The organism is Streptomyces sp. NPDC047061, from assembly GCF_040643955.1.
GTDB lineage: Bacteria > Actinomycetota > Actinomycetes > Streptomycetales > Streptomycetaceae > Streptomyces.
Genome location: NZ_JBEYVI010000003.1, coordinates 1 through 57671 on the forward strand (window position 1 = coordinate 1; position 57671 = coordinate 57671).

The following is a 57671-nucleotide window of genomic DNA, read 5'->3' on the forward strand; positions in this document are numbered from 1 at the left end:
CCCACCACCGTCATGGCAGTGCGCGCCAACTGGTGGGGGGCGGGGCGGGGGCGGCCGCCGGAGCGGCACCCGGGGCGCCGATGACGGCGAGCTTGGCGCCGACCTCGGCGGTCTCGTCCTCGCCGACCGTGATCTCAAGGAGCACACCCGAGGTGGGCGCCGGGATCTCGGTGTCGACCTTGTCGGTCGAGACCTCGAGCAGCGGCTCGTCGGCCTCGACGGAGTCGCCGACCGACTTCAGCCAGCGGGTGACGGTGCCCTCGGTGACGGACTCACCGAGCGCGGGCAGGACCACGTCCGTGCCGGACGCGCCACCGGCCGGAGCGGCGGGGGCAGCGGCAACGGGGGCCGGGGCGGGGGCCGCAGGGGCCTCGGCGACCGGCGCGGGGGCCGGGGCGGCCGGAGCCGGAGCGGCGACGGGCTCGGCGGCCGGGGCCGCAGCGGCGGCCGGGGCGCCGGTGCCGTCGTCGATGATGGCCAGCTCGGCGCCGACCTCGACCGTCTCGTCCTCGGCGACCTTGATCGAGGCCAGCACGCCCGAGGCGGGGGCCGGGATCTCGGTGTCGACCTTGTCGGTCGACACCTCGAGCAGCGGCTCGTCGGCCTCGACGCGCTCGCCCTCGGCCTTCAGCCAGCGGGTGACAGTGCCCTCGGTGACGCTCTCGCCGAGCGCCGGAAGGGTTACGGAAACCGCCATGGTTTCGGTTGCTCCTTACGAATTGCGGAAGTCTGAGTCGTCGCTTGTGTCGACCGAGGGTCAGTCGTGCGAGTGCAGCGGCTTGCCGGCCAGGGCCAGGTGGGCCTCGCCCATCGCCTCGTTCTGCGTCGGGTGGGCGTGGATGAGCTGGGCGACCTCGGCGGGCAGCGCCTCCCAGTTGTAGATCAGCTGGGCCTCGCCGACCTGCTCGCCCATGCGGTCGCCGACCATGTGGACGCCGACCACGGCACCGTCCTTCACCTGGACGAGCTTGATCTCGCCCGCGGTGTTCAGGATCTTGCTCTTGCCGTTGCCCGCCAGGTTGTACTTGAGAGCGACGACCTTGTCCGCGCCGTAGATCTCCTTGGCCTTGGCCTCGGTGATACCCACGGAGGCGACCTCGGGGTGGCAGTACGTCACCCGGGGGACACCGTCGTAGTCGATCGGGACGGTCTTCAGACCGGCCAGGCGCTCCGCCACCAGGATGCCCTCGGCGAAGCCGACGTGCGCGAGCTGGAGGGTCGGGACCAGGTCGCCGACGGCGGAGACGGTCGGGACGTTGGTCCGCATGTACTCGTCGACCAGGACATAGCCGCGGTCCATGGCGACACCCTGCTCCTCGTAGCCGAGACCGGCGGAGACGGGCCCGCGGCCCACCGCCACCAGCAGGACCTCGGCCTCGAACTCCTTGCCGTCGGCGAGGGTGACCTTGACGCCGTCGGCGGTGTACTCGGCCTTCGAGAAGAAGGTGCCCAGGTTGAACTTGATGCCGCGCTTGCGGAACGCGCGCTCAAGAAGCTTGGAGGAGTTCTCGTCCTCGACCGGGACGAGGTGCTTGAGGCCCTCGATGACGGTGACGTCGGCACCGAAGGACTTCCAGGCGGAGGCGAACTCGACGCCGATGACCCCGCCGCCGAGGATGATCGCGGACTTGGGCACGCGGTCCAGGACGAGGGCGTGGTCGGAGGAGATGATCCGGTTGCCGTCGATCTCCAGGCCCGGCAGCGACTTCGGCACGGAGCCGGTCGCGAGGAGCACGTGACGGCCCTGGATGCGCTGGCCGTTCACGTCCACGGAGGTCGGGGAGGACAGCCGCCCCGTGCCCTCGATGTACGTCACCTTGCGCGAGGCGATCAGACCCTGCAGGCCCTTGTACAGACCGGCGATGACGCCGTCCTTGTACTTGTGCACGGCGGGGACGTCGATGCCCTCGAAGGTGGCCTTGACACCGAACTGCTCGCTCTCGCGGGCCTGGTCGGCGATCTCGCCCGCGTGCAGCAGGGCCTTGGTGGGGATGCAACCCCGGTGCAGGCAGGTACCGCCGACCTTGTCCTTCTCGATCAGGGCGACGTCCAGGCCCAGCTGCGCCCCGCGCAGGGCCGCGGCGTAACCACCGCTACCACCGCCGAGGATCACTAGGTCGAAAACGGTGCTGGCGTCGTTCGCCACGTCACGTCCTCCATGCATGTGCGCCGTACGCCGGTCAACGGTGACCGGTCGGCGGCTGGTGTCCGGCCGCTCTTCTTCGGCCCTGTGGGTGGGGCCCTGTCCTGCCGAGCCCCATCTTCGCACTTGTCGGAGGTGAACGAGACGCGGGGCCGGGGTGTGAGACACCACACGCAGCGCCCCGCAGGGGCGCGGGGAACTGCGCGAGCAACCCTCCACGGCCCGCAGTCGCCGGACGACGGACCGGACCGAGTCGATGGGCGACGGGACCTCGCCCTACCCGCGTGCGAGGTCCCGTCGACAAAAACCGACGTCAGCCCAGGTCGCCCTCGGCGGTCAGCTCCGCCAGCCGCACCAGCGTCCGCACCGCCGACCCCGTGCCCCCCTTGGGCGTGTAGCCGAAGGCGCCGCCCTCGTTGAAGGCCGGCCCCGCGATGTCCAGGTGCGCCCAGGTGATCCCCTCGCCCACGAACTCGCGCAGGAAGAGGCCCGCGACCAGGCCGCCGCCCATCCGCTCGCCCATGTTGGCGATGTCCGCCGTCGGGGAGTCCATCCCCTTGCGCAGGTGCTCCGGCAGCGGCATCGGCCACGCCGGCTCGCCCACCTCCTCCGCGGCCTCGTGCACCGCGGAGCGGAACGCGTCGTCGTTGGCCATGATCCCGAACGTCCGGCTGCCCAGCGCCAGCATCATCGCGCCGGTCAGCGTCGCCACGTCCACGATCGCGTCCGGCTGCTCCGCCGACGCCGCCCACAGCGCGTCGGCGAGCACCAGCCGGCCCTCCGCGTCCGTGTTGAGCACCTCGACGGTCTTGCCGCTGTACATGCGCAGCACGTCACCCGGGCGCACGGCGGTGCCGGACGGCATGTTCTCGGCCAGCGCCAGCCACCCGGTCACGTTGACCGGCAGGCCGAGCCGCGCCGCCGTGACGACGGCCGCGAACACCGCCGCCGCGCCGCTCATGTCGCACTTCATCGTCTCGTTGTGGCCGGCCGGCTTGAGCGAGATGCCGCCCGAGTCGTAGGTGATGCCCTTGCCGACGAAGGCGAGGTGCTTGTCCGCGTCGGCGTGCGTGTACGACAGCTTCACCAGCCGCGGGGTCGCGGCCGAGCCGCCGCCGACGCCGAGGATGCCGCCGTACCCGTCCTTGGCGAGCGCCTTGTCGTCGAGCACCTGGATCTTGAGGCCGTGCTCCTTGGCCGCGCCCTGGGCGATCGCGGCGAACGCCGCCGGCGTGAGGTCGTTCGGCGGGGTGTTGACCAGGTCGCGGGCCCGGTTGAGTTCCTCGGAGACGGCCGTGGCGCGGGCCAGGGCCGCCTTGTGGGCCGCGTCCCGCGGCTTGCCGCCGAGCAGCACGCCCTCGGCGAGCGGCGCCCGGCCGTTCTTCGCCTTCGCGCTCTTGCCGGCGCCGGCACCGTTGTCCTTGTAGGTGTCGAAGGAGTAGGCGCCGAGCAGCACGCCCTCGCCGATCGCGCCCACGGCGGCCGGGTCCTCGACGGGCAGCGCGAAGGCCGCCTTCTTGGCCCCGGCCAGCGCGCGGGCGGCGACACCGGCCGCCCGGCGCAGCGCCTCGGCCTCGTAGTCCGCGTCCCGGCCGGGCTCGGCGCCCAGGCCCACCGCGATGACCAGCGGGGCCTTGAAGCCGGCCGGAGCGGGCAGCTTCGTCAGTTCGCCCTCGGCACCCGAGGCACCGAGGGTCTCCAGGACGGCGGCCAGCCTGCCGTCGTAGGCCGTGTCCACGGCTTCGGCACCCGGGGCGACGACCGGGCCCTTGGCGCCCTTGGCGACACCGATCACGATCGCGTCGGCCCGGAGGCCGGGCGCCGCTGAGGTGCTGAGAGTGAGAGCAGTCACGGTGGTGGAATCTCGCTTCCGATGTTGAGTTGCAGTGGCCGAGCGGGTGGGTCGACCGGGCCCGGGGAGGCGACCCCGAGGAGTGCCCTCGGGGCGCGTTGCGACCGGGGCCTTCACCCCCGTCGGCGAACACCCGGGACGAGCCTACGCGTGTGTATGCGTTCGCTCATTCCTGCGGGTGTTCACCTGGGGGTGGCGTCGTAGCCACTTTCCGTCGCGCCGGAGGCGGAGCGCCCGTTCAGGGGCGCGGGACCGTATCCATGCCCGGCTCCGGCCTCGTGGGCGCGAGCGGCCACAACGGGCCCGCGGCAGGCGTCCGTTCGCACGGTTCCCGCCGGTTTCCCGCCGCTCGCCCGCGCACGGGGCCCCGGTGCACCGCGCCGTGCCCGGGATGGGAGATCATCCGTCGGGTACCTCGCCGCACCCTTTGGAGCCCGTCCGGTGAACCTCCGCACCGTCCCGCTGCTCGCCCTCCTGGCCCTGCTCGCCGGCTGCACCCGGGCCCCGGACGACGCCGGACGCTGGCAGCCGAGACCGGGCATCAGCTGGCAGTGGCAGCTGAGCGGCCGTGTCGACACCTCGGTCAAGGCGTCCGTCTACGACATCGACGGCTTCGACCAGTCCCGGGCGACGGTCGCCACGCTGCACGGCAAGGGCCGCAAGGTCATCTGCTACATATCGACCGGCGCGTACGAGGACTGGCGCCCCGACGCGAAGAAGTTCCCCGCGTCGGTGCTCGGCCGCGGCAACGGCTGGGAGGGCGAGCGCTGGCTGGACATCCGCCGTACGGACGTGCTGAAGCCGTTGATGGCGGCCCGCTTCGACATGTGCAGGGACAAGGGCTTCGACGCGGTGGAGCCCGACAACATGGACGGCTACCGGAACCGCACGGGCTTCCCCCTCACGGCCGCCGACCAGCTCCGCTACAACCGGCTCATCGCCCGGCTCGCGCACGACCGGGGCATGTCGGTCGGTCTGAAGAACGACCTGGACCAGATCCCGCAGCTGGTGGGGGACTTCGACTTCGCGGTGAACGAGCAGTGCGCCCAGTACGGCGAGTGCGCCGACCTGAAGCCGTTCGTCGAGGCGGACAAGGCGGTCTTCCACGTGGAGTACGAGCTGCCGACGAGCAGGTTCTGCGCCCAGTCCCGCAAGCTGCGGCTGAGTTCGCTGGAGAAGAAGTACGAGCTGGGGGTGTGGCGGAAGGCCTGCTGAGGCGCCCCTTCAGAGACTCCCCAGCGAGAACACCACGAGCGCCGCGGTGGCCGCCGTCTCCGCGAGCGCCCCGAACACGTCCCCCGTGACCCCGCCGAACCGCCGCCTGCAGTGCCGCAGCAGTCCGTCCGTCGCGGCCTCGGCCACCACCACCGCGAGCAGCGCCCGCAGGCTGTCGCCCGGCCCGACCAGCGCCCCGGCGCCCGCCGCCAGGAGCATCACCGCGAACGTGACCACGGTCGCCCCCACCTTGGGCACCACGCCGGCCACCGCCGCCCCCAGCCCCTCCGGCCGGGCGGCGGGCACGCCCTCCACCGCGGCCAGCGTCAGCGCCAGCCGGGCCACCGTCGCCGCGACGACCGCCGCCAGGGCGCCCCGCGCCCACCCGTCGCCGTACGCCTGGGCCAGCGCGGCCACCTGCCCGAGCAGGACGAGGACGAGCGTGATCACCCCGAACGGCCCGATGTCCGACTGCTTCATGATCCGCAGGGCGTCCTCGGCGGGCTTGCCGCTGCCGAGGCCGTCGGCGGTGTCGGCGAGGCCGTCCAGGTGCAACCCCCGGGTGAGCACGGCCGGTACGGCGACTGCGGCGACCGCGGCCACCAGCGCGCTCGCGCCGAGCGCCACCAGCAGCGCACCGACCGCCCCCGCGCAGACCCCGACCGCGAGGCCGGCCAGCGGAGCGGACAGCATGCCGCCGCGGGCCGCCTCGCGGTCCCAGCGGGTGACCTTCACGGGGAACACGGTGAGCGTGCCGAAGGCGAAGCGGAGGCCGTCCGGCCAGGGAGTCGCAGAGGTTGCAGCCATCGGCGCAGGTTATCGGGTGATCAGGAAGGGCCGCGCCCCCGGCCGCGCTCCTGGCCGCGTCCCCGGCTGCGTCCCCGGCCGGGCTCCCGGTGGGACCGGCGGCCGGACCGGCGGCCCGACCCCGAGCCGGGGATAAAGTGCGCACATGGGACATTGGCTGGAGCGGAACATCGTCGAGCCGGGCAAACTCCCGTTGCTGCTGGCCCTGGCCGCCTTCGTCCTGACCTTCGTGATCACACGGGTCATCACCCGGCTGATCCGTGCCGGCAAGGGCCCGTTCGGCAACGTGCGGGCGGGCGGGCTGCACATCCACCACGTGGTCCCCGGGGTCGTCCTCGTCGTCGTCGGCGGCTTCGGCGCGGTCGCCAGTTCCCGCAACGGCCTCGGCGCGGCCCTCGCCGCGATCGTCTTCGGGATCGGCGCCGGACTGGTCCTCGACGAGTTCGCGCTGATCCTGCACCTGGGCGACGTCTACTGGACCGAGGAGGGCCGCAAGAGTGTCGAGGTCGTCGTCATCACGGCAGCTCTGGTGGGGTTGTTGCTCGCCGGGTTCTCGCCGTTCGGCGTCAACGACCTCTCGGCGGACGAACTCCAGGACCGGGGCGCCGTCATCGCGAACGTCGTGGCCAACTTCGCCTTCTCCCTCGTCGCCCTGAGCAAGGGCAAGGCCCGCATCGCGATCTTCGGGGTGATCGTCCCGCTGGTCGGCCTCGTCGGCGCGGCCCGGCTGGCCCGCCCCGGCTCGGCCTGGGCCCGCCGCTTCTACGGCAACCGGCCGCGCGCCAGGGCCAGGGCCGGACTGCGCGCCTACCACCACGACCGCCGCTGGTCCCGGCTCACCCGGCCCCTTCAGGACTGGATCGGCGGCAAACCCGACAGCCCCGAACCGCTACGGCTGCCCGGCCCCGGCCCCGGCCCCGGCCCCGGTCCCGCCCCCGGACCCGGCCCTGGGCCCGACCCCGGCCGCCGCTGACGCCGCCGGTGCCACAGCCGCATCCCCACCGGCACCACCGCGCACAGCACCGCCACGCCCGCGATGGCCGCCAGGTGCTCCTTGCCGGCGAGGTTGTCCTTCAGTGCCACCTCGACCGCCATCGCGGCCGCCACCGCACCGGCGGTGACATAGGCGCCGTACCGCCAGCCCAGGTAGACCGCGAGCCCGACGACGGCGGCCGACGGCCCGGTGTCCACGACCCGGGCGTCGGAAACCGGCAGACCCGGCGGAGCGTGCGGCCCCAGCGCGATGCCGAGCCGGGCGTACAGGGTGCCGGCGAGGGTCGCCACGTACGCGACGGCCAGGGTCCGCCACCAGCCCAGGCACACCTCGGCGATGCCGAACACCACCAGGACCTGCACCAGCGCGCCCCACACCGGAAGGTCCAGCGCCGGCACGAACAGCGACAGCGGGGTGCGCAGCAGGGCCGCCCACAGCGGGTCCGCGGCGCGCACCGCCCCCGCGTCCTGCACGAAGCGGTAACCCCACGACTGGTTCTGCGCGAACTGCAGCAGCGCGGTCAGGCACACCGCCCCGGCCGTCATGGGCACCGCCCCCAGCCGGCGCTTCGCCAGCGGGCCGCGCACGGTGGCGTACAACAGCCCCCATTCGGCGCGGGCCCAGCGGGCGAGCGGCTTCATGCGGTGGTCCTCATCCGTGCGTGTCTCGCCGGGTGTCCCGGTGCGCGTCCCGTTCGGTGTCCAGGTGCCGCCGGTGCAGCCACTTCGGCAGCCCCGACGACACCGCCCCCAGGAACCCCTCCGCGCGCGCCGACGCCAGGCCGATGCGCGGCAGGTCCGCGCTCTTCTCGAAGAGCAGGAACCGGGGTTCCCAGATGGGCCGGTACTTGGCGTTGGCCCGGTACAGGGACTCGATCTGCCACCACCGGGAGAAGAAGCTCAGCAAGGATCTCCACAGCCGCAGCACCGGCCCCGCGCCGAGACGCGCACCACGTTCGAAGACCGAACGGAACATCGCGAAGTTGAGCGAAACCTGGGTGATCCGGATCTCTCCGGCGCGCCGCAGCAGTTCGATGACCATGAACTCCATCAGCCCGTTGTCGGAGTTCCGGTCCCGCCGCATGAGATCGAGGGAGAGCCCGCCCGGCCCCCACGGCACGAAGGAGAGCAGGGCCCGCAGTTCCCCCTCCCCGTCCGTGCACTCCAGCATCACGCACTGTCCGTCCCGGGCGTCCCCGAGCCGCCCCAGCGCCATGCTGAACCCGCGCTCGGCGGCCCCGTCCCGCCAGTCGTCGGCCCGCCGGATCAGGTACGACATCTCGTCCGCCGGGATGTCCTCGTGGCGGCGGATCCGCACCGCGTACCCCGCCCGCCCGACCCGGTTGTACGCCTGCCGGACGGTCCGCATCGCCCGCCCCTCCAGCGTGAACTCGGCGACCTCGACGATCGCCTCGTCACCGAGTTCCAGCGCGTCGAGCCCGTGCCGCCCGTACACGGTCCCGGCCTCTTCGCCGGCCCCCATCACCGCGGGGATCCACCCGTGCGCCCGCGCCTCGGCGAGCCACGGCACGATGGCCCCGGGCCACGCCTCCGGATCCCCGATCGGATCCCCGGAGGCCAGGCTCACCCCGCCCACCACCCGATAGGCCACCGCCGCCTTCCCGGTCGGCGACCACACCACGCTCTTCTCCCGCCGCAGCGCGAAGTACCCGAGCGAGTCCCGCTCGCCGTGCCGCTCCAGCAGCACCCGCAGCCGCTTCTCGTCGTCCTCGGTGATCGGGTCGACGGCGCGGCGGGAACGGAAGGCGGCGTAGAAGACGGCGAGGACGAGCAGCGTGCTGAGCACGTTGACGACGACGTTCACCCAGTTGGGCGGCGCGATGTACGGGAACCGGGTGGGGTCGGCGGCGACCGACACCAGGCGGAGGGTGCCGTAGTGCCAGCGCTCCGGGAACGTCGAACGCCCGGCCTGCGGGGCCTGGTTGGTGACGGTGACCAGGAGGGCGGCGAGCAGCGAGGCGACGAGCCCGCCGCCCACGGCGACGGTGGCGGCGAGGCGGGGGTTGGACCGGTCGCCCTTGGCGTAGAACTCCCGCCGTCCGACGAGCAGCGCCCCCACGAAGGCGGCGGTCAGCACGATCGAGATCCAGTTCTGCGCGTACCGCCGGATCTCCGGAAAGGCCATGGCGAACGCGAACAGTGCCAGGAAGAGCCCGCTCAGCACGAGGTTGAGAATCCACGCAGCCCGCTTCCGGCGCCGCATCGTGATCGCGAGGAACGCGGTGAACACGCCGGAGGCGAAGCCGGCCGTCAGCAGGTACGGGGTGAAGAAGTTCTCCTGGTTGTGCCGCCGCACGTCCTGCCCCAGCGAAAGCCAGACCGCGCTGAGGAAGTTGACGAAGGCGACGGCCCGCAAGTACCAGACGGCAAAGGCGGCGGCCCGCCCGGAAACCCCGGCGCCCCGCCGCCCCGATCCACGTCCCTCGCTCCGCTCCACGGCAATTCGGACATCTCCCATGGAGAGCGATCATATGGGCGCCCTCGCCCCAAACCCCGCCACACGCACCCTTTTTCCGGCGCACGCGCACACGAACCACGGGTCTCGCCGCCGCGAGCACCGGTAACCCGCCGGGTCTCGCCGCCGTGGGTTCCGGTAACCCGCCGGGTGCCGCCGTCGTGGGTGCCGGCCGCGCGCCGGGTGCCGCGCCCCTGTGGTTGCTCGCGCAGTTCCCCGCGCCCCTGACGGGGCGCTACGGCCACCGCCCCCTCACCGACTCCCCTTCTCGCCGGTACGCCTTCTCGCCGGTTCTCCTGTGTGCCGGTCCCTCTCGGCTGTCGGCTTCACGCCTCTGCCGGTCTCTTCTGTCCGCCGCAACGGCGATCAACCGGGACGGCGCATCTCGGCGGTGCCGTCCCGGCCTTGCCCCCCAGGCCCCCGCTACTCTTCCGGCTTCTCCTCGGCTTCCGCCTTCTCCGGCTTCTCCGGCAGCTCCGCCGCCAGTGCCGCCGCGGCCTGGACCAGTGGCAGCGCCAGCAGTGCGCCCGCCCCCTCGCCCACCGTCACGCCCTGCTCCAGCAGCGGCTCCAGGGCCATCCGGTCCAGCGCCTTCGCCTGCCCCGGCTCCCCGCTGTCGTGCCCGGCCAGCCACCAGTCCGGCGCCCGGAACGCGATCCGCTGCGCGACCAGCGCACACGCGGCCACCACCACCCCGTCCAGCACCACCGGCAGCTTCCGCACCGCGGCCTGCAGCAGGAACCCGGTCATCGCCGCGAGATCGGCACCGCCGACCGTCGCCAGCAACTGCAACTGGTCCCCGAGCACCGGCCGCGCCCGCCGCAGCGCATCCCGGATCGCCGCACACTTCCGCATCCACGCGAGGTCGTCGATGGCGAGCCCGCCCCGACCGGTCACCACGGACGCGTCCGTCCCGCACAGCGCCGCGACCAGCACCGAGGCCGCCGTGGTGCCGCCGACGCTGACGTCACCGAGCACCACCAGATCGGTCCCCGAGTCGGCCTCCTCGTCGGCCAGCGCGACGCCCGCCCGGAAGGCCTCCTCGGCCTCCTCCAGGGGCAGCGCGTCCTCGATGTCGATACGGCCGCTGCCCCGCCGCACCCGGTGCCGTACCACCTCCTCGGGCAGCGTGCCCGGGTCGCAGTCCAGCGCCATGTCCACGATCCGCACCGGCACCCCGAGCCGCCGGGCAAGCACCGCCACGGGGCTGCCGCCCTCCAGGATCGCCCGGACCAGCAGCTCCGCGCTGCCCGCGGGCCGTGCGGAGACGCCGAGTTCGGCGACGCCGTGGTCTCCCGCGAAGAGCAGGACCCGCGGCCGTTCGACCGGTCGTACCGGTACCGAACCCTGCGCGGCGGCCAGCCACTCACCCAGGTCGTCGAGGCGGCCCAGCGACCCGGGCGGCACGATCAGCCGCTCCCGGCGCGCCTCGGCGTCACGGCGCACACCGCCGTCGGGGCGCTCGATCAGATCGGTGAAGTCGTCGAGATTAAGCGAGCTCATTCGCCGAACAGTACCGGCACGGAACGAACGGTTCGGTGCCAGATCGCCACCACACCCGCACGGCGTCTTGGCACGCAAGATCGGTATCCCATACGTTCCGGTTTGCAGTGGATTGCGTTCAGGGAGCACAGGGAGTACAGGGAGCCGCCCATGCCGCCGCCCACGCCCGAACTCGCCCCGGGGCCGGACCGGTTCCACGAACCGCGCCGCCAGGACTGCCCCTGGTGCGGCTCCAGGCGCCTGCGCACCCGCCTGCGCACGTCCGACCTCCTGCACCACCGGCCCGGCACGTTCACCGTCGACGAGTGCCGGGACTGCGCGCACGTCTTCCAGAACCCCCGCCTGTCCCCGGAGGGCCTCGCCCTCTACCACCGGGACTTCTACGAGGGCCGCCTGGAGGACTACACCGACCGCCTCCACACCACCCGCGCCGGCCGCCGCCGGCACCGCGCCGCGGCCCGCGTGATGCTGGCGCTGCCGGAGCCGGAGAGCTGGCTGGACGTCGGCACGGGCCACGCCCACTTCCCGCGCACGGCGAAGGAGTTCTTCACCTACACCGCCTTCGACGGCCTGGACCCGACCCTCCGGGTGGCGCGGGCCCAGGCCGAGGGACGCGTCGAGGAGGCCCACTGCGGCTACCTGGCCGCCCCGGAGGTCCAGGCCAGGCTGCGCGCCCGCTACGACGTCGTCAGCATGTTCCACCACCTGGAACACACCCCCGACCCACGCGCCGAACTGCGCGCCGCCCTCACCGCACTGCGCCCCGGCGGCCACGTCCTCATCGACGTCCCGAACCCGCGGAGCGCCTTCGCCAGGCTCCTCGGCAGGTGGTGGATCCCCTACGGTCAGCCCCGGCACCTGCACCTCATGCCGCTGGACAACCTCCGGGCGGAGCTGGAGGCGCAGGGCTGCGAGATCGTCGGAACGGACCGGAGATCGCCCCACCTGCCGTACGACATCTCGGCAGCGGTCGGGCTGGTCCTGGGGCAGGTCCTGCCGAAGCGGTGGCTGCGGGTGGCTGCGCCGCTGGTGGCCGTGGTGGCCACGCTGGACCACGCGCTGGCTCCGCTGCTGCGCCGGACACCCTTCTCGAACTCGTACCGGATCGTCGCGAGAAAGGGGCGGTGACGGCCGTGGTCCGACTGCGGGCCGGTGGGTGGTTGCTCGCGCAGTTCCCCGCGCCCCTTACGGGGCACGACCTCGCTGCGGGCAGGCGTGCCGCAGGGCGGCACGGGTGGGCGCTGGGGTCCCCCCGGCCGAAGGCTGGGGGAGGCACCCTGCCAGCGCCGGTAAGCGTCCCCACCCCCCTACCTCAGCACCACCACCTGCCCCGCCACCACCAGCACCACCTGCTCGCACTCGCCCGCGAACGCCGCGTTCAGGCGGCCCAGTTCATCCCGGTACCGCCGCCCCGACGCCGTCGCCGGCACGATCCCCGACCCCACCTCGTTCGACACGGCCACCACCGTCCGCCGCGTCGCCCGCACCGCCTCCGTCAGCTCCCGCACCCGCTCCCGCAGCGCCTTCTCCCCGCCCGACGCCCACTCCGTGTCGTCCCACGCCCCGACGGAGTCCATCGCGTCCGTCAGCCACAGCGACAGACAGTCGATCAGCAACGGCGGCCCGTCCTGCGCCAGCAACGGCACCAGGTCGCACGTCTCCGTCGTACGCCACGACCCCGGCCGCCGCTCCCGGTGGAGGGCCACCCGCGCCGCCCACTCGGTGTCCCCGCCGCGGGTACCGCCCGTGGCGACGTACAGCACGTCGGGGAAGGACTCCAGCCGCCGTTCGGCCTCCACGGACTTCCCGGACCGCGCCCCGCCCAGCACCAGCGTCCGCCGCGGCACGTCGGGTACGTCCTCGTACACCCCGACCGTCAGCGTCGTACCGTCCGGCACCGCCCGCGCCCCGGCCGCCGCGAGCCGGCGTCGCAACTCCGCGCCGGGCGGCACGTCATGTCCGAGATGGACGGCGACGACATCCGTGGTCGGCCCCACCGAGCCGACCGCCCGCAGCCGAGCCAGCGCGTCCGGGCGCCCGACGACGTCGAGGAGCACCAGGTGGTACGAGTCCGCGGTCCCGTTCTCCAGACCGGCCGGCGCCCCGCCCGGCGGGAGATACAGCAGCTGTTGCCCGTCGGGGCCGGTCACCGCGTACCCGGTGCCGCCCGCGTCCATCGCCACCGCCCGCACCCGATGCCCCGTCAGCAGCGCCAGCTCCCGCCCGTCCGGCACCCGCGCCGGCTGCGGCAGCGCGGCCGGCACCTCGACGGCGGGCCCGTCATGGGGATGCGACAGCAGCACCTGCCGCACGCCCCCGAGGGACCGCCCGGCCCGGGCCGCCGCGAACGCCGCACCGGGCGTCAGATCGAGCAGCAGCGTCCCGTCGACGAGCACCGCGGTAGCCGCCCGCGCATCCTCCCCGACGGCACCCGAACAAGCCGCACAGGGACAACCGGGACTGGGCAGCCCCGCGGGAGCACCGGTACCGAGCAGAGTCACTTCCACGGAACTGATTCTCACCTGCCCTTGCGGCCGACGCTGCGTGCAGCGTCCCTGAAAGGGGCGCGGGGAACTGCGCGGCAAGCCCCCACGCGCCCGCAGACACCCCACAACCTGCGGAGTTGTATCGACGCCCCCACCTCACGTCATACGATGCACCAGTTGGATCAAAGGAGGCCTACATGGCGGCATGGACGTGGCGGTTCGAGAAGGCCGACGGGACGGAGGTCCAGCCCGCGGTGGAACCCGAGGAGTTCACCACCCAGGGCGACGCCGAGTCCTGGATCGGCGAGCAGTGGAAGGCGCTGCTGGCCGGCGGCGCCGACCAGGTGCGGCTCTACGAGGACACCACCGAGATCTACGGCCCGATGAGCCTGCACGCTGACGAATCCTGAGACGCGCCGGTCCGGGGCGGCTCAACGCGGTCGCCCCGGACCGCCGTCACTGCTCGCCCAGCGTCACGTCCACCGTCCGGTCGATGCCGTCCCGGCTGTACGTCACCGTCGTCTTCTGCCCCGGCCGGTCCGTGGCGAGCGACTCGGCCAGTGAGGTGATGGTGGTGATGTCGTCGTCCCCCACCCTGGTGATGATGTCCCCGGGCCGGATGCCCGCCTTGTCGGCCGCGTCGCCCGGCTTCACGGTCACCACGGCCACCCCGGCCGGCTGGTAGTTCACGTCGACCACCGTGCGCCCGCTGATGCCGAGCGCGGCCCGCCCCGAGTCGGTGACCTTGCCCTGCTTGATGATCTGGTCGGCGACCGTCGTCACCATCGACGCCGGGATGGCGAACCCGATCCCCGGTGCCGCGCTGCCGCCCAGGTTGGGGTCGCTCGCGGCGAGCGTCGGGATGCCGACGACCTGGCCGTCCAGGTTGACCAGCGCGCCCCCGCTGTTGCCGGGGTTGATGGCCGCCGAGGTCTGCACCATGTTGGGGATGGTGGCGCCCGTGCCGCCGCCCGCGGTGTTCTCGCTGACGGTCCGCCCGGTCGCCGACACGATCCCCTCGGTCACGCTGGACGACAGCCCGAGCGGCGATCCCATGGCCAGCGTGATCTGGCCGACCTGGACCTTGTCGGTGTCCCCGAAGGCGGCCGCCTTCAGCCCGTCCGGGATCCTGTCGAGCCGGATGACCGCCAGGTCCTGCTGGGGGTAGGAGTACACCAGCGTCGCGGTGAGCGGTTCCTCCGTGTTGGCGGTCGTCACCTTGAACTTCTTCTCGTTGCCCACGACGTGCGCGTTGGTGACGATGTGTCCGTTGCCGTCGTAGACGACACCGGAGCCCAGGTCGCTGCTGGCCTGGATCTGCACGACCGACGGCAGGACGTCCTTGATCACCTTCTGGTAGCGGTCCTGCAGATCGGTCGCTGCCAGTGGGACCCCCGTCACCCGGGCGGCCCGGTCGGCCGAGGTGTCCCCGGCCGCGTCGCTGCCGAAGGCGGAACACCCGGCGGCGAGGGCGAGGCAGCAGCAGCCGAGCACGGCGGCCGTACGGCGGGTCCGGCGGGCAGGGGAAGCGTCCATGCACCGAGTCTCGCCGTGGCGGTGACGCTCCGGCTCGTGCTGCTGGCCCGAACGAGGAGCGGCACAGCGGCACCGGGCGAAGATCAGCCGCGCACCCCGCACAGGTGCAGCAGCGCCGCGACCGACCGGTACGGATCCGTCCGCCCGGCCTGCTCCTCCGCCGCGAGCAGTGTGCCCAGGTCGGCCGGAGGCCCGGCGTCGTCCGCGGCCGTGTCCGTGAACACCCGTACGCCGTACCAGGACTGCAAGGGGGCACCGATCCCGGCGAGGGCGCCGGTGAGGGTGGCCAGGCGGTCGGCCCGGACGTGCAGGCCCAGCCGGTTGCGGTAGGAGACGGTGTCGAAGGCACCGAGGGCCCCCGCCCAGTCGCCGCTCAGCCCCGGCCGCATGGCCAGCGCGTCGGCGTTGCGCACCAGCAGCGACAGCAGCCCGCCCGGGGCCAGCATCCGGGCCAGCCCGGCGAGCAGCGCGTCCGGCTCCTCGACGTACATCAGCACCCCGTGGCAGAGGACCACGTCGAAGCTGCCCGGCAGGAAGTGGACGCCCGTGTCCCGCCCGTCCCCCTCGACGATCCGCACCCGCTCGCGGATGCCCACCGGCTCGGCGGCCAGCGCCTCCCGGGCGGCCGCGACCATCGCCGGTTCCCGCTCGACGCCGGTCACCTGATGACCGGCCCGGGCCAGCCGCAGCGCCTGCGTGCCCTGCCCCATGCCCACGTCGAGCACCCGCAGCCGCTGTCCGACCGCGAACCGCCCGGATATCTGCTCGTCGAGCTGGCGGGCCACCAGCTCCTGTCGTACGACATCACGCAGCCCGCCCAGCTTGGTCAGCCAGGCCTTCGCCGCACCCCCGGAGAACGGCTCTGTGCTCAGGGCCGCTCTCCGCGCTTGACCTGCGGCTTGGGCAGCCGGAGCCGGCGCATCTGGAGGGAGCGGAACAGGCCGTAGGTGACGGCGCCCTTGCGGTTCTGGTCCGGGAACCGCTCGGCGAGGCGCTTGCGCAGCCGGAAACCGCTGACGGCCGCGTCGAGCACGATCAGCACGATCACGACCAGCCACAGCAGCAGCGCGATGTTCTTGATCGCCGCGTTGTTGACCACACTCATGACCAGGATGACCACGGCCAGCGGCAGGAAGAACTCCGCCACGTTGAAGCGCGAGTCGATCCAGTCACGGGCGAACCTGCGGACCGGGCCCTTGTCACGGGCCGGCAGGTACCGCTCGTCGCCGGTGGCCAGCGCCTGGCGCTGCCGCTCCATGGCGGTGCGCCGCTCGTCGCGCTGACGCTTGGCGGCGTCCTTGCGCGTGGTCGGCGTATTGGCCACGCTGCGCCGCTGGGTCTGGGCCTCACTGCGCTTGGGCGTGGGCCTGCCCTTGGGGGCCTGCGGGTCACGGGTCTGCTTGGAGTCGGTCACGACCGCCTTGTCGGCGGGGGCCTTCTCATCCTTGGCACGGCTACGGAACACAAAACCCAAGGGTACGGGGTGGAAGGGTGTGGGCCCTAGTCCGGCGGGGAACGATCCCGCAACGCGAGACGTCTCCATGGGGGACAGAGGGGACGTTGCAGACGCTTCGGTCCGGGGTTCACCTACTACCTGTGCCGGAGCGGAGCTGTCCGCAGTCGTCCTTGGGGATGAGCGCATCGGTCCCCGAACAGTGCGGTAATGGAGGCAGGGCCCGTACTGTGGGTCCTGTCGCAGGATCTGTGAGCTGGAGTCCGTCAGAAGGGGGCGCGCGAAGCCCATGAGCGGTGTCATGAAGCGTATGGGGATGATCTTCCGCGCGAAGGCGAACAAGGCCCTGGACAGGGCCGAGGACCCGCGCGAGACCCTCGACTACTCGTACCAGAAGCAGCTCGAGCTGCTGCAGAAGGTCCGCCGCGGCGTCGCCGACGTGGCGACCAGCCGCAAGCGGCTCGAACTCCAGCTGAACCAGCTCCAGCAGCAGTCCGGCAAGCTGGAGGACCAGGGCCGCAAGGCGCTCGCCCTCGGCCGTGAGGACCTCGCCCGCGAGGCGCTCTCCCGCCGCGCCGCCCTCCAGCAGCAGGTGACCGACCTGGAGACGCAGCACGCCACCCTCCAGGGCGAGGAGGAGAAGCTCACCCTCGCGGCCCAGCGCCTGCAGGCCAAGGTGGACGCCTTCCGTACGAAGAAGGAGACCATCAAGGCCACCTACACCGCCGCCCAGGCGCAGACCCGCATCGGCGAGGCCTTCACCGGCATCTCCGAGGAGATGGGCGACGTCGGCCTCGCCATCCAGCGTGCCGAGGACAAGACGCAGCAGCTCCAGGCCCGTGCCGGCGCCATCGACGAACTGCTCGCCTCCGGCGCCCTCGACGACCCGACCGGCACGGCGAAGGACGACATCGCCGCCGAGCTGGACCGTCTGTCCGGTGGTACGGATGTAGAGCTGGAGCTGCAGCGCATGAAGGCCGAGCTCGCCGGCGGTTCGCCGCAGCAGGCGATCGAGGGCGGCACCGGTCAGGGCCAGCAGGCGCAGCAGCCGCAGGACACCCCGCGCTTCGACAAGCAGTAGCCGACGCCTGGAGGGCGACATGGCCGACATGGTCGTGAGGATCATGGGGGAGGGCCAGGTGAGGCTGGCCGACAGCCACCTCGCCGAACTGAACAAGCTGGACGACGAGCTCCTCGCGGAGACCGAGTCCGGCGACGAGGCAGCCTTCCGCCACACCCTGGGCGCCCTCCTGGACAAGGTCCGGGAACTGGGCGCCCCGCTCCCCGACGAGGCCCTGGAACCCTCCGACCTGATCCTCCCGTCCCCGGACGCGACCCTGGAGGAGGTCAGGGCACTGCTGCGGGACGACGGCCTGATTCCGGGCTGACGGCTGGGAAACAGCCCGTCCGGCGCGCGTGAGGACGAAGGCCGGCGAGCACCCTTTCCAGCCTGTCCGGCGTTTGAGGACGAGGCCGTTCAGGCCGAAGCGGGGGTCCGGGGGCGGCAGCCCCCGGGGAGGGTGCCCGCAGCGGGCCGAACCGACAGTTCCGGCCCGCACCGACCCGCCGTACTGTTCAGAACGTGAGCACTCTCGAAAGAGCCCGCTGCAGAGCCGGCGCCCATCCACTCGCCGTGGACGCGGTCATCGCCGCGGGTGCTCTCGTCTGCATGGTCGTGAGCTCTTTCGCCGCCCCGCACGGCACGCACGGCGTCGCCTGGGGCGTCCGCACCCCGGACCCGCTCAGCCTGCTCCTGATGACGCTCGCCGCCGCGGCCCTGGTCTTCCGCCGGTACGCCCCGAAGGCGGTCCTGGCCGTCACCGGCGCCGCCTCCGTCGTGGAGTGCGTCACGGGCGACCCCCGCGCCCCCGTCGCGATGGCGGCCGTGATCGCCCTGTTCACCGTCGCCGCCACCACCGACCGCCGTACCACCGTGTGGGCCGGCCTGCTCACCATGACCGTGCTGACCACCGCCGCGATGGTCGCGGGCCCGCTGCCCTGGTACGCCCAGGAGAACCTCGCGATCTTCGCCTGGACCGGCATCGGCGCCACCGCCGGGGACGCTGTCCGCAGCCGCCGCGCCGTCGTCCAGGCCATCCGTGAGCGTGCCGAGCGCGCCGAGCGGACCCGGGAGGAGGAGGCCCGCCGCCGGGTCGCCGAGGAGCGGCTGCGGATCGCCCGCGACCTGCACGACGTCGTCGCCCACCACATCGCCCTGGTCAACGTGCAGGCCGGGGTCGCCGCGCACGTCATGGACAAGCGGCCCGACCAGGCCAAGGAGGCCCTCGCCCACGTCCGCGAGGCCAGCCGCTCCGCGCTGAACGAACTGCGCGCCACCGTCGGCCTGCTCCGCCAGTCCGGCGACCCCGAGGCACCGACCGAGCCCGCCCCCGGCCTGCACCTCCTGGAGGAGCTCGCCGACACCTTCCGCAACGCCGGCCTCCAGGTGGAGGTCGCGCGCGCCGACCAGGGCACCACCCCGCCCGCCGCCGTCGACCTGGCCGCCTACCGGATCATCCAGGAGGCCCTGACCAACGTGCAGAAGCACGCCGGGCCCGACGCCAAGGCCGAGGTGAGCGTCGTACGCGTCGGACCGCACATCGAGGTCACCGTCCTCGACAACGGCTCCGGCGAGGACACCGCCCCCGAGGCCGGCGGCGGCCACGGCCTGCTGGGCATGCGCGAGCGCGTCACCGCCCTGCGCGGCACCCTCACCACCGGCCCCCGCTACGGCGGCGGCTTCCGCGTCCATGCGATCCTGCCGGTCAAGACCGACACCAACGACCGTACGAGCGACCGTACGAGCGGTCGCGCGAAGGACCGTTCGGCCGCCCTGGGGGATTCCGTATGACGATCCGTGTCCTGCTCGCCGACGACCAGGCACTGCTGCGCAGCGCGTTCCGGGTGCTCGTCGACTCCGAGCCCGACATGGAGGTGGTCGGCGAGGCCTCCGACGGCGCGGAGGCGGTGCGGCTCACCGGGGAGCGCGAGGTCGACGTCGTCCTGATGGACATCCGGATGCCGGGCACCGACGGACTGGCCGCCACCCGGCTGATCAGCGCCGACCCCGCCCTGGCGCATGTCCGCGTCGTGATCCTGACGACCTTCGAGGTCGACGACTACGTCGTCCAGGCGCTGCGCGCGGGAGCCTCCGGCTTCCTCGGCAAGGGCAGCGAACCCGAGGAACTCCTGAGCGCCATCCGGGTCGCCGCCGGCGGCGAGGCGCTGCTCTCCCCGACGGCCACCAAGGGCCTGATCGCCCGCTTCCTCGCCCAGGGCGACCTCGGCGACGAGGGCCGCGACCCGGCCCGCGGCGAGCGGCTCGACGCGCTCACCTCACGGGAGCGCGAGGTCCTGGTCCAGGTCGCCGGCGGGCACTCCAACGACGAGATCGCGGAACGCCTGGAGGTCAGCCCGCTGACCGTGAAGACCCACGTGAACCGGGCCATGGCCAAGCTCGGCGCCCGGGACCGGGCCCAACTCGTGGTGATCGCGTACGAGTCGGGGCTGGTACGCCCCCGGACGGACTGACCCCGCCGCCCCGGACGCGCCGGTGACGGCCCTCGCCGCCGTCCGCGCCCTGCCGCCGGTGCCGCCGATGCCGTAGGGCGCCGTCCGCGCCCGGCCGTTCCGTATGCTGGCGCCGCGAACTGCAGGGCGGGGAAGGGGAGTTTGGGCGTGCCGCTGCACAAGGACGACCCGCGGTCCCTCGGCGGCTACAGGCTGGCCGACCGGCTGGGGGCCGGCGGGATGGGCATCGTCTACCGGGGCCGGTCGCGTTCCGGGCGCGAGGTCGCCGTCAAGGTGGTGCACGCCCAGTACGCCGAGGACCCCGTCTTCCGGGCCCGCTTCCGGCAGGAGATCGAGGCCGCCCGCCGGGTGAGCGGTGCCTTCACCGCCCCCGTCCTGGACGCCGACCCGGACGCGCCGGCGCCCTGGATGGCCACCCAGTACGTGCCCGGCCCCTCCCTCGCCGCCCGCATCCGCTCGCAGGGCGCGCTCCGCGTCACCGAGTTACGGCCGCTGGCCCTCGGCCTGGTGGAGGCGCTGCGGGACATCCACCGGGCCGGGGTGGTGCACCGCGACCTGAAACCGGCCAACGTCCTGATCGCCGAGGACGGCCCCCGCGTCATCGACTTCGGCATCTCCCGGGCCGCCGAGAACCACAACACCCTCACCGAGACCGGGCAGATGGTCGGCACCCCGCCGTTCATGTCCCCGGAGCAGTTCACCGACGCCCGTACCGTCGGCCCCGCCTCCGACGTCTTCTCGCTCGGCGCGCTGCTGGTGTACTGCGTCACCGGACGCGGCCCCTTCGACGCCGACAGCCCCTATCTGACCGGCTACCGGGTGGTCCACAACGAGCCCGTCCTGGACGGGGTCACCGGCCCGCTGCGCACGGTCCTGGAGCGCTGCCTGGCCAAGGACCCCGCCGCCCGGCCCGGACTCGACGACCTGGCCCGGGAGTTCGCGGCGGCCCTGCCGGAACCGGAGTCCGCCGAACCGCAGACGATGACCCTGCGCCTGCCCGCCACCCGTCCCGGCCACGCCCTCGCCCCCGACGCCACCACCCCGCCGGTCACCGGCCGCCGCCCCCGCCGCCGCGCCCCGCGCCTGCTGCTGGCCGCGGCCGCGGTGACCGCCCTGGCCCTGACCGGCTCCTACCTGCTGCTGGGCCCCGGGACCGGCGACGGCGAGGCACGCACCGGCTCCTCGACGTCCCCGACGTCCTCGGCGTCCCCCGGATCCCGCTGGGGCGCCCTCCCCGCCGGCTGGCGGCCCTGGCAGACAACGGTGTCCGCCACCGCCGAGCAGGGCGTGCGGAAGGCGCCGGGCTACGAGGGCGACACCTCGCCCTCCTGCGTCTCGGACGGCTCCTCCGTCTACTGCGGCGGCACCGCCCTCCTCCCGACCCGCGTCGACGCCACCACCGGCCGGACCCGCTGGCGCTCCGGCATAGCCCCTGCGGGCGAACCGGCCGACCGCTACATCACGACCGTCCTCGGCGTGGACGACGGGGTGGTCCTCGTCGAACTCCAGATCACCGACGACAACGGCGCGGGAAAGGCCCAGTCCGTCCTCGCGCTCAAGGCCTCGGACGGCACCGAGGTGTGGTCCCACGCGGTCCGCACCGACAGCCTGGGCTCGGCCTACGGCGACGGGGTCACCCTGACCCAGGAGGGCGACGGCACCACGTTCACCGTCCGCTCGGCACGGGACGGCAGCGTGCGCCGGAACGTGCCCGTGCCCCGGGGCTGGCTCTGCTCGATGCTCTCCGCGGGGGACTTCCCCTACGTGGACTGCGGCGACCAGTCGGACGGCTCGCACGCCACGAGGTTCTACGTCGTCCACCCCGCCGACGGCTCGGTGCGCACCCTGGACTCTCCCGCTCAGACGGCCAGTTTCGTCGGCACCCTCTCCGGACAGCTGCTCTTCCTGGAATCGGACGACCAGGACGTCAACAACGGCCCCGACCTGATCTACCACCGCATCGTGCGCGTCGACCCCGACACCGGCAGGCGCACCCTGGTCCCGCTGCCCGAGAAGTACCGGGGCGGGCTGCCCACCCTGGCCCGGGGCACGCTCTACCTCGCCACCTCCAGCGGCCTGGTCACCGCCTTCTCGCCGACGACCGGGGCCCGGCTGTGGGAGAGCCACACGACCCTGGAGTCACCGGGCCAGGCCTCCGTGGACGCCAAGGGGCGCACGGTGTACATGGCGGGCATGAGCGGACGGGTGGTCGCGCTCGACGCGGCGAAGGGCACCGTCCTGTGGGAGTCCTCGGCCCGCGCCGAGGTGCTCGGCAACAGCGGCCTGCTGCCGACCGTCTGGTTCAACCGCGGCGCCCTGGTCCTCTCCACCTCCGACGGCACGATCTTCACCCTCGACCCCGCGCACCCCGGGCGCGAACCCGTCGACCCGGGGTGACACGGGCGCCGTACGGCTACGGCAGCGCCAGCATCCGCTCCAGGGCCAGCTTGGCGAACGCCTCGGTCTCCTTGTCGACCTCGATGCGGTTGACCAGGTTGCCCTCGGCCAGCGACTCCAGGGTCCAGACCAGGTGGGGCAGGTCGATGCGGTTCATGGTCGAGCAGAAGCAGACGGTCTTGTCGAGGAAGACGATCTCCTTGCCCTCCGGCGCGAAACGGTTCGCGAGGCGGCGGACCAGGTTCAGCTCGGTGCCGATGGCCCACTTGGAGCCGGCGGGCGCGGCCTCCAGGGCCTTGATGATGTACTCCGTCGAGCCGACGTGGTCGGCGGCGGCGACGACCTCGTGCCGGCACTCCGGGTGGACGAGGACGTTCACGCCCGGGATGCGCTCGCGCACGTCGTTGACCGAGTCCAGCGAGAAACGGCCGTGCACCGAGCAGTGGCCGCGCCACAGGATCATCTTCGCGGCCCTCAGCTGGTCGGCGGTCAGGCCGCCGTTCGGCTTGTGCGGGTTGTAGACCACGCAGTCGTCCAGGGACATGCCCATGTCCCGGACGGCGGTGTTGCGCCCCAGGTGCTGGTCGGGCAGGAACAGCACCTTTGTTGCCGAGGGCTCCCCCTGCTCGAAGGCCCACTCCAGGGCCCGCTTGGCGTTGGACGAGGTGCAGATGGTGCCGCCGTGCTTGCCCGTGAACGCCTTGATGTCCGCGGACGAGTTCATGTACGAGACGGGGACCACCTGCTCGGCTATGCCGGCCTCGGTCAGCACGTCCCAGCACTCGGCGACCTGCTCGGCCGTCGCCATGTCGGCCATGGAGCAGCCGGCCGCGAGGTCGGGAAGGACCACCTTCTGGTCGTCCGAGGTCAGGATGTCGGCGGACTCGGCCATGAAGTGCACACCGCAGAACACGATGTACTCCGCCTCCGGGCGGGCGGCCGCGTCCCGGGCCAGCTTGAAGGAGTCGCCCGTGACATCGGCGAACTGGATGACCTCGTCGCGCTGGTAGTGGTGGCCGAGCACGAAGACCTTGTCGCCGAGCTTCTCCTTGGCCGCGCGGGCGCGCGCGACCAGGTCCGGGTCGGACGGCGAGGGCAGGTCGCCGGGACACTCGACGCCCCGCTCGCTCTTCGGGTCGGCCTCACGGCCGAGCAGCAGCAGGGCGAGCGGAGTCGGCTGTACGTCGAGCTCCGTGGTCTGGGCGGTGGTCACGACACGCACCCTTTCTACTTTTCGTCGTTCTGACGCTATCTATCATAACTGCTTCATGTCACTTTGACGATGGCCATAGCGTCGATGTGACATCAATCCCGGCGCCGAACGGGAGGGTGGCCGCCGGGTGGACGCGGGGTGGTCGCCTTGTGCGCAGGTCGCCGTGGGTGGCCACCGCGACTGCTGTGCGTCACTTCGGGCATGTGCGAGCATGAAGACGTAGGAAAAACGCGAGAACGCGCATGCCGGCCCGGAATGAATCAGCGGACCCGCCGGTTGCACTCGTCGGCAAGCAGTCTCCGTACAACCCGGGAGAGATGTAGATGTCCGTATCGGACGAGACCAGCACCGCCACCGACGGCATCATCCTGAGCGACGCCGCCGCGGCCAAGGTCAAGGCCCTGCTCGACCAGGAAGGCCGTGACGACCTCGCCCTGCGCGTCGCCGTCCAGCCCGGTGGCTGCTCCGGCCTGCGCTACCAGCTCTTCTTCGACGAGCGTTCCCTCGACGGCGACGTCGTCAAGGACTTCGGCGGGGTCAAGGTCGTCACCGACCGCATGAGCGCCCCGTACCTGGGCGGCGCGTCGATCGACTTCGTCGACACCATCGAGAAGCAGGGCTTCACGATCGACAACCCGAACGCGACCGGCTCCTGCGCCTGCGGCGACTCCTTCAGCTGAGCCGAAGGGCACACGGCAGGAAGGCGGCGGTCCCTCGTGGTGAGGGGCCGCCGCCTTCCTGTGTGCGCTCAGCCCAGCTGCGGGTTCAGCGTCGTCGCCTTCTCCTTCGGGACGGCCTTGCCGTCCGTGCCGACCACCTTCCGGCCGTCCAGCGGCGCGTCCAGGTGCACCGCCTGGTGGTACTGCTTGGCGATCAGCACGCAGATCTTGTCCGGCCAGGGCGTGGCGGTCACCTTCACCACCACCTGCTCGGAGCCCTCGTCCGCCGTCACCTTGTAGTCGGCGCACACCCCGCCGGTGAACGCGACGACCAGCTCGCGGTCGTCGGTCGTGTACCCGTCCACCTTCACGTCCTTCGTGGTCCCCGCCGACGCCGACGCCGACGCCGAGGCGCTCGCGCTCGCCGAGGGCGTCGGTGCGGAGGTGAAGGTCGAGGCCGAGGCCAGGTACTTCGGGTCCACCGCCGGATAGGTCACGGTGTACGAGTCCGCCGCCCCGCGCACCTGGAACAGCCAGGACGGCACCAGCGCCTGCCGCCCGGCGACGGACTGCGCGGCGAGCCCGAACACCGCCTTCTCGATCACGACCGAGGACGCGGACGAGTCGGCCGACGTCGACGGGGCGGCCGACGCGGACGACGTCGACGCGCCGCACGGCTGCTCCAGCCGGTCCTTCAGCGGTACGGCACTGGCGCAGCCGCCGATGCCCATCCGGTGGTCGGAGCGCGGCGCCGCGTTCATCAGGTCCAGCGTCTTCGCGGCGCTCAGCACCGGATACGTGTCGCCCTTCGCCGGCGTCGCCAGCATCCCGTTGCCGCCGACCACCTCGCCCTGCTTGCCGACGGTCAGCCCGGTCGTCCAGCCGTACGTCGGCAGCCCGCCGACCACCGGGTCGGCGTTCACCACCCGCTGGGCGCCGATCACCTGGCTCGTGTCGACCTTCGCGTCGTCCTGTCCGAGCGCCTTCAGCACCGGCGCCGCCGCCTTCTCGGCGTCGCTCACGCTCACCGGGTCACCGGCCGGCACCGCCGGGTCCTGCGTGCACACCAGGCCCCTCTTGCAGTTGTCGGTGCCCGGGGCGTAGCGGCTGTACGTCCACAGCCCAGGGGCGGCCCGGTTCACCTGGAGACTCCCGCCGGAGCCGTCGTTGTCGGTGCCGACCTTCCACACCTGGCCCTCGGCCACCGGGGTCCCCTCGACCCCGAGCGCCTTCGCCAGCGCGGCGACCCGGTCCTTGGAGACCTCGCCGGAGGGCTGGTACACGGCGGCCGAGCCGGGGCCGGCGGGGAGCGTTCCACTCGCCCTGTACGTCACGCCGTAGGGATCGGGCTCGCCCGGGGCTATGCCGTTGCCGCCGGAGGAGTAGCCGTCCAGGGCGAGGGGCGGGGGAGTGGAACCGCCGGACGCGCCCGTGGTCGTACCGCCGCCGGAGTCCGAACCGGCGCCGGAACCGGTGCTCGCGGCGAGGTAGGCACCGCCACCGCCGATCAGGAGGACGGCGGCGGCCACGGAGGCGACGACGAGGGCGGGGGAGCGACGGCGGGGAGCGAGGTCGTCGGCCTCGGGTGTCCCGGGGGCCTCAGGAGCGTCGGGGGCATCGGAAGGCGCGACCGCTTCCGGCTCGGCAGAGGGCTCCGCGGTCTCAGCGGTGGCCTCGGCTGCGGCCTCGGCGGCTGGGGCCGCGTCCGGCTCGGGGGCCTCCTCGGGCTCCGGAACCTCTGCCACGGCGCTCTCGGCGGACTCCGCGGTGGTCTGCGCGTCGGCATCGGCCTCGGCGGCCTCCGGCGACTCCGTGGCCTGCCGGGCCTCGGGGGGCTCCCCGGTGCCGCCCGCGGCCGCGTCGTCGTCGTTCTCGGGTCGCTCGCTCTTCACCGCATCGCTCCTTGCCGTGTCGTATCCCGCCTCCCCTTCACGGGGGACGGCGATGGGACGCGGGAGGGGAGCGCGCGGTTCCCTGGAAAACGCGCCGGGCGAGACTCAGTCGCCGTAGTCGGACATCGCGTCCAGCAGCCTGGCGGACTTCTTGGGCACGGTCACCCCGTGGATGAGTGACGGCGGCACGGGACGGGCATCGCTGTGATCGGGAACCGTCCAGTGCGGAGCCATCCGGGCGCAGTCCCCGCGCAGCGACGCGAGGTCGCCGTCGAGGTCGGCCGGAGCGGGGGAGTGGACCTTGAGGTTCGTCATGACGGAACCGTAAGCACGTCGGGCGTCGCGAAGAAAGATCTACTATCGGGTAGTTTTGGCACCTTCAGGGTGCCCACGCCGACCCGGTAGCGTTAACTGTCAATTACGCCTCCCCCTGAGGAGAGTCCCAGCCGTGCGCATCGCAGTCACCGGCTCCATCGCCACCGACCACCTCATGACCTTCCCCGGCCGCTTCGCCGACCAGCTGGTCGCGGACCAGCTGCACACGGTCTCGCTGTCCTTCCTGGTCGACAACCTGGACGTACGACGGGGCGGCGTCGGCGCGAACATCGCGTTCGGCATGGGACAGCTCGGCACCCGGCCGATCCTGGTCGGCGCGGCGGGCTCCGACTTCGACGAGTACCGCGCCTGGCTCGACCGGCACGGCGTCGACACGGACTCCGTCCGCATCTCCGAGACCCTGCACACCGCGCGTTTCGTGTGCACGACCGACGCCGACCACAACCAGATCGGCTCCTTCTACACCGGTGCGATGAGCGAGGCCCGGCTGATCGAGCTCAAGACGGTGGCCGACCGGGTCGGCGGCCTCGACCTGGTCCTGATCGGCGCGGACGACCCGGAGGGCATGCTCCGCCACACGGAGGAGTGCCGGACCCGGTCCATCCCCTTCGCCGCCGACTTCTCCCAGCAGATCGCCCGGATGGACGGCGACGAGATCCGGATACTGCTGGAGGGCGCGACGTACCTCTTCTCGAACGAGTACGAGAAGGGCCTGATCGAGTCCAAGACCGGCTGGAGCGACGAGGAGATCCTCGCGAAGGTCGGCCACCGGGTGACGACCCTCGGCGCGCGCGGGGTGCGGATCGAGCGGGTCGGCGAGGAGACCATCGAGGTCGGCTGCCCCGACGAGGAGCGCAAGGCCGACCCGACGGGCGTCGGCGACGCGTTCCGCGCCGGGTTCCTCTCGGGGCTGGCGTGGGGGGTCCCGCTGGAGCGGGCGGCCCAGGTGGGCTGCATGCTGGCGACCCTCGTCATCGAGACCGTGGGCACGCAGGAGTACCAGCTGCGTCGGGGGCACTTCATGGAGCGGTTCACCAAGGCGTACGGGGATGAGGCCGCCGACGAGGTTCGGGGCTATCTGGTCTGAGTTTCGGGTGCGGGTGCGTGGGGGCTGGTCGCGCTCACGCGGCGGAAGCCGCAAATCGACACAGCCCCGCGCCCCCAAGAACAGGGGAGCTCAGGTCACCCGGCGTACCAAGTACGCCGCTCCCTTTTCTGCCTTCTCCTCACCCATGTACTCCTGGCCCCGCATCTCGCACCACGCCGGGATGTCGAGCCGTGCCGCCTCGTCGTCCGACAGGACCCGCACCCTGCCGCCCACCGGCACGGTGCCGATGACCTTCGCCAGTTCGATGACGGGGATCGGGCAGCGCTTTCCGAGTGAGTCGACGACGACTTCTTCCGCCTGCGGCACGGTCTCCGTCGGCATCGTGACCCCCAGCTTCTCCCGCACCCCGGCCACCACCCCCGGCAGCACCTCCAGGAACCGCTCCACGTCCGCCTCGGCCGTCCCCGTCGGCAGCGACACCCGCACGTTCCCCTCGCTCAGCACACCCATCGCCTTGAGCACATGGCTCGGCGTCAGCGTGCTGCTCGTGCAGGACGATCCGGACGACACGGAGAAGCCCTCCCGGTCCAGCTCGTGCAGCAGCGTCTCTCCGTCGACATAGAGACAGGAGAAGGTGACGATCCCGGGCAGCCGCCGCTCCGCGTCGCCCACCACCTCCACGTCCGGCACCAACTCGGCCACCCGCGTCCGGATCCGTGCCGTCAGCTCCCGCAGCCGTACGGCCTCCTGCTCCGCCTCCGCCCGTACGGCCCGCAGCGAGGCCGCGGCCGCGACGATCGCCGGCAGGTTCTCGAAGCCGGGTGCCCGGCCCGACTCCCGTTCGTCCGAGGCCCCTTGGACGGCGAACCGCACCCCCTTGCGTACGACCAGCAGCCCGACCCCGCTCGGCCCACCCCATTTGTGCGCACTCGCCGTCAGCAACGACCAGCCGTCCTCGACCCGCCCCCACCCCAGCGACTGCGCCGCGTCCACCAGCAACGGCACCCCGGCCGCCCAGCACACCTCGGCCACCGCCGCCACCGGCTGCACGGTGCCCACCTCGTGGTTGGCGGACTGGAGGCACGCGAGCGCGGTGTCGGGGCGGAGCGCGGAGGCGTACGACTCCACCCCCACGGCGCCTGTCCGCGCCACCGGCACCCGTGTGACCTGTCCACCCTCCGCCTCGAACACCTCGGCCGAATGGAGTACCGAGGAGTGTTCGACGGCTGACACGATCAGGTGACGCCCGACCCGGCGACGACCGGCCAACGACCCTGCCACGCCCGCATGGACGGCACGCGTCCCGGACGGCGTGAACGTCAGCTCGTCCGGCCGACAGCCGACGGCCTCGGCCGCCGCCTCCCGGGCGGCATCCAGCAGCATGCGCGCCTTGCGCCCCTCGCGATACAGCCGGGAGGGATCGGCCCACCCGTCTTCAAGCGATGCCAACAACGCCTGACGGGCAACAGGATGGAGCGGGGCAGCGGACGCAGCGTCAAAGTAGGACACACAGCAACGGTAGAACGCCGGCGGAACACCCAACCTCAGGGGCGCGGGGCTGTGCCCGTATGCGGCTCCGCCGCGTGGGCGCGACCAGCCCCCCACGCACCCGCACGCGCACACGAAACCCCACCAACCCGAGCTATTGGGCGCCCATTCCCACCCCTACAGAGTGACCCGCGGCGCGTATGCCCCCCTCCCCGCGACCCCCCGAATCGCGTCGGCTAGGGTTTGGTCCGCATAAACATCCAAACCCCTGCCCGACGCAGGGCGGCGACCGACCAGCGAGAAGGCCGCAGCCGACCGCGCGGGCGAGACTCTCGGGAAGGCGCTACGTGAGTCCCAACGGCTCCGACCGCTCGCCGCGGCGCCCGATGCGGCGGAAGCTGCTGCAGGCAATGACCGCGGGCCTGGTCCTGGTATCCGCTACCGGATGCACATACAAGGACTTCCCCCGCCTTGGTATGCCCACCCCGACCACGGAAGAGGCTCCGCGGATCCTCTCCCTGTGGCAGGGCTCCTGGGCCGCCGCGCTCGCCGTCGGCGTGCTGGTGTGGGGTCTGATCATCTGGAGCGCCATCTTCCACCGGCGCAGCCGTACCAAGATCGAGGTCCCGGCCCAGACCCGGTACAACATGCCGATCGAGGCGCTGTACACGGTCGTGCCGCTCATCATCGTCTCCGTGCTGTTCTACTTCACGGCCCGCGACGAGACGAAGCTGCTCAGCCTCACCGACAAGAAGCCGGACGTCACGGTCAACGTGGTCGGCTTCCAGTGGAGCTGGGGCTTCAACTACATCACGCCCGTCGACGGCGTGACCGGCGACGCGAAGACCGACGCGAACCTGGCCGCCATTCCGGACCGGTTCAAGAAGGAGTTCCCGGCCGCCGCCGGCGGTGTCTACGACGTCGGTACGCCGGGCACGAAGAACCCGCAGACCGGCAACCCCGGTCCGACGCTCTGGCTCCCCAAGGGTGAGACCGTCCGCTTCGTCCTCACCTCGCGTGACGTCATCCACTCCTTCTGGGTGGTGCCGTTCCTGATGAAGATGGACGTCATCCCGGGCCACACCAACGCGTTCCAGGTGACTCCCAACCAGGAGGGCACCTTCCTCGGCAAGTGTGCCGAGCTCTGCGGCGTCGACCACTCCCGGATGCTGTTCAACGTGAAGGTCGTCTCGCCCGAGCGTTACCAGCAGCACCTCAAGGACCTCGCCAAGAAGGGGCAGACCGGTTACATTCCCGCCGGCATCGCGCAGACGAGCCACGAGAAGAACCGGGAGACGAACAACCTGTGAGCATCCTCAACGAACCCCAGGGTGCCGCGGCAGCTGAAGGCTCTTACGCAGATGAGCTGCCGGTCAGGCGCAAGCAGCCCGGCAACGTGGTCGTCAAGTGGCTCACCACCACCGACCACAAGACCATCGGAACGCTGTATCTGGTCACGTCGTTCGCGTTCTTCCTGATCGGCGGTGTGATGGCGCTGCTGATGCGCGCCGAGCTCGCTCGCCCCGGTCTGCAGATCATGTCGAACGAGCAGTTCAACCAGGCGTTCACGATGCACGGCACGATCATGCTGCTGATGTTCGCGACGCCGCTGTTCGCCGGCTTCACGAACTGGATCATGCCGCTCCAGATCGGCGCGCCGGACGTCGCCTTCCCGCGGCTGAACATGTTCGCCTACTGGCTCTACCTGTTCGGCTCGACCATCGCCGTCGGCGGCTTCCTCACCCCGCAGGGTGCGGCCGACTTCGGCTGGTTCGCCTACTCCCCGCTGTCGGACGCGGTCCGCTCGCCGGGCATCGGCGCCGACATGTGGATCATGGGTCTGGCCTTCTCCGGCTTCGGCACCATCCTCGGTGCGGTCAACTTCATCACCACGATCATCTGCATGCGTGCGCCCGGCATGACCATGTTCCGGATGCCGATCTTCGTGTGGAACGTGCTGCTGACCGCCGTGCTGGTCCTGCTCGCCTTCCCGGTCCTCGCCGCCGCGCTGTTCGCCCTTGAGGCGGACCGAAAATTCGGGGCACATGTATTTGACGCCGCGAACGGTGGAGCGCTGCTCTGGCAACACCTCTTCTGGTTCTTCGGACACCCAGAGGTGTACATCATCGCGCTGCCGTTCTTCGGCATCATCTCCGAGGTCATCCCGGTCTTCTCCCGTAAGCCGATGTTCGGCTACATGGGTCTGATCGCGGCCACCATCTCGATCGCCGGTCTCTCCGTGACGGTGTGGGCCCACCACATGTACGTCACAGGTGGCGTACTCCTGCCGTTCTTCTCCTTCATGACCTTCCTGATCGCGGTACCGACCGGTGTGAAGTTCTTCAACTGGATCGGCACCATGTGGAAGGGCTCGCTGTCCTTCGAGACACCGATGCTCTGGGCCACCGGCTTCCTGATCACCTTCACCTTCGGTGGTCTGACCGGTGTCATCCTGGCCTCGCCCCCGATGGACTTCCACGTCTCCGACTCGTACTTCGTGGTGGCCCACTTCCACTACGTGGTGTTCGGCACGGTCGTCTTCGCGATGTTCTCCGGCTTCCACTTCTGGTGGCCGAAGATGACGGGCAAGATGCTCGACGAGCGGCTCGGCAAGATCACCTTCTGGACGCTGTTCATCGGCTTCCACGGCACGTTCCTGGTGCAGCACTGGCTGGGTGCCGAGGGCATGCCGCGTCGTTACGCCGACTACCTGGCGGCCGACGGCTTCACCACCCTCAACACGATCTCGTCGATCAGCTCCTTCCTGCTCGGCCTGTCGATCCTGCCGTTCCTCTACAACGTGTGGAAGACGGCCAAGTACGGCAAGCCGGTCGGCGTCGACGACCCGTGGGGCTACGGCCGTTCGCTGGAGTGGGCGACCTCCTGCCCGCCCCCGCGGCACAACTTCGTCACCCTGCCGCGGATCCGCAGCGAATCCCCGGCCTTCGACCTGCACCACCCTGAGATCGCCGCCCTGGAGCAGCTGGAGCACGGCCACGCGGCCGCCGCTGTCACGGGCAGCAAGGAGGCCGGCAAGTGAAGATCCAGGGCTGGATGTTCGTGTGGCTGAGCGTCTTCGTCCTCGCCATGGCCGGTGTCTACGGCGTGTGGTCGAAGGAGGCGGCCGGCACCACGGCGCTCTTCATGGCCTTCGGCCTCTGCCTCATGATCGGCTTCTACCTGACCTTCACGGCCTCCCGCGTGGACGCCGGTGCTCAGGACAACAAGGAAGCCGACGTGGCGGACGACGCCGGTGAGATCGGCTTCTTCAGCCCGCACAGCTGGCAGCCGCTCGCCCTCGGTGTCGGTGGCGCGCTGGCCTTCCTCGGTGTCGCCGTGGGCTGGTGGCTGCTGTACTTCGCGGCGCCCGTCATCCTGATCGGTCTCTTCGGCTGGGTGTTCGAGTATTACCACGGTGAGAACCGCACCCAGTAGGCACTCACCGAACGCACCGGGAGCCCGGATCCTCCGTCAGGGGGGTCCGGGCTCCCGCCGTCTCCGGCCCGTTCCCGCCCTCGGTGCGGCGTCCGTCCCCCGTCCGGACCACTCGCCGCGCCGGTCCGCAAAACATCTCATAGCGTGACAATATGAGTCACTTTCCGTGCGCCCGTACCGTCGTCAGCTGCACCCTGCTGGTGATCGCCCTCGGCGTGGGCGTCACCGCCTGCGGTTCGGACGGCAACCCCCTCGCGGACAAGCCGTACGACGCGGCGGACCAGATCTCCTTCAACACCCCCACGGGTGCGGGGAAGCGGGCCGACCCCGACAAGCCCCTGGAGGTCGTCGCCAAGAGCGACGAGGACCGCATCACGGACGTCACGGCCCAGGACGCCACCGGTCGCTTCGTGGCGGGCGAACTCGACGCCGACGGCCACCGCTGGCACAGCACCTCCCCGCTGGCCGCCAACGCCCACTACACGGTCCAGATCAGCACCGAGGACGAGGACGGCGCCCCCGGCCGCAAGGTCCTCACCTTCGACACCACCGTGCCCACCACCCGGCAGCGGCTGAAGGTCACCTTCGGCCCGAAGGCGGGCGAGTACGGCGTGGGTCAGCCGGTCACCGCCCAACTCGACCACGAGATCAAGGACAAGGCCCAGCGCGCGATCGTCGAGCGCGCCCTCAGGGTCGACTCCGTGCCGGCCGTACAGGGTTCCTGGTACTGGGTGAGCGACAAGGAACTCCACTACCGGCCCAAGGACTACTGGCCCGCCCACGCCACCCTCCAGGTGCACAGCAACCTGGACGGCGTCCGGATCAGCGACCGCCTGTGGGGCGGCGCGGCCAAGCCCCTCAAGCTCACCATCGGCGACAAGCTCCTCGCCGTCACGGACGCCGCCGCCCACCAGATGACGGTCTACAGGAACGACAAGGAGATCAACCAGATCCCCGTCACGACCGGCAAGGCGGGCTTCGAGACCCGCAACGGCGTCAAGGTCGTCCTGGAGAAGCAGTACTTCGTACGCATGCGCGGCACCACGGTCGGCATCGCCGAGGGCACCTCGGACTCCTACGACCTGCCGGTCTACTACGCCACCCGGGTCACCTGGTCGGGCGAGTACGTGCACGCCGCGCCCTGGTCGGTGGGGTCCCAGGGGTACGAGAACGTCAGCCACGGCTGCACCGGCATGAACACCTCGAACGCCGAGTGGTTCTTCGACACCGTCCACCCGGGCGACGTGGTGAAGGTCGTCAACTCCAACGGCAAGACGATGGAGGACTTCGGCAACGGCTTCGGCGACTGGAACCTCGCCTGGAAGGACTGGCGCAAGGGCAGCGCCCTCACCGACGGCACCCCGGACGCCCCGAAGCCGGAGGACGCGGCGAGAGTGCAGCCGGCCGCCCTTTGAATCGCCCCAAGCGGCAGCCAACCCAGGGGCGCGGAGCCGTATCCGATATGCGGCTGCCGCCGCGTGGGCGCGACCAGCCACCCACGACCGGCACTCGCGCACTCAGCCCGCGCCCCACCCCCTTAGGCGCTCAGCAGCCTCTTCTGCCGCAACAGGGACGCCAGCGCCCCCGCGAACTCCACCGGCTCCACCGGCAGCGTCACAGCCGCGTCCGCCCGGCTCCACGTGGCGAGCCACGCATCCTGCGGCCGCCCGATCAGCACCAGCACCGGCGGGCAGTTGAACACCTCGTCCTTGATCTGCCGGCACACCCCCATGCCCCCCAGGGGCACCGCCTCGCCGTCCAGCACGCACACGTCGATGCCGCCCTTGTCCAGCTCGGCGACGACCGCCGCGGGCGTCGCGCACTCCACGAACTCGACGAACGGCACATCGGGAGCCGGTCGCCGGCCGGCGGCGAGCCGTACCTGCTCGCGGGTGTTGGAGTCGTCGCTGTAGACCAGCACCGTGGCGGTCGGCTGCATTGTTCCTCCGAGACGTCAGCGTCGTACGGACAGGACCGATGCGCCGGATGCTACTCCCCTGAACACCTCGTCAACACCTGTTGGAACACCGCTTCGATGGGCCATCCGGGCAGTACACACGCTGCGGACACTCCGAACGGCACCCCCCGGAGTGAGCGCGAGATAAGCGACCGACATAATGTCGGTCGTGGCGACAGCAACGACAGTAGAAACCGGGCACGCGCACCCGTCGGTCAACAGGCCGAACCTCACCAGCGTCGGAACCATCATCTGGCTGAGTTCCGAGCTGATGTTCTTCGCGGCCCTCTTCGCGATGTACTTCACCCTGCGATCGGTGACCGGTCCGGATCACTGGAAGGAGATGGCGAGCCATCTCAACATTCCGTTCTCCGCGACCAACACCACGATCCTGGTGCTCTCCTCCCTCACCTGCCAGCTCGGCGTGTTCGCCGCCGAGCGCGGGGACGTGAAGAAGCTCCGGGGCTGGTTCATCGTCACCTTCATCATGGGCGCGATCTTCATCGGCGGTCAGATCTACGAGTACACCAGCCTGGTGAAGGAGGACGGGATCTCCCTCTCCTCCGACCCGTACGGTTCGGTGTTCTACCTGACCACCGGCTTCCACGGCATGCACGTGACGGGCGGCCTCATCGCCTTCCTGTTCGTCCTGGGGCGCACCTACGCGGCGAAGAGGTTCACGCACGAGCAGGCGACCGCGGCCATCGTCGTGTCCTACTACTGGCACTTCGTCGACGTCGTCTGGATCGGCCTCTTCGCCACGATCTACCTGATCAAGTAGCCGGGTCGGCACCACGCGCCGTAGCAGCGCGCACTTTCCAGAAGCATCGACGCAGAAGATCCTGACACCGGGGTAATCCGTGAAAAAGCTCTCCGCACGACGACGCCATCCGCTGGCGGCGGTCGTCGTCCTACTCCTCGCGCTGGCATGCACAGGAGGGCTGTACGCCGCGTTCGCACCCGCGGGCAAGGCGCAGGCCGATGAAACATCCCAGTCCCTGACCATCGAGGAGGGCAAGAAGCTCTTCTCGGTCAGCTGCGCCAGCTGCCACGGCACCGGGGGGCAGGGCTCGTCCGACGGCCCCAGCCTGGTGGGCGTGGGCGCCGCGGCCGTGGACTTCCAGGTCGGCACCGGCCGTATGCCGGCCGCCACCTCGCAGGGCCCGCAGGTCGTCGCGAAGAAGAACATCTTCACCCAGGCCCAGATCGACCAGCTCGCGGCGTACATCGCCTCGCTGGGCGCCGGTCCCGAGGTCCCCACCTCGGAGCAGTACGGCCCGGACGGTGCCGACATCGCCAAGGGTGGCGAGCTCTTCCGCACCAACTGCGCGCAGTGCCACAACTTCGTGGGCTCGGGCGGTGCGCTGACCAAGGGCAAGTTCGCGCCGGACCTGAAGGGTGTCGACCCGAAGCACATCTACGAGGCCATGCAGACGGGCCCGCAGAACATGCCGTCCTTCCCCGACACCACGCTGACGGAGAAGAACAAGAAGGACATCATCGCGTACCTGAACGCGGTCAACAGCAGCAACACGGAGAACCCCGGCGGTCTCGACCTGGGCGGCCTCGGGCCGGTCAGCGAGGGTCTGTTCGCGTGGATCTTCGGTCTCGGTGCACTGATCGCGGTCGCCGTCTGGGTCGCCGCTCGGACCGCAAAGGCCAAGAAGTCATGAGTAGCCAAGACATTCCAGAAGAGAACCTGCCCGCTGAGCAGGGCCACGCGCACGCGCACACCGCCGTGACGGTGGCGGACGAGAAGGACCCGTTCTCGGATCCCGGTCTGCCGCCGCACGAGCACCGGATCCAGGACATCGACGAGCGGGCCGCCAAGCGGTCCGAGCGCGTCGTGGCCATGCTGTTCACGGTGTCGATGCTGGCCACGGTCGGCTTCATCGCCTCCTATGTGACGATCCCGAAAGACAAGTCGATCTTCGTCTTCCCGATCGGTCACATCAGCGCGCTGAACTTCGCGCTGGGCCTGACCCTCGGTGCGGCGCTGTTCTGCATCGGCGCGGGCGCGGTCCACTGGGCCCGCACCCTGATGTCCGACGTGGAGGTCGCCGACGACCGGCACGCCATCTCGGCCGAGCCGGCGGTCAAGGCCAAGGTCCTGGCCGACTTCAAGCAGGGTGCCAAGGAGTCGGCGATCGGCCGGCGCAAGCTGATCCGCACCACCATGTTCGGCGCGCTGACCCTGGTCCCGCTCTCCGGCGTCGTGCTGCTGCGCGACCTCGGCCCGCTGCCCGGCACCTCGCTGCGCCACACGGCGTGGTCGAAGGGCAAGCTGCTCGTCAACATGAACACCAACGAGCCGCTGCGTCCCTCCGACGTCGCCGTCGGCTCGCTGACCTTCGCCAAGCCCGAGGGCGTCGAGGAGTCCCAGGAGGACTTCCAGAACGTGATGGCGAAGGCGGCCCTGATGATCATCCGGCTGCAGCCGGACAACATCAAGGACAAGCGCGAGCTGGAGTGGTCGCACGAGGGCATCGTCGCCTACTCGAAGATCTGCACCCACGTCGGTTGCCCGATCTCCCTGTACGAGCAGCAGACCCACCACGTGCTCTGCCCGTGCCACCAGTCCACCTTCGACCTCTCCGACGGAGCCCGAGTGATCTTCGGCCCGGCCGGTCACGCCCTGCCGCAGCTGCGCATCGGCGTGAGCGAAGAGGGTTACCTCCAGGCGCTCGGCGACTTCGAGGAGCCCGTCGGTCCTGCATTCTGGGAGCGCGGATGAGCACTTCAGAGAACTCAGAGTCCCGCGAGCGCGGGAAGGCACCGGCCGGCGAGCGTGTCGCCGACTGGGCCGACGGACGGCTCGGGATCTACTCCCTGGCCAAGTCCAACATGCGCAAGATCTTCCCCGACCACTGGTCGTTCATGTTGGGCGAAGTGTGCCTGTACAGCTTCATCATCATCATCCTCACGGGTGTGTACCTGACGCTGTTCTTCCACCCGTCGATGAACGAGGTGGTGTACCACGGCAGCTACGTCCCGCTCCAGGGACAGCTGATGTCCGAGGCGTTCAACTCGACCCTGCACATCTCCTTCGACGTGCGCGGTGGTCTGCTCATCCGGCAGATCCACCACTGGGCCGCGCTGATCTTCCTCGCCGGCATGTTCGTGCACATGATGCGTGTGTTCTTCACCGGCGCGTTCCGCAAGCCGCGTGAGATCAACTGGCTGTTCGGCTTCCTGCTGTTCGTCCTCGGCATGTTCACCGGCTTCACCGGTTACTCGCTCCCGGACGACCTGCTCTCCGGCACCGGTGTCCGCTTCACCGAGGGCGCCATCCTGTCGATGCCGATCGTCGGCACGTACATCTCGTTCTTCCTCTTCGGCGGGCAGTTCCCCGGCCACGACTTCGTGGCGCGGTTCTACTCGATCCACATCCTGCTGCTGCCGGGCATCATGCTCGGCCTGGTCGTGGGCCACCTGATCCTGGTCTTCTACCACAAGCACACGCAGTTCGCGGGCCCCGGAAAGACCGAGAAGAACGTCGTCGGCATGCCGCTGCTGCCGGTCTACATGGCCAAGGCCGGAGGCTTCTTCTTCCTGGTCTTCGGTGTCATCGCGGCCATCGCGGCGACCACCCAGATCAACCCGATCTGGGCCATGGGCCCCTACCGCCCGGACCAGGTGTCCACCGGCGCCCAGCCCGACTGGTACATGGGCTTCGCCGAGGGCCTGATCCGCTACATGCCCGGCTGGGAGATCAACTTCTGGGGCCACACCCTGGTCCTGGGCGTCTTCATCCCGCTGGTCCTGTTCGGGCTGGTGCTGGGCGCGATCGCGCTCTACCCGTTCATCGAGTCCTGGGTCACCGGCGACAAGAGCGAGCACCACATCCTGGACCGGCCGCGCAACGCCCCGACCCGTACCGGGTTCGGCGTCGCCTGGGTGACCGTGTACATGATCGGCCTGATCGGTGGTGGCAACGACCTCATCGCCACCCACTTCCACCTGTCGATCAACGACGTGACCTGGTTCGTCCGGATCTTCTTCTTCGCCGGACCGGTGATCGCGTTCATCGTGACCAAGCGCATCTGCCTCGGCCTGCAGCGCCGGGACCGCGAGAAGGTGCTGCACGGCCGCGAGACCGGCATCATCAAGCGGCTGCCGCACGGTGAGTTCATCGAGGTCCACGAGCCGCTCTCGCAGGAGCAGCTGCACACCCTCACCGCGCACCACCAGTACGAGCCGGCCCAGGTCGGCCCGGCGGTCGACGAGAACGGCGTCGAACGCAAGATCAAGGGGTCCGAGAAGCTCCGCGCCAAGCTGAGCAGCGCCTACTACGGCGAGGACAACCAGATCCCGAAGCCGACCGTCGAGGAGTACAAGGAGATCACGAGCGGCCACGGCCACCACTGATCCACCGCGTCGCCACGCCACAGCCGAAGGGCCCCCGTCCGCACCGCGGACGGGGGCCCTTCGCGGTGCCCGGAGCTGGATAGGGTAGGCCGTGAGACCTTCATTTCGCGTACGACGATCAGGAGCGGCCCTATGAGCGCTGTGACCCCCGCTGGAGGCGACACCGCGGCGGGCCGTTCCTGGCCCGACGTACTGAACGCGCTGCTGTACGGGCAGGACCAGAGCGCCGAGGCGACGGCCTGGGCGATGGACCAGATCATGCGCGGCCAGGCCACCGACGCCCAGATCGCCGGCTTCGTCGTCGCCCTGCGCGCCAAGGGCGAGACGGTCGAGGAGATCAACGGCCTCGTCCGCACGATGTACGAGCACGCCAACGTCATCGAGGTGCCGGGCCGCACCGTCGACATCGTCGGGACCGGCGGGGACGGCGCCAAGACGGTGAACATCTCCACGATGTCGGCGCTGGTGGTGGCCGGCACCGGGGCGAAGGTCGTCAAGCACGGCAACCGCGCGGCCTCCTCCGCGTCCGGTGCCTCCGACGTCCTGGAGAAGCTGGGCGTCAACCTCGACCTGACCCCGCAGCGGGTCGCCGAGGTCGCCGAGGAGGCCGGCATCACCTTCTGCTTCGCCATCAAGTTCCACCCGGCGCTGCGCCACGCGGGAGCCGCCCGCGGCCAGCTGGGCATCCGCACGGTCTTCAACATCCTCGGTCCGCTGACCAACCCCGCGAAGGTCCGGGCCCAGGCGGTCGGCGTCGCGGACCCGCGCATGGCCCCCGTGGTCGCGGCCGTCTTCGCGGAGCGCGGCAACTCCGCCCTGGTCTTCCGCGGCGACGACGGCCTCGACGAGCTGACGACGACCGCCACGTCCCACGTCTGGATCGTCCGCGACGGCAAGGTCACGGAGGAGACCTTCGACCCCCGTGACGTCGGCATCGACCTGGTCCCCGTGGAAGCGCTGCGGGGCGGCGACCCGTCGTACAACGCGGAGGTCGCCCGCAGGCTGCTGGACGGCGAGCAGGGGCCGGTACGGGACGCGGTGCTGCTGAACTCGGCGGCCGCCCTGGTGGCCCTCGACCCGGGCGCCGGGACGCTCGCCGGGCAACTCCGGGCGGGCATGGACAAGGCCGCGGAGTCGATCGACTCGGGCGCGGCCAAGCGCGCACTGGAACGCTGGGCGGCGGCGACGCACAAGTAGAGGCGGCGAGGGGTCCGGCACTGCCGGGCTCCGTCGTCGCGGCTGATCGCCGGTGCTCGAGATTCTTTCCGCCGCGACGGCGATCAGCCACACACCTCCTCTTCGGCGGTGCCGGCCGGCCAGACCCCCGTCCCGTCATCCGGACAGGAGTTGCGCGTCGGCGATCACTTCACCTACGTTTCCTTCCAGGTCATGAGTGACAGTCATGAGGCCCCGGCCGACTGTCCGGCAACCCTCCGTCCGTGGCGGGGTGCCCCGGGTGAGGACCAGGCCGTGGGCAGCGAGGTCCACGGCAAGCGCGGACCCCTCGAACACCAGGGGTCCTGGTCGTCGAGGAGCCTCCCGTGAGCAAGCGAATGCGATAGGGCCGCAGAGCCCCGCCTCCGCATCCCCTTTTCCTTTTTCTCCGTGCTGGAGCCGCGCTCGTCCGCGCGCTCGCACGGCGATTCCGCCTTGCCTCTCACGGGAGTTCCGCCATGTCCGTCTCCACCGTCGCCTCCGTACAGACCATTTGTGCCCCGTTGCCCGTTCTGGGGTGTGATGTCACCGTCCCGCTCGTCACCGGCGGTGAGGTCACCTATGCGGCCCTCGACTACGCGGCCAGCGCCCCGGCCCTCCAGCGGGTCTGGGACGACGTGGCCGCCTACGCGCCGTACTACGGCAGCGTCCACCGCGGCGCCGGCTACCTCTCCCAGCTGTCGACCGACCTCTTCGAGAACGCCCGGAAGACCGTCGCCGAGTTCCTCGACTGCCGCCCCGACGACCAGTTGGTCTTCACCCGCTCGACGACGGACTCCCTGAACCTCCTGGCCCGCGCCCTCCCCGCGGACTGCCAGGTCTTCGTCTTCGAGACCGAGCACCACGCGAGCCTGCTCCCCTGGAAGGACGCCCGGGTCACCTGTCTCGACGCCCCGCGGACCCCGGCGCAGGCCGTCGAAACCCTGGAGAAGGCCCTCGCCGACCGCGACCCCCACGGCCCGGCCCTGGTCTGCGTCACCGGTGCCTCCAACGTCACCGGCGAGCTGTGGCCGGTCCGCGAGCTGGCGGCCGCCGCGCACGCGCACGGCGCCCGGATCGTCCTGGACGCCGCCCAGCTGGCCCCGCACCACCCCGTGTCCGTCCGCGACCTGGACGTCGACTGGGTCGCCTTCTCCGGCCACAAGCTGTACGCCCCCTTCGGCTCCGGCGTCCTCGCCGGCCGCGCCGACTGGCTGCTGGCGGCCGAGCCCTACCTCGCGGGCGGCGGCGCCAGCCGCAAGGTCACCAGGCGCGAGGACGGGGGAGTGGCCGTGGAGTGGCACGAGAGCGCGGCGCGGCACGAGGCGGGCTCCCCGAACGTCATCGGCGCCTACTCCATCGCCTCCGCCTGCAAGGCGCTCACCGAGGCCGGCTTCGACACGCTGGTCGCCCGCGAGCGGTACCTGATCGAGAAGGTGCGGGCGGGGCTGGCCGAGGTCCCCGAGGTCCGGGTCCTCTCCCTCTTCGGCGACGACGCCCCCCGCGTCGGCGTGATCAGCTTCGTGGTGGACGGCTGGAACAGCTCCCACTTCGCCGCCGCCCTCTCCGCCGAGTACGGCATCGGCGTCCGCGACGGCCTCTTCTGCGCCCACCCGCTGGTCAGGACGCTGCTGGGGTCCGACCCGCAGACCCAGGGCGAGTGCGGGGCGCCGGAGGCGGCACAGGGCGAGAAGTCCCTCAACGCCATCCGCGTGAGCTTCGGCGCGGGGACGCCGGACGAGCATGTCGAGCGCTTCGTGAACGCCGTGCGGGAACTGGTGACCGAGGGCGCGAAGTGGTCGTACCGCACGGAGGAAGGCCGCTGCGTCCCGGCGGTCTGATCAACGCGCCCCTTTGGGGCGCGCTGCAGTCGGCGGCGCTTACTAGCTGTCCAGCCCGATCGCGAACGCCGCTTCCAGGTCGTGCTGGGAGTACGTGCGGAACGCGACGTGCGTGTCCGTGGCCTCCACGCCGGGGATCTTGCTGATGGAGCCGGGGATGACCTCGGCCAGGTCCTCGTGCTGCTTGACGCGGACCATGGCGATCAGGTCGTAGGTACCGGTGACGGAGAAGACCTCGCTGACGCTGTCCAGCGCGGCGATCCGTTCCGCGATCTCGGGGATCCGGTCCACGCTGGTCTTGATGAGGACGATCGCGGTGATCACGGCTGGTTCTCTCCCTCGGGTGCCGGAGCTGGGGCGACCTTCACTTTAGTCCTACGGCCGTACCGCACCCACGCGTAGCCGAACCCGAGCCCGAAGCCGATCAGGTGGGCGAGGTAGGCCACGCCGGGGCCGGAGGGGGCGTCGTTCAGGGCCAGCCACTGCAGGGCCGCCCAGAAGGGGAGGACCACCCAGGCCGGGAAGCGGAGCGGGAGGAAGAAGAGGAAGGGCAGGAGGCTGGTCACGCGGGCGCTGGGGAACAGGTACAGGAACGCGCCGAGGACCGCCGAGATCGCACCGGACGCCCCCACCAGCGACTGCGGGGACGTGGCGTTGGCGGCCGCGTACCCGAGCAGCGCGAGGTAGCCGCAGCCGAGGTAGAAGAGTGTGAACTCCACGCGGCCCATCCGTTCCTCGGTCATCGCCCCGAAGACGAAGAGGAAGAGCATGTTGCCGAGCAGGTGCACCCAGCTGCCGTGGATGAACAGCGCCGTGGCCGGGGTGAGCGCCTCCCGCGCCGGACCGTCGAACAGGCCGGCGGGGACCACCCCCCAGCGCCGGAAGTACGCCCGCTGCGCGGCCGCCAGGGCCTCTCCGGTGCCGTAGGACGGGGTGAGGCCGGAGGCGGGGCCGAGCACGAAGATCAGGCAGCACACGGCGATCAGGGTGTACGTCATGGGCGCGGACGTGCCCCGCAGGCTCCGCAGGGTCCGCGCGGCCGTCGTGTTCCAGTTGCCGATCATGGACATAGAGCATGGCGTAACGGGATGCACCGGTGCAGATCGCCTCGCCGCCGCAGACGGGGCGGCATCGAGTACCCGCCAGGCCGTAGGGTTACGAGCCACACGCGTCGGGACGGCGCGTCACGGACACTAGAAGGAAGCGAACAAGCCACGATGACGGTTCCCCTGCCGACCGCCACGACGCGGTGGCGCTGCACCCTCTGCGGCAACCTCACGCGCTTCGACGTGACCCGCTCGTCGAAGGTGGTCGAGTACGTGCACCTCGACCTGGCCGGTGAGCCCAGGGTCGAGGAGCGCGAGGTGGTCAGTGAGACCATCGAATCGGTGCGCTGCCGCTGGTGCAACGCGGTGGACCAGGTGGAACTCGTGGACAGGCCGGGCGCCGACTCCTGAGACCGGGAGCGGCCCCGCACAGGTGATGGGGTGTGACGGATGGTGGAGACCACAGGCGGGGGGCCGGGCGACGGCACCGCCGAGGTGCTTGACCGTCCGTTGCCCGACGGTGTGCGACGGCGGGTCGTGCAGATCGTGTCGGACGGTTTCGGCGGGCTGACCCTCGCCGAACTGCCCGCACAGCTGCGGCAGTACGCCCGGTTCGCCCCGAATCGCCGGGCCAAGTTCGCCGGGAACGCGATGGCGGCCGCGCTGGAGACGGACACCCTCTTCCGGCAGCGGATCGGGGAGAAGCTGAGAGAGGCCCAGCCGGAGCTGGCCGGCGCCCTGGACTCCGGCTCCCCGCCCCCGGCCGCGGACCCGCTCGATGTGGCGGCCGCGGCCTATGTACTGCGTCCCACGGGCTGGGTGAAGCTGGTGGCGGCGGCCGGCGAGGAGGCCCAGCGGGCCGACGCCGAGCGGGCCGACGAGGAGAGCCGTGCCGAACTGGAGCGGCTGCGCGAGGAGCTGGACCGGGCTCGGGAGCAGGGCCGCGCCGAGACCGAGCGGCTGCGCACCGAGCTGGACGCGGCCAAGAGGGAAGCGGAATCGCTTCATCGCAAGCTGCGGGCCGCCCTGAGCGACGTCAAGCGCGGTGAGGCCGCCCTGCGCAAGATGCAGGCGGGGATGGAGGCGGGGCGGACCGAGGGGCAGGCCCAGGTGTCCGCCGCCGAGAGCGAGACCCGGCGGCTCAAGGCCCGGCTCGGCGAGGTCGAGGCGGCCCTGGAGGCCAGCCGCCGGGCCGCCCGCGAGGGACGCAGCGTCGAGGACATGCGGCTGCGGCTGCTGCTCGACACCGTTCTCGACGCGGCCCAGGGGCTGCGCCGGGAGCTGGCCCTGCCGCCGGTGTCGGTGCGGCCCGCCGAGACCGTGGATGCGGTCGAACCGGGACGGATGACCCCGAAGGACATCGCGGCGCGTGCGTTGTCCGAGAACGACCCGGCCATCCTCAGCCAGCTGCTCGCCCTTCCCCAGGCGCACCTGGTCGTCGACGGCTACAACGTGACCAAGACCGGCTATCCGCAGATGCCGCTGGAGAAGCAGCGGCTGCGGCTGCTCGGCCAGCTCTCCCAGCTCGCCGCCCAGACCGGCGCCGAGGTCACCTGTGTCTTCGACGGCGCCGAGCTGGCCGCGCCGGTGCTCCTCGCCCCGCCGCGCGGCGTCCGCGTCCTCTTCTCCAAGCCCGGTGTCACGGCCGACGAGTTGATCCGCCAGCTGGTGCGGGCCGAGCCGCCGGGCCGCCCGGTGATCGTCGCCTCGACCGACCGGGAGGTCGCCGACGGGGTCGCGAAGGCGGGTGCCCGTCCGGTGGCTTCTGCGATGCTTCTGAAGAGACTGTCCTGAACGTGCAATCCGCATATGCAATGCCCGAATTGACCGAACCGTCACGCAACGTAGCGTCAATCGCGCATTACTGCTCGTGAGTTATATGCAAAGAGTGCGTTGCGTGACGACTTTTTTGGCTGCTGGGTTTGAACTGATCACAGGTAGGTCACTAGGGTCTGGCCTCGAACCTCCACACGGGTGATCACTCAAACGAAGGAGCCCGTCTCCGTGGCGTCCCATCGTCGACCCAAGCAGCCGAGTCGTGCGCGCGTGACCGTGCTCACCACCGCAGCCGCCGCCGCCGTAGTCCTCAGCGCCAACGCCGCCAACGCGGCGCCCAGCGAGAAGCTGAGCAAGGACGAGGTCAAGGCGAAGGTCGACAAGCTCTACGAGGAGGCCGAGCAGGCCACCGAGAAGCTCGACGGGGCCAAGGACAAGCAGCAGAAGCTGCAGAAGGAAATATCCACGATCCAGGACAACGTGGCCCGTGGTCAGGAGGAGCTCAACAAGCTGCGGGACAGCCTCGGTTCGCTGGCCACCGCGCAGTACCGCTCCGGCGGCATCGACCCGTCGGTCCAGCTCTTCCTCTCGTCCGACCCGGACGACTACCTCGACAAGGCGTCCACGCTCGACCAGTTGAGCAGCCAGCAGGTCGAGGCCCTGAAGAAGATTCAGGACAAACAGCGCGAACTCGCCCAGGAGCGGGCAGAGGCCTCCGACAAGCTCAAGGACCTCTCCGCCACCCGCACCGAGCTGGCCAAGCAGAAGAGCGCCGTCCAGTCCAAGCTCGCCGACGCGCAGAAGCTGCTCAACACGCTGACCGCCAAGGAGAAGGCGGCCCTCGACGCCGAGCAGGCCCAGGCCGCCAGCCGCGCCTCCTCGCGGGTGGACCTCGGCAACACGGGCTCCGCCTCCAGCCGGGCCGCCGCCGCCTTCGCCGCCGCCCAGTCCGTGATCGGCTCGCCGTACGTCTACGGCGCCTCCGGCCCGTCCTCCTTCGACTGCTCGGGTCTGACCTCCTGGGCCTACGCCCAGGCCGGCGTCACCATCCCGCGCACCTCCGAGGCGCAGGCCAACGCCGGCACCCGCATCTACAGCCAGAGCGACCTCAAGGTCGGCGACCTGGTCATCTTCTACGGCGACTACCACCACGTCGGCCTGTACGCCGGCAACGGACAGGTGCTGCACGCCCCGCACACCGGCGCCGTCGTCCGCTACGAGTCGATCAGCAACATGACCTTCGAGTTCGGCGTCCGGATCTGATCTGACCCCACCGGGTTACGCCGACACCCGTACGGCCGAAGATCAACTTGCCGTGGCGCCCGAACGGGCGAATCGCGGCAACCGGAACTGACTCCACGCCCCGCCGGTGACCTGCGTCAGCGGCGGGGCGTCACGTTTCCGTGGCCGCGGAGGTCTTTGGCCGTTGGCCGGTCGTATGGCTAGCATCGCCGCGTTCGGCGACCGAGTCGTCGGACCTACCGCCGGACGGGCGGGAAGTCACGCCTGCGGAGGCCACGTAGGACCAGCCCTCATGGGTTGGCGGCGGCCTGTGAAACAGGAACCCGTGGTGGCGCCGCTGTGCGGTGCGGACCGGAATTCCCCGTCTTCGGGCGGGGGAGGGCGTCAATGTCTGGCGCGTTTCCCCCTGTACCCGGGGGAGACCGTCGGCGTCCGACAAACGGAAGGGGTGCCGTTTCCTGTGGGGTCTCATCGCCGTCTCGCACCGTCGTCCGGATTCAACCGGGGCGCCGGTGCCGCTCTCTGCGTGCTGTCGGCCGCGGCCGCCGCGCTCGGTGCCGTACCGGCGAGCGCCGCCCCGCACGCCGACAGCCGTGCCGAGGTGGACCGGCTGTACAGGCAGGCCGAGGAGGCGACCCAGGCCTACGACAAGGCCGACGAGCGGGCCGGCACGCTGCGCCGCGAGGTGCACGACTCCCAGGACCGCATCGCCCGCCAGCAGCAGCGCATCAACACCATGCGGGAGGCGCTCGGTTCGCTCGCCGGCGCCCAGTACCGCTCCGGCGGCATCGACCCCACCGTGGCCCTGCTGTTCTCCGACGACCCCCAGGAGTACCTGGACCGGGCCTCCCTCCTCGACCGCATCGACGTCCGCCAGGCCGGACAGCTCAGGCGGCTCCAGGCGGCGATGCGCGAACTCGCCCAGGAGCGCACCGAGGCCGCCGGGCAGCTCGCCGAACTGGAGCACAGCCGCCGCGCGGTCGCCTCCCACAAGGCCGTCGTGGAGGACAAGCTCGCCAGGGCCCGGCGACTCCTCAACGCGATGCCCGCCGCCGACCGCGCCGCCTTCGAGCACGCCTCCCGCGGCGACGGCCGGGCCGACCTGCCCGACCTCTTTGGCGTCGCCGCCCCCGACGGCCGCGCCGCCGCCGCGATCGCCGCCGCCCGCTCCGCCCTCGGCAGGCCCTACGTCTGGGGCGCCAGCGGCCCCTCCGGCTTCGACTGCTCGGGCCTGATGCAGTGGTCGTACGCCCATGCCGGGATCCACCTCCCGCGCACCTCGCAGGAGCAGCGCTACGCCGGCCACCAGGTCCCGCTCTCCCAGGCGCAACCCGGTGACCTGGTCGTCTACCGCTCCGACGCCAGCCATGTGGCCATGTACGTCGGCAACGGCCAGGTCATCCACGCCCCCTATCCGGGCGCCCCGGTCCGCTACGACCCGGTCGGAATGATGCCCGTCTCCTCCGTCACCAGGCCCTGACTTCCGGGCCCCGACCCGTACGATCGGAAAGTGGCTGGTCATGGACGGGCGTGGCGCTCAGCGGCGGCGGGGCTGTGTCTGCTGCTCCTGCCGCTGGCCGGATGCGGCGGCGGGCAGTCGTCGACCGGCACGGCGATGGCCGCCGTGCAGCAGGTCCTGGACCGCCGCGCGGCCGCGGTCCTCGGCCACGACGAGAAGGCGTACGCCGAGACCGGCACCCGGAGCTCGTACGCGGACCTGCGGGCCGTACCGCTCGCCGACTGGAGCTACCGGCTGACCGCCCTCCACCCCGACGGCGCCGGCGCCACCGCCGACGCACAGCTCAGCTACCGGATCCAGGGCTACGACAAGGCACCGGTCACGGCGGACCGGACACTGACCCTCAGCCGCACCGCCGACGGACAGTGGTATGTCACATACGACAAGCCCGCCAAGAAGTCCGCGCAGCAACTCTGGGACCAGGGCAAGGTCACCGCCGTCAGGAGCACCCACGCCCTCGTCCTGGGCGTCGGCCAGTCCGGGGCCACGCTGCGCGGCTACGCCCGGCTCGCGGACACCGCCGTCCCCGAGGTCTCCAAGGTCTGGGGCACGGACTGGACCCGGCGGGTGGTCCTGCTCGTACCCGGGTCGCTGAACGGGATGGCCGGCCTGCTGGGCGCCCCCGCCTCCAACTACCGGGGCATCGCCGCCGTCACCACCGGCGAGGCGGGCGGCTCGGGTCAGACGCCCGCGGACCGGGTCATCCTCAACCCGGAGGCCTACGCCGGCCTCGGCTCGGTCGGCAGACAGGTCGTCCTCACCCACGAGACGACCCACGTGGCGACCCGCGCCCACACCACGGCGGCCACCCCGCTCTGGCTCTCCGAGGGCTACGCCGACTGGATCGGCTACCGCGACACCGGCCGCACGCCCACCGAGGCCGCACCGGAACTCGCCCGCGCCGTCGAGGCCGGCGACCTCCCCGAGAACCTCCCCGCGGACCAGGACTTCGGCTTCACCGACGACCCCACCAAACTGGCCGAGGCCTACGAGGGCGGCTGGCTGGCCTGCCGGATGATCGCCGGGCACTGGGGCGAGGAGAAGCTCGGCGCCTTCTACCGGGCCGTCGGCGCGCACAGGGAGCGCGCGGGCGCGGTCGAGGACGCCCTGAAGACCGAACTCGGCACGACCCTGCCGGACTTCACCGCCCGCTGGCGCGACTACCTGACGGCCCAGCTCGGCGACTGAACGGGCCGCACCCGGGCTCAGGGGGAGACCGGGGTCTCCTTCGTGCGGGTGGCCTGGGCGGGGAAGGGGGCGACGGCGGTCTCGGTCACCGTGGCGCGCCACAGCACGCGGGCCGCCGTGACCGTCGCCGCGAGCAGGAGGCCGTTGCGCAGGACGAGCAGGAAGATGCCGTACCAGTCGCTGACCACGACGTGCGAGAAGCCGACCGGGAACTCCAGGACCGTCACGAAGGTCGCCAGGAGGAGCAGGACGGCCGGGAGGGTCATGCGGCTGGCGCGGAAGCAGAGGCAGACGGCGGCCAGGCCCACCAGCCACACCATGTACTGCGGGCTGATCACCCGGCTGGTGACCGTGAACATCAGGACGGCGGTGAAGGCCGCGTCCGCGAGCGTGTGGGGCCGGAAGCGGACGGCCGACAGCCGCCACAGCAGCAGCCAGCCGAACGCGAGCACGGTGAGCAGCAGGGCCGCCGTGCTCACCGCCTGCACGTCCGGGCCGAGGAACTCGATCGAGCCGTAGTTGAGCAGCACCTCGCCGTGCCAGCCGAAGTGCCGGGCGACGTGGAAGACCAGCGCGCCCAGGGACTCCACCTCGGTGCCCCGGTCCCGCTGGAAGGTCAGGAACGAGAACGCGCCCGGCATGGCCACCGCGAACAGCGTGCCGACCGCGCCCGCCGTGACGGCCGCCGACGCCCAGGCCCGCCGCCGTACGGCACCCACGAGCAGCAGCGCCGGCCACACCTTGACCATCGCGCCGAAGCCGGCCAGCGCGCCCATGACCCGGGGGTGCCGGGCCCCGGCGAGCAGCGCGGCGACGGCGACGGCGGTGACCATCAGGTCGTAGCGGGAGTAGACGGTCGGGCCGAGGAGCGGGACACCGAGCACCCAGACCAGGGCGCCGCGCAGGGTCCGGCCGGGGCGCACGCCGGCGTAGAGCAGGAGGGACAGGACCACCAGGTCGGCCAGGCAGGCCAGCACGAAGAAGGCGGTCGGGTAGTCCAGGAAGGGCAGCAGCGCGGGGGAGAGGATCGCCAGGGCGGCCGCGGGCGGGTACTGCCAGGTGACGTCGTCCAGAGGAAACGTTCCGTGCCGCAGGACCTCGTACCAGCCCTGGTAGATGACGGACACGTCGGTGGTGACGTCCGCGCCGGGGAACACGAACACCTTCAGGACGAACAGCAGCAGCACCAGCCGGGTGGCACCCCAGGTGACCAGCAGCAACGCCAGGGCCCGCCGCACGCCCGTCCTGTCCACCTGAGCCCCTGTCCGTCGGCATCGCCGTGTCGAGTGGGCCACATGATCTCCCGACGTCCTGTGCGGGGGCCATGAAGCACGGCCGAACGCCCTGTGCGGGTATGGTCTGCGGCGATGCACAAGACGCTCATCGTGACCAATGACTTCCCGCCCCGGCCGGGCGGCATCCAGGCCTTCCTGCACAACATGGCCCTGCGGCTGGACCCCGAGCGGCTCGTCGTCTACGCGTCCACGTGGAAGCGGGGCCGGGAGGGCGCCGAGGCCACCGCCGCGTTCGACGCCGAGCAGCCCTTCACCGTCGTACGCGACCGTACGACGATGCTGCTGCCGACGCCGGGGGCGACCCGGACGGCGGTCGGGCTGCTGCGGGAGCACGGGTGCACGTCCGTGTGGTTCGGGGCGGCGGCTCCGCTCGGGCTGATGGCGCCGGCGCTGCGCAAGGCCGGGGCTCAGCGGCTGGTCGCCACCACCCACGGGCACGAGGCCGGCTGGGCGCAGCTGCCCGCGGCCCGGCAGTTGCTCGGGCGGATCGGGGACGCGACCGACACGGTCACCTACCTCGGCGAGTACACACGGTCCCGGATCGCGACCGCGCTGAGTGCGGAGGCGGCGGAGCGGATGGTGCAGTTGCCGCCGGGGGTGGACGAGAAGACCTTCCATCCCGGTTCCGGGGGCGCCGAGGTGCGGGCGCGGCTGGGGCTGAGCGAGCGGCCGGTCGTCGTGTGCGTGTCGCGGCTGGTGCCGCGCAAGGGGCAGGACACGCTGATCCTGGCGATGCCGCTGATCCTGGCCGCCGAGCCGGACGCGGTGCTGCTGATCGTGGGCGGCGGGCCGTACGAGAAGGAGCTGCGGCACCTGGTCCGGGAGACCGGGGTCGAGGCGTCGGTGCGGTTCACGGGGGCCGTGCCGTGGTCCGAGCTGCCCGCGCACTTCGGCGCGGGTGACGTGTTCGCCATGCCGTGCCGGACCCGGCGGGGCGGGCTGGACGTGGAGGGGCTCGGGATCGTGTACCTGGAGGCGTCGGCGACGGGCCTGCCGGTGGTGGCCGGGGACTCGGGCGGGGCGCCGGACGCGGTGCTCGACGGGGAGACCGGGTGGGTGGTGCGGGGCGGGTCCCCCGAGGAGGCCGCCGAGCGGATCGTGGCGCTCCTGGGAGACGCCGAGCTGCGGCAGCGGATGGGGGAGCGGGGGCGGCGGTGGGTCGAGGAGAAGTGGCGGTGGGATCTCCTTGCGGAGAGGCTGAAGGCGTTGTTGTAGAGGGTTGGGTCGCGTTTCGTCCGCGGGTGCGTTGTGGCTGGTCGCGCCCACGCGGCGGCAGCCGCATGTCAAACAACAGCCCCGCGCCCCTTCGGGGGCGCGTTGTCACTAACCCTGTCGCAGGGCTAGGCGGAACCGGAAAATCCGCACATGCTGCGCGCATGACAGCAAAACTGATGCAGCGTCAGCTGACCAGACGTCACATCCTGGGCATGATCGCCCTCCAGACCGCCGCCGCGGCCGGTCTCACCCGTGTCGGACTCCAGTCGGCGCAGGCCGCCGAGGAAGCGGCCGACGTCACCAACGCCCCGGCCATCGTGGTCGGTTCCGGGTACGGCGGGGCCGTGGCCGCGCTCCGGCTCGGGCAGGCCGGGATCCGGACCGTCATGATCGAGATGGGCCAGCTGTGGAACACGGCCGGCTCCGACGGCAAGATCTTCTGTTCCACCGCCGCCCCGGACAAGCGCTCCATGTGGTTCAAGACCCGCACCGAGGCGCCGCTCGCCACCTTCCTCTGGCTGGACGTCGTCAACAAGGACATCGCCTCCTACGCGGGGGTGCTCGACCGGGTCCACTACGACAACATGTCCGTGTACGTGGGGCGCGGTGTCGGAGGCGGGTCGCTGGTCAACGGGGGGATGGCGGTCACCCCGCTCCAGTCGTACTTCGCCGAGCAGTTCCCGACCGTGGACGCGAGCGCGATGTACAACACGTACTTCCCGCGCGCCCGCACCATGCTGGGCGTCAACACCATCGACTCCACCTGGTTCGAGTCGACCGAGTGGTACCAGTTCACCCGGACGTCCCGGAAGGCCGCCGCCAACACCGGGCTCAAGACCACCTTCGTACCCAACGTCTACGACTTCGGCTACATGCAGCAGGAGGCCGCCGGCACCGCCACCAAGTCCGCGCTCGCCCAGGAGGTCATCTACGGCAACAACTACGGCAAGAAGAGCCTCGACAAGACCTACCTCGCCGCCGCCCTCGGCACCGGGAACGTCACCATCCACACCCTGGAGAAGGTCAAGACCATCACGAAGGCGAGCGACGGCTCGTACGTGCTGAGCGTGGACCGGATCGACACGAGCGGGAACGTCGTCGAGAGCAAGCAGTACAGCTGCACCTACCTGTTCCTCGGCGGCGGGAGCCTCGGGACCACCGAGCTGCTCGTCCGGGCCCGGGACACCGGTGCGCTGCCCGCGCTCAACTCCAGTGTGGGAGGCGGCTGGAGCACCAACGGCAACACCATGCTCGGGCGCGCGAACCACATCTGGGACACCACCGGGGCCAACCAGGCGACCATGCCGGTCATGGGCATCGACGACTGGGCCAACACCGACAACCCGGTCTTCGCCGAGATCGCCCCGCTGCCCATCGGGTTCGAGACCTGGGTGAGCCTCTACCTGGCGATCACCAAGAACCCCCAACGGGCGTCCTTCACCTACGACTCCGCGAGCGGCGGGGTGAAGCTGGGCTGGACCGCGGCCCAGAGCGCGGTCTCGGTCGCCATGGCCAAGAAACTGTTCGACCGGATCAACACGGCCAACGCCACGATCTACCGGTACGACCTGTTCGGCTCGTCCAGCAAGGTGTTCGCGGACGACTTCTGCTACCACCCGCTGGGCGGCTGCGTACTCGGGCAGGCGACCGACGACTACGGGAGGGTCAAGGGGTATTCCAAGCTGTACGTCACGGACGGCTCGCTGGTGCCCGGGAACATCGGCGTGAACCCGTTCGTCACCATCACCGCGCTCGCCGAGCGGACGATGGAACGGGTTCTCGCCCAGGACTTCTGAGCACACCCCGAGTGCCCCGCTACTTCTGGTAGATGGCCTCGATCTCGTCCGCGTAGTCCTTCGCCACCACGTTGCGCTTGAGCTTCAGGGACGGCGTCAGGTGGCCCGACTCCTCCGAGAACTGGGAGGACAGAATGCGGAACTTCCGCACCGATTCCGCCTTCGACACCGCGGCGTTGCCGTCGTCGACAGCGGCCTGGATCGCCGCGATCAGATCCGGGTCGTCACGCAGCGACGCCGCGGTGGAGCCCGCCGGTTTGCCGTGGTCGTCCGCCCAGCGGCCCAGGAACTCGTCGTCGATGGTGACCAGCGCGCCCACGAACGGCCGCCCGTCGCCCACCACCATGCACTCCGCGACCAGCGCGTGCGCGCGGATCCGGTCCTCGATCACGGCCGGGGCGACGTTCTTGCCGCCCGCGGTGACGATGATCTCCTTCTTGCGGCCGGTGATCCTGAGGTAGCCGTCCTCGTCCAGGGTGCCGATGTCCCCGGTGTGGAACCAGCCGTCGGCCAGCGCCTCGGCGGTCGCGGCCGGGTTGTTCCAGTACCCCTTGAACAGGTGCTCGCCGTGCAGCAGCACCTCCCCGTCGTCCGCGATGCGGATCACCGAGCCGGGCAGCGGCTGCCCGACCGTGCCGATCTTCTGCCGGTCCCAGGGGTTGAACGCGGTCGCCGCACAGGACTCGGTCAGGCCGTAGCCCTCCAGGACCGTGAAGCCGATGCCGCGGAAGAAGTGGCCCAGCCGCTCGCCGAGGGGGGCGCCGCCGGAGATGGCGTACTCGCCCTTGCCGCCGAGCACCGCGCGCAGCTTGCTGTAGACGAGCTTGTCGAAGGTCTTGTGCTTGATCTTCAGGCCGAGGGCCGGGCCGGACGGGGTGTCCAGCGCCTTGCTGTACGCGATCGCGGTGTCCGCGGCCTTGTCGAAGATCTTGCCCTTGCCGTCCGCCTGCGCCTTGGCGCGCGCCGAGTTGTAGACCTTCTCGAAGACGCGCGGGACGCCGAGGATCAGCGTCGGCCGGAAGGCGGCCAGTTCGTCGGTGAGGTTCTTGATGTCCGGGACGCAGCCCAGCTTGATCGGCGCCATCATCGGGGCGATCTGGACCAGCCGGCCGAAGACGTGCGCGAGCGGGAGGAAGAGGAGGACCGAACACTCACCGGTGCGGAACAGGGGGCGCAGGCGCTCGACGATGTTGCCGCACTCCGCGAAGAAGGCGCGGTGGGTGAGGACGCAGCCCTTGGGGCGCCCGGTGGTGCCGCTGGTGTAGACGATGGTCGCCGGGTCGTCCGCCTTCGCCTGCGCGCTGCGCTCGTCGACGGTGGCGTCGGTGACCCCCTGGCCGAGCCGGCCCAGCTCCTCCAGCGCGCCGGCCTCGATCTGCCAGACGTGCTTGAGGGCGGGCAGCGTCTCGCGCACCGACTCGACGGCGGCCGTGTGGCTGTCGAGTTCGACGATGCAGGCGGTCGCGCCGGAGTCGCTGAGGATCCACTGCACCTGCTCCGGCGAGCTGGTCTCGTACACCGGCACGGTGACCGCGCCGGCGCTCCAGATCGCGAAGTCGAGGAGCGTCCACTCGTACCGGGTGCGGGACATCAGGCCGACCCGGTCGCCCGGCTGGATGCCGGAGGCGATGAGGCCCTTCGCGGCCGCGTGCACCTCGGCCAGGAAGGCGGTCGCGGTCACGTCCGTCCAGACCCCGCCGACCTTGCGGGCCATGACGGCGACGTTCGGATGCTGCGCGGCGTTTCTGCGGACGATGTCGGTCAGATTGCCGTCCGCGGGGACCTCGTACAAAGCCGGAAGGCTGAACTCGCGCAAGACTGCTGCTCCTCATAGGGCGCCGACGCCACGACGTTGTGCGATGCGACGGTGCGGTCCAAGGCTCGGGCAGGTGCTCAGGGCTTCGCCACGGGCTGGAAGATCCGTTGGTTGAAATCCTGAGCACGACTGGACTGCCCGGACGTTACCCGCCGGTATGGCTTCTTCGACAGGGGGGTCCGGCGAGATGTTCGGTGCGTCACACGGGTTGGTGTTCCTTCGCGTACGGTAGTCCACGGCCTTAGTGACTGACCAGTAACCGCCGGTGCGGCCATCGCCTGTTCACGTTTGCCGCACAGGCCTACCCTTGATCACCATGGCAGCCACACCCACCGGCATCCCGAGGACCCGCGTCCACGTGGTCAGCGACGTGCACGGCAACGCCCGTGACCTGGCCCGGGCCGGCGACGGGGCCGACGCCCTGATCTGTCTCGGCGACCTCGTCCTCTTCCTCGACTACGCCGACCACTCCCGCGGCATCTTCCCCGACCTGTTCGGCGTCGAGAACGCCGACCGCCTCGTCGAACTCCGCACCGCCCGCCGCTTCGAGGAGGCACGGGAACTCGGCGCCCGGCTCTGGGGCGGGATCGGCATGGACCGGGCGACGGCGATCGAGAAGGCGGTGCGCAAGCAGTACGCCGAGATGTTCGCGGCGTTCCCGACCCCGACGTACGCGACGTACGGCAATGTCGACATGCCGCCGCTGTGGCGGGAGTACGCGGGCCCGGGCACCACCGTTCTGGACGGCGAGCGGGTCGAGATCGGCGGGTGGGTCTTCGGCTTCGTCGGCGGCGGGCTGCGCACCCCCATGCGCACCCCCTACGAGATCTCCGACGAGGAGTACGCGGCGAAGATCGAGGCGCTCGGCGAGGTCGACGTGCTCTGCACGCACATCCCGCCGGAGGTGCCGGAGTTGGTGTACGACACGGTGGCGCGCCGTTTCGAACGGGGCAGCCGGGCGCTGCTGGACGCCATCCGCCGCACCCGCCCCCGGTATGCGCTCTTCGGACATGTCCACCAGCCGCTGGTGAAGCGGATGCGGATCGGGGCCACCGAGTGCGTGAACGTCGGGCACTTCGCGGGCACCGGACGGCCCTGGGCGCTGGAATGGTGACGACCCCGGACAGGGGGTGAAGTCGGCTGGTCGGACGCGCGGTAGCCTTCACGCGGCACACGCGTGCGCACGCCCGCGCACGCCGACCCCCTTTACCGGTCCCACCGGTCCCACCGGCCCGCATCTGGAGGAGCCACGGCGATGGCGGAACACACCAGCTCGAACATCACGATCGAGGCGGCCCCGGCGGACGTCATGGCGGTGATCGCCGACTTCGCCCGTTACCCGGACTGGACCGGCGAGGTGAAGGAGGCGGAGGTCCTGAAGGCCGACGCCCAGGGCCGTGCCGAGCAGGTCCGCCTGGTCATGGACGCCGGCGCGATCAAGGACGACCAGGTCCTCGGATACACGTGGACCGGTGACAACGAGGTCTCCTGGACGCTGGTGAAGTCCCAGATGCTGCGGTCCCTGGACGGCTCGTACCTCCTCAAGCCGGCGGGCGCGGGCGCGACCGAGGTCACGTACTCGCTGACGGTGGACGTCAAGATCCCGATGCTCGGGATGATCAAGCGCAAGGCGGAGAAGGTCATCATCGACCGTGCGCTGGCGGGACTCAAGAAGAGGGTGGAGTCGGGGGAGAAGTGAGGTAGGGGGCGCGTCGCGCCCCTGAAAGACTCAGCTGCGGGCAGGCGTGCCGCAGGGCGGCACGGGTGGGCGCTGGGGGTCCCCCCGGCCGAAGGCTGGGGGAGGCACCCTGCCAACGCCGGTAAGTGACACCCCCCACGCCCGCTGTAACGAGGGCTCACCTGGACGTCCGTTACGGTTCACCCTCATGCGCACCATCCTGATCACCGGCCCGGGCGGCAGCGGCCGTACCACCGTCGCCGCGGCCACCGCCCTGCGCGCCGCAGCCGAGGGCACCCCCACCCTCGTCCTGAGCGCCGACCGCACGGACACCCTCGGCGCCGCCCTGGGCACGGCGACAGGACCGGAGCCCACCCGCGTCACCCCCACCTTCACCGCCTGGCGCCCCGACGCCGCCGCCCGCTTCCGCGAGGACCTCACCGCCTTCCAGAGCCGCGCCGCGAACGTCCTCGACCTCCTCGGCGCCTCCCGCCTGGACGCCGAGGAGCTCACCCCGCTGCCCGGTGCCGAGGAACTGTCCTTCCTGCGCGCCCTGCGCGACGCCGCCCTCTCCGAGCGCTACGAGCTGCTCGTCGTGGACCTCCCGCCCGCCCCCCAGGCGCTCGCCCTCCTCGCCCTCCCCGAGGAGCTCCGCCGGTACCTGCGCCGGCTGCTCCCGCCCGAGCGGCAGGCGGCCCGCGCCCTGCGCCCGGTCCTCGGCCGCCTCGCCGGCGTCCCCATGCCCGCGGAGTGGCTGTACGAGACGGCGGCCCGCTGGGACGTCGAGCTGGCCGCCGTGGAGGCCGTCCTCGCCGACCGCGACACCGCCGTACGCCTGGTCGCCGAACCCGGCCCGGCCGGCGCCGACGCCGTCCGCACCGCCCGCCTCGGCCTCGCCCTGCGCGGCCTGTCCGCCGCGACCCTGATCGCCAACCGGGTGCTGCCCGAGGCCACGCCCCTGCACACCCTCGTCGCCCAGCAGCGCAAGACCCTCGCGGAGTGGGGGGAGGCGTACGAGGTCGCGGCCGTCGCCCACCTGGGGCACGACCCGCGCGGCACCGACGACCTCGCCGCGCTCGCCGTGCCCGGTGTCAACACGGCGCCCGCCCCGGTCGAGTGGCCCGTCGCCGACCGGATCGAGGAGGACGGCGTCCTCGTCTGGCACATCCCGCTGCCCGGCGCGATACGGGACGGCCTGGACCTCGTCCGGCGCGGCGACGAGGTCGTGATCACCGTGGGCGGCTTCCGCCGGATCGTCGCCCTGCCGTCGGCCCTGC

49 protein-coding genes, 2 pseudogenes and 1 riboswitch (1 of these 52 running past the window's edge) are annotated in these 57671 nt (G+C 71.2%); of the genes and pseudogenes, 31 read left to right on the top strand and 20 right to left on the bottom strand.

Going from position 1 to position 57671, the window contains the following annotated elements:
- Window positions 1-43: 43 nt before the first annotated feature.
- From ABZ887_RS06065 to ABZ887_RS06075, 3 genes and pseudogenes are all read right to left on the bottom strand, one after another.
- A pseudogene (locus ABZ887_RS06065) lies at window positions 44-697 on the bottom strand (biotin/lipoyl-containing protein); the annotation flags it as partial.
- Between the two features lie 60 nt (window positions 698-757).
- Window positions 758-2146: a dihydrolipoyl dehydrogenase gene (lpdA, locus tag ABZ887_RS06070; protein ID WP_361283387.1), complete on the bottom strand. Its 1389-nt coding sequence runs from the start codon at window positions 2144-2146 to the stop codon at window positions 758-760.
- Window positions 2147-2456: 310 nt separating this feature from the next.
- A complete protein-coding gene (locus ABZ887_RS06075) occupies window positions 2457-3995 on the bottom strand; it encodes a leucyl aminopeptidase (RefSeq protein WP_361283389.1) in 1539 nt (512 codons plus the stop codon).
- 441 nt (window positions 3996-4436) lie between these two features.
- Between ABZ887_RS06075 and ABZ887_RS06080 the strand changes: the two genes are divergently transcribed.
- A complete protein-coding gene (locus ABZ887_RS06080) occupies window positions 4437-5210 on the top strand; it encodes an endo alpha-1,4 polygalactosaminidase (RefSeq protein WP_361283391.1) in 774 nt (257 codons plus the stop codon).
- Between the two features lie 9 nt (window positions 5211-5219).
- Here the strand turns inward: ABZ887_RS06080 and ABZ887_RS06085 are convergent, their stop codons facing one another.
- Entirely contained in the window at window positions 5220-6017 is a 798-nt protein-coding gene (locus tag ABZ887_RS06085; RefSeq protein WP_361283393.1) for an adenosylcobinamide-GDP ribazoletransferase, read from the bottom strand.
- Window positions 6018-6162: 145 nt separating this feature from the next.
- Between ABZ887_RS06085 and ABZ887_RS06090 the strand changes: the two genes are divergently transcribed.
- A complete protein-coding gene (locus ABZ887_RS06090; RefSeq protein ID WP_361283395.1) occupies window positions 6163-6990 on the top strand; it encodes a hypothetical protein in 828 nt (275 codons plus the stop codon).
- Window positions 6991-7025: 35 nt separating this feature from the next.
- Here the strand turns inward: ABZ887_RS06090 and ABZ887_RS06095 are convergent.
- The 3 genes and pseudogenes from ABZ887_RS06095 to cobT all read right to left on the bottom strand — a co-directional run.
- A pseudogene (locus tag ABZ887_RS06095) lies at window positions 7026-7652 on the bottom strand (hypothetical protein); the annotation flags it as partial.
- Window positions 7653-7662: 10 nt separating this feature from the next.
- The gene (locus ABZ887_RS06100) at window positions 7663-9489 is read right to left on the bottom strand and encodes a phosphatidylglycerol lysyltransferase domain-containing protein (RefSeq protein WP_361283397.1); all 1827 of its coding nucleotides are present in this window, start codon (window positions 9487-9489) and stop codon (window positions 7663-7665) included.
- Window positions 9490-9909: 420 nt separating this feature from the next.
- Window positions 9910-10989, bottom strand: a complete 1080-nt coding sequence (gene cobT / locus ABZ887_RS06105) for a nicotinate-nucleotide--dimethylbenzimidazole phosphoribosyltransferase (RefSeq protein WP_361283399.1) — start codon at window positions 10987-10989, stop codon at window positions 9910-9912.
- Window positions 10990-11139: 150 nt separating this feature from the next.
- On the opposite strand from cobT, the gene ABZ887_RS06110 reads away from it, so the two are divergent.
- Window positions 11140-12117, top strand: a complete 978-nt coding sequence (locus tag ABZ887_RS06110; protein WP_361283401.1) for a class I SAM-dependent methyltransferase — start codon at window positions 11140-11142, stop codon at window positions 12115-12117.
- 179 nt (window positions 12118-12296) lie between these two features.
- On the opposite strand, the gene ABZ887_RS06115 is transcribed toward ABZ887_RS06110, so the two are convergent.
- Window positions 12297-13496 carry a bifunctional adenosylcobinamide kinase/adenosylcobinamide-phosphate guanylyltransferase gene (locus tag ABZ887_RS06115; RefSeq protein ID WP_361283403.1) on the bottom strand — a complete coding sequence of 400 codons (1200 nt, stop codon included), beginning with the start codon at window positions 13494-13496 and terminating at the stop codon, window positions 12297-12299.
- Between the two features lie 176 nt (window positions 13497-13672).
- On the opposite strand from ABZ887_RS06115, the gene ABZ887_RS06120 reads away from it, so the two are divergent.
- Entirely contained in the window at window positions 13673-13885 is a 213-nt protein-coding gene (locus ABZ887_RS06120) for a hypothetical protein (protein ID WP_361283405.1), read from the top strand.
- A gap of 46 nt (window positions 13886-13931) precedes the next feature.
- Here the strand turns inward: ABZ887_RS06120 and ABZ887_RS06125 are convergent, their stop codons facing one another.
- The 3 genes from ABZ887_RS06125 to ABZ887_RS06135 all read right to left on the bottom strand — a co-directional run bounded on the left by ABZ887_RS06125 (window position 13932) and on the right by ABZ887_RS06135 (window position 16554).
- Entirely contained in the window at window positions 13932-15011 is a 1080-nt protein-coding gene (locus ABZ887_RS06125) for a trypsin-like peptidase domain-containing protein (protein ID WP_361283407.1), read from the bottom strand.
- An 83-nt stretch (window positions 15012-15094) separates the two neighbouring features.
- Complete coding sequence (locus ABZ887_RS06130; RefSeq protein ID WP_361283409.1) at window positions 15095-15796, bottom strand: methyltransferase domain-containing protein; 702 nt, start codon at window positions 15794-15796, stop codon at window positions 15095-15097.
- 83 nt (window positions 15797-15879) lie between these two features.
- Window positions 15880-16554, bottom strand: coding sequence for a DUF3043 domain-containing protein (locus tag ABZ887_RS06135; protein WP_361283411.1), 675 nt, complete (start codon window positions 16552-16554; stop codon window positions 15880-15882).
- Window positions 16555-16753: 199 nt separating this feature from the next.
- On the opposite strand from ABZ887_RS06135, the gene ABZ887_RS06140 reads away from it, so the two are divergent.
- From ABZ887_RS06140 to ABZ887_RS06160, 5 genes are all read left to right on the top strand, one after another.
- Complete coding sequence (locus tag ABZ887_RS06140; RefSeq protein WP_361283413.1) at window positions 16754-17545, top strand: PspA/IM30 family protein; 792 nt, start codon at window positions 16754-16756, stop codon at window positions 17543-17545.
- A 28-nt stretch (window positions 17546-17573) separates the two neighbouring features.
- On the top strand, window positions 17574-17852 hold the full coding sequence (locus ABZ887_RS06145; protein ID WP_361284576.1) for a hypothetical protein: 279 nt from the start codon (window positions 17574-17576) through the stop codon (window positions 17850-17852).
- 194 nt (window positions 17853-18046) lie between these two features.
- Window positions 18047-19315, top strand: a complete 1269-nt coding sequence (locus tag ABZ887_RS06150; protein WP_361283415.1) for a sensor histidine kinase — start codon at window positions 18047-18049, stop codon at window positions 19313-19315.
- On the top strand, window positions 19312-19995 hold the full coding sequence (locus ABZ887_RS06155; protein WP_361283417.1) for a response regulator transcription factor: 684 nt from the start codon (window positions 19312-19314) through the stop codon (window positions 19993-19995). Before ABZ887_RS06150 ends, ABZ887_RS06155 begins: the two co-directional genes overlap by 4 nt.
- Window positions 19996-20142: 147 nt before the next feature.
- Window positions 20143-22392, top strand: coding sequence for a PQQ-binding-like beta-propeller repeat protein (locus tag ABZ887_RS06160; RefSeq protein ID WP_361283419.1), 2250 nt, complete (start codon window positions 20143-20145; stop codon window positions 22390-22392).
- A gap of 16 nt (window positions 22393-22408) precedes the next feature.
- Here the strand turns inward: ABZ887_RS06160 and nadA are convergent, their stop codons facing one another.
- Window positions 22409-23605, bottom strand: coding sequence for a quinolinate synthase NadA (gene nadA, locus ABZ887_RS06165; protein WP_361283421.1), 1197 nt, complete (start codon window positions 23603-23605; stop codon window positions 22409-22411).
- A gap of 323 nt (window positions 23606-23928) precedes the next feature.
- On the opposite strand from nadA, the gene ABZ887_RS06170 reads away from it, so the two are divergent.
- Window positions 23929-24285 (top strand): iron-sulfur cluster assembly accessory protein, encoded by a 357-nt coding sequence (locus ABZ887_RS06170; protein WP_030951236.1) that lies wholly within the window; start codon window positions 23929-23931, stop codon window positions 24283-24285.
- Between the two features lie 68 nt (window positions 24286-24353).
- Here the strand turns inward: ABZ887_RS06170 and ABZ887_RS06175 are convergent, their stop codons facing one another.
- Both ABZ887_RS06175 and ABZ887_RS06180 read right to left on the bottom strand, forming a co-directional pair.
- A complete protein-coding gene (locus ABZ887_RS06175) occupies window positions 24354-26156 on the bottom strand; it encodes a hypothetical protein (RefSeq protein ID WP_361283424.1) in 1803 nt (600 codons plus the stop codon).
- Window positions 26157-26261: 105 nt separating this feature from the next.
- Window positions 26262-26471 carry a hypothetical protein gene (locus ABZ887_RS06180; protein WP_361283426.1) on the bottom strand — a complete coding sequence of 70 codons (210 nt, stop codon included), beginning with the start codon at window positions 26469-26471 and terminating at the stop codon, window positions 26262-26264.
- A 133-nt stretch (window positions 26472-26604) separates the two neighbouring features.
- Between ABZ887_RS06180 and ABZ887_RS06185 the strand changes: the two genes are divergently transcribed.
- Window positions 26605-27579 carry a carbohydrate kinase family protein gene (locus ABZ887_RS06185; protein WP_361283428.1) on the top strand — a complete coding sequence of 325 codons (975 nt, stop codon included), beginning with the start codon at window positions 26605-26607 and terminating at the stop codon, window positions 27577-27579.
- A gap of 90 nt (window positions 27580-27669) precedes the next feature.
- Here ABZ887_RS06185 and ABZ887_RS06190 read toward each other — a convergent pair whose 3' ends face one another.
- Window positions 27670-29049, bottom strand: a complete 1380-nt coding sequence (locus tag ABZ887_RS06190; protein WP_361283430.1) for an aminotransferase class V-fold PLP-dependent enzyme — start codon at window positions 29047-29049, stop codon at window positions 27670-27672.
- Window positions 29050-29375: 326 nt separating this feature from the next.
- Here ABZ887_RS06190 and coxB point away from each other — a divergent pair, with 326 nt between their 5' ends.
- From coxB to ABZ887_RS06210, 4 genes are all read left to right on the top strand, one after another.
- Window positions 29376-30338 carry a cytochrome c oxidase subunit II gene (gene coxB, locus ABZ887_RS06195; RefSeq protein ID WP_361283432.1) on the top strand — a complete coding sequence of 321 codons (963 nt, stop codon included), beginning with the start codon at window positions 29376-29378 and terminating at the stop codon, window positions 30336-30338.
- Window positions 30335-32068 carry a cytochrome c oxidase subunit I gene (ctaD, locus tag ABZ887_RS06200; protein WP_361283434.1) on the top strand — a complete coding sequence of 578 codons (1734 nt, stop codon included), beginning with the start codon at window positions 30335-30337 and terminating at the stop codon, window positions 32066-32068. Before coxB ends, ctaD begins: the two co-directional genes overlap by 4 nt.
- Window positions 32065-32463, top strand: a complete 399-nt coding sequence (locus ABZ887_RS06205) for a cytochrome c oxidase subunit 4 (RefSeq protein ID WP_361283436.1) — start codon at window positions 32065-32067, stop codon at window positions 32461-32463. Before ctaD ends, ABZ887_RS06205 begins: the two co-directional genes overlap by 4 nt.
- 152 nt (window positions 32464-32615) lie before the next feature.
- Window positions 32616-33878 carry an Ig-like domain-containing protein gene (locus tag ABZ887_RS06210; protein WP_361283438.1) on the top strand — a complete coding sequence of 421 codons (1263 nt, stop codon included), beginning with the start codon at window positions 32616-32618 and terminating at the stop codon, window positions 33876-33878.
- A gap of 122 nt (window positions 33879-34000) precedes the next feature.
- Here ABZ887_RS06210 and ABZ887_RS06215 read toward each other — a convergent pair whose 3' ends face one another.
- A complete protein-coding gene (locus ABZ887_RS06215; protein ID WP_361283440.1) occupies window positions 34001-34402 on the bottom strand; it encodes a hypothetical protein in 402 nt (133 codons plus the stop codon).
- A 178-nt stretch (window positions 34403-34580) separates the two neighbouring features.
- Here ABZ887_RS06215 and ABZ887_RS06220 point away from each other — a divergent pair, with 178 nt between their 5' ends.
- From ABZ887_RS06220 to ABZ887_RS06245, 6 genes are all read left to right on the top strand, one after another.
- Window positions 34581-35201, top strand: coding sequence for a heme-copper oxidase subunit III (locus ABZ887_RS06220; protein WP_361283442.1), 621 nt, complete (start codon window positions 34581-34583; stop codon window positions 35199-35201).
- 79 nt (window positions 35202-35280) lie between these two features.
- On the top strand, window positions 35281-36093 hold the full coding sequence (locus tag ABZ887_RS06225) for a cytochrome c (protein ID WP_361283444.1): 813 nt from the start codon (window positions 35281-35283) through the stop codon (window positions 36091-36093).
- Window positions 36090-37154, top strand: coding sequence for a Rieske 2Fe-2S domain-containing protein (locus ABZ887_RS06230; protein WP_361283446.1), 1065 nt, complete (start codon window positions 36090-36092; stop codon window positions 37152-37154). The genes ABZ887_RS06225 and ABZ887_RS06230 overlap by 4 nt, the downstream gene beginning before the upstream one ends.
- Window positions 37151-38788, top strand: coding sequence for a ubiquinol-cytochrome c reductase cytochrome b subunit (locus tag ABZ887_RS06235; RefSeq protein WP_361283448.1), 1638 nt, complete (start codon window positions 37151-37153; stop codon window positions 38786-38788). Before ABZ887_RS06230 ends, ABZ887_RS06235 begins: the two co-directional genes overlap by 4 nt.
- Window positions 38789-38920: 132 nt before the next feature.
- Window positions 38921-39985: an anthranilate phosphoribosyltransferase gene (trpD, locus tag ABZ887_RS06240; RefSeq protein WP_361283450.1), complete on the top strand. Its 1065-nt coding sequence runs from the start codon at window positions 38921-38923 to the stop codon at window positions 39983-39985.
- 188 nt (window positions 39986-40173) lie between these two features.
- Window positions 40174-40290: riboswitch (SAM riboswitch) on the top strand.
- A gap of 171 nt (window positions 40291-40461) precedes the next feature.
- Window positions 40462-41823: an aminotransferase class V-fold PLP-dependent enzyme gene (locus tag ABZ887_RS06245; RefSeq protein WP_361283452.1), complete on the top strand. Its 1362-nt coding sequence runs from the start codon at window positions 40462-40464 to the stop codon at window positions 41821-41823.
- A 42-nt stretch (window positions 41824-41865) separates the two neighbouring features.
- Here the strand turns inward: ABZ887_RS06245 and ABZ887_RS06250 are convergent, their stop codons facing one another.
- Together ABZ887_RS06250 and ABZ887_RS06255 are read right to left on the bottom strand one after the other, a co-directional pair.
- Window positions 41866-42147, bottom strand: a complete 282-nt coding sequence (locus tag ABZ887_RS06250) for an Lrp/AsnC ligand binding domain-containing protein (protein WP_089101146.1) — start codon at window positions 42145-42147, stop codon at window positions 41866-41868.
- Window positions 42144-42887, bottom strand: a complete 744-nt coding sequence (locus tag ABZ887_RS06255) for a rhomboid family intramembrane serine protease (RefSeq protein WP_361284579.1) — start codon at window positions 42885-42887, stop codon at window positions 42144-42146. Before ABZ887_RS06255 ends, ABZ887_RS06250 begins: the two co-directional genes overlap by 4 nt.
- A gap of 153 nt (window positions 42888-43040) precedes the next feature.
- Here ABZ887_RS06255 and ABZ887_RS06260 point away from each other — a divergent pair, with 153 nt between their 5' ends.
- The 5 genes from ABZ887_RS06260 to ABZ887_RS06280 all read left to right on the top strand — a co-directional run bounded on the left by ABZ887_RS06260 (window position 43041) and on the right by ABZ887_RS06280 (window position 48594).
- Window positions 43041-43280 (top strand): hypothetical protein, encoded by a 240-nt coding sequence (locus ABZ887_RS06260; protein WP_189947664.1) that lies wholly within the window; start codon window positions 43041-43043, stop codon window positions 43278-43280.
- A 39-nt stretch (window positions 43281-43319) separates the two neighbouring features.
- A complete protein-coding gene (locus ABZ887_RS06265) occupies window positions 43320-44663 on the top strand; it encodes an NYN domain-containing protein (protein WP_361283454.1) in 1344 nt (447 codons plus the stop codon).
- 210 nt (window positions 44664-44873) lie between these two features.
- Window positions 44874-45908, top strand: coding sequence for an NlpC/P60 family protein (locus ABZ887_RS06270; protein WP_361283456.1), 1035 nt, complete (start codon window positions 44874-44876; stop codon window positions 45906-45908).
- A gap of 439 nt (window positions 45909-46347) precedes the next feature.
- A complete protein-coding gene (locus ABZ887_RS06275; protein ID WP_361283458.1) occupies window positions 46348-47367 on the top strand; it encodes an NlpC/P60 family protein in 1020 nt (339 codons plus the stop codon).
- Between the two features lie 30 nt (window positions 47368-47397).
- Window positions 47398-48594, top strand: coding sequence for a hypothetical protein (locus ABZ887_RS06280; RefSeq protein ID WP_361283460.1), 1197 nt, complete (start codon window positions 47398-47400; stop codon window positions 48592-48594).
- Between the two features lie 17 nt (window positions 48595-48611).
- On the opposite strand, the gene ABZ887_RS06285 is transcribed toward ABZ887_RS06280, so the two are convergent.
- Complete coding sequence (locus ABZ887_RS06285; protein ID WP_361283462.1) at window positions 48612-49847, bottom strand: glycosyltransferase family 87 protein; 1236 nt, start codon at window positions 49845-49847, stop codon at window positions 48612-48614.
- Window positions 49848-49961: 114 nt separating this feature from the next.
- Between ABZ887_RS06285 and ABZ887_RS06290 the strand changes: the two genes are divergently transcribed.
- Together ABZ887_RS06290 and ABZ887_RS06295 are read left to right on the top strand one after the other, a co-directional pair.
- Window positions 49962-51104, top strand: a complete 1143-nt coding sequence (locus ABZ887_RS06290; protein ID WP_361283464.1) for a glycosyltransferase family 4 protein — start codon at window positions 49962-49964, stop codon at window positions 51102-51104.
- A 212-nt stretch (window positions 51105-51316) separates the two neighbouring features.
- Complete coding sequence (locus ABZ887_RS06295) at window positions 51317-52900, top strand: GMC oxidoreductase (RefSeq protein ID WP_361284582.1); 1584 nt, start codon at window positions 51317-51319, stop codon at window positions 52898-52900.
- A gap of 19 nt (window positions 52901-52919) precedes the next feature.
- Here ABZ887_RS06295 and ABZ887_RS06300 read toward each other — a convergent pair whose 3' ends face one another.
- A complete protein-coding gene (locus ABZ887_RS06300; RefSeq protein ID WP_361283466.1) occupies window positions 52920-54716 on the bottom strand; it encodes an AMP-dependent synthetase/ligase in 1797 nt (598 codons plus the stop codon).
- Between the two features lie 316 nt (window positions 54717-55032).
- Between ABZ887_RS06300 and ABZ887_RS06305 the strand changes: the two genes are divergently transcribed.
- The 3 genes from ABZ887_RS06305 to ABZ887_RS06315 all read left to right on the top strand — a co-directional run.
- Window positions 55033-55830 (top strand): metallophosphoesterase, encoded by a 798-nt coding sequence (locus ABZ887_RS06305; protein WP_361283468.1) that lies wholly within the window; start codon window positions 55033-55035, stop codon window positions 55828-55830.
- Between the two features lie 141 nt (window positions 55831-55971).
- Complete coding sequence (locus ABZ887_RS06310; protein WP_361283470.1) at window positions 55972-56415, top strand: SRPBCC family protein; 444 nt, start codon at window positions 55972-55974, stop codon at window positions 56413-56415.
- A gap of 187 nt (window positions 56416-56602) precedes the next feature.
- Window positions 56603-57671: the 5' portion of an ArsA-related P-loop ATPase gene (locus tag ABZ887_RS06315; RefSeq protein ID WP_361283472.1), read on the top strand. 86 nt of this gene lie beyond the right edge of the window; the window shows 1069 of its 1155 coding nt (coding positions 1-1069); the start codon lies at window positions 56603-56605; the stop codon falls past the right edge of the window.

Bases quoted from the DNA above. Each gene is read 5' to 3' on its own strand.
- ABZ887_RS06090 (WP_361283395.1), top strand. From the start codon at position 6,163: ATGGGACATTGGCTGGAGCGGAACATCGTCGAGCCGGGCAAACTCCCG.
- ABZ887_RS06290 (WP_361283464.1), top strand. From the start codon at position 49,962: ATGCACAAGACGCTCATCGTGACCAATGACTTCCCGCCCCGGCCGGGC.
- ABZ887_RS06125 (WP_361283407.1), bottom strand. From the start codon at position 15,011: ATGGACGCTTCCCCTGCCCGCCGGACCCGCCGTACGGCCGCCGTGCTC.
- ABZ887_RS06245 (WP_361283452.1), top strand. From the start codon at position 40,462: ATGTCCGTCTCCACCGTCGCCTCCGTACAGACCATTTGTGCCCCGTTG.
- ABZ887_RS06260 (WP_189947664.1), top strand. From the start codon at position 43,041: ATGACGGTTCCCCTGCCGACCGCCACGACGCGGTGGCGCTGCACCCTC.
- ABZ887_RS06180 (WP_361283426.1), bottom strand. From the start codon at position 26,471: ATGACGAACCTCAAGGTCCACTCCCCCGCTCCGGCCGACCTCGACGGC.
- ABZ887_RS06145 (WP_361284576.1), top strand. From the start codon at position 17,574: ATGGTCGTGAGGATCATGGGGGAGGGCCAGGTGAGGCTGGCCGACAGC.
- ABZ887_RS06235 (WP_361283448.1), top strand. From the start codon at position 37,151: ATGAGCACTTCAGAGAACTCAGAGTCCCGCGAGCGCGGGAAGGCACCG.
- ABZ887_RS06220 (WP_361283442.1), top strand. From the start codon at position 34,581: ATGTCGGTCGTGGCGACAGCAACGACAGTAGAAACCGGGCACGCGCAC.
- ABZ887_RS06210 (WP_361283438.1), top strand. From the start codon at position 32,616: ATGAGTCACTTTCCGTGCGCCCGTACCGTCGTCAGCTGCACCCTGCTG.
- ABZ887_RS06110 (WP_361283401.1), top strand. From the start codon at position 11,140: ATGCCGCCGCCCACGCCCGAACTCGCCCCGGGGCCGGACCGGTTCCAC.
- ABZ887_RS06120 (WP_361283405.1), top strand. From the start codon at position 13,673: ATGGCGGCATGGACGTGGCGGTTCGAGAAGGCCGACGGGACGGAGGTC.
- trpD (WP_361283450.1), top strand. From the start codon at position 38,921: ATGAGCGCTGTGACCCCCGCTGGAGGCGACACCGCGGCGGGCCGTTCC.
- ABZ887_RS06155 (WP_361283417.1), top strand. From the start codon at position 19,312: ATGACGATCCGTGTCCTGCTCGCCGACGACCAGGCACTGCTGCGCAGC.
- ABZ887_RS06085 (WP_361283393.1), bottom strand. From the start codon at position 6,017: ATGGCTGCAACCTCTGCGACTCCCTGGCCGGACGGCCTCCGCTTCGCC.
- ABZ887_RS06230 (WP_361283446.1), top strand. From the start codon at position 36,090: ATGAGTAGCCAAGACATTCCAGAAGAGAACCTGCCCGCTGAGCAGGGC.
- ABZ887_RS06295 (WP_361284582.1), top strand. From the start codon at position 51,317: ATGATCGCCCTCCAGACCGCCGCCGCGGCCGGTCTCACCCGTGTCGGA.
- ABZ887_RS06140 (WP_361283413.1), top strand. From the start codon at position 16,754: ATGAGCGGTGTCATGAAGCGTATGGGGATGATCTTCCGCGCGAAGGCG.
- ABZ887_RS06305 (WP_361283468.1), top strand. From the start codon at position 55,033: ATGGCAGCCACACCCACCGGCATCCCGAGGACCCGCGTCCACGTGGTC.
- ABZ887_RS06255 (WP_361284579.1), bottom strand. From the start codon at position 42,887: ATGATCGGCAACTGGAACACGACGGCCGCGCGGACCCTGCGGAGCCTG.
- ABZ887_RS06215 (WP_361283440.1), bottom strand. From the start codon at position 34,402: ATGCAGCCGACCGCCACGGTGCTGGTCTACAGCGACGACTCCAACACC.
- ABZ887_RS06170 (WP_030951236.1), top strand. From the start codon at position 23,929: ATGTCCGTATCGGACGAGACCAGCACCGCCACCGACGGCATCATCCTG.
- ABZ887_RS06135 (WP_361283411.1), bottom strand. From the start codon at position 16,554: ATGGAGACGTCTCGCGTTGCGGGATCGTTCCCCGCCGGACTAGGGCCC.
- ABZ887_RS06265 (WP_361283454.1), top strand. From the start codon at position 43,320: ATGGTGGAGACCACAGGCGGGGGGCCGGGCGACGGCACCGCCGAGGTG.
- ABZ887_RS06100 (WP_361283397.1), bottom strand. From the start codon at position 9,489: ATGGGAGATGTCCGAATTGCCGTGGAGCGGAGCGAGGGACGTGGATCG.
- ABZ887_RS06310 (WP_361283470.1), top strand. From the start codon at position 55,972: ATGGCGGAACACACCAGCTCGAACATCACGATCGAGGCGGCCCCGGCG.
- cobT (WP_361283399.1), bottom strand. From the start codon at position 10,989: ATGAGCTCGCTTAATCTCGACGACTTCACCGATCTGATCGAGCGCCCC.